This window comes from Micromonospora sp. NPDC049679 (assembly GCF_040659735.1).
Lineage (GTDB): Bacteria > Actinomycetota > Actinomycetes > Mycobacteriales > Micromonosporaceae > Micromonospora_I.
On record NZ_JBFANZ010000016.1, the window covers coordinates 57,672 to 115,342 of the forward strand.

The 57,671-nt window shown below is 69.5% G+C and carries 45 protein-coding genes and 2 tRNA genes (2 of these 47 cut by a window edge); 19 read left to right on the plus strand and 28 right to left on the minus strand.

Annotated features, from left to right (window positions below; genetic code table 11):
* The 5 genes from AB0J06_RS13040 to AB0J06_RS13060 form a co-directional block, all read right to left on the minus strand.
* On the minus strand, positions 1-527 hold the beginning of the coding sequence (locus AB0J06_RS13040; RefSeq protein ID WP_357427893.1) for a lipid II flippase MurJ. Its footprint begins 1,006 nt before the window's first position; only the first 527 of its 1,533 coding nucleotides appear in the window; its start codon is at positions 525-527; the stop codon falls past the left edge of the window.
* Positions 520-1,707 carry a glycosyltransferase family 4 protein gene (locus AB0J06_RS13045; RefSeq protein ID WP_357427895.1) on the minus strand — a complete coding sequence of 396 codons (1,188 nt, stop codon included), beginning with the start codon at positions 1,705-1,707 and terminating at the stop codon, positions 520-522. Before AB0J06_RS13045 ends, AB0J06_RS13040 begins: the two co-directional genes overlap by 8 nt.
* Positions 1,704-2,693, minus strand: coding sequence for a glycosyltransferase (locus AB0J06_RS13050; RefSeq protein ID WP_357427897.1), 990 nt, complete (start codon positions 2,691-2,693; stop codon positions 1,704-1,706). The genes AB0J06_RS13045 and AB0J06_RS13050 overlap by 4 nt, the downstream gene beginning before the upstream one ends.
* Complete coding sequence (locus AB0J06_RS13055) at positions 2,671-4,065, minus strand: O-antigen ligase family protein (RefSeq protein ID WP_357427899.1); 1,395 nt, start codon at positions 4,063-4,065, stop codon at positions 2,671-2,673. The genes AB0J06_RS13050 and AB0J06_RS13055 overlap by 23 nt, the downstream gene beginning before the upstream one ends.
* An 88-nt stretch (positions 4,066-4,153) precedes the next feature.
* Complete coding sequence (locus AB0J06_RS13060) at positions 4,154-5,425, minus strand: glycosyl transferase family 1 (RefSeq protein WP_357427901.1); 1,272 nt, start codon at positions 5,423-5,425, stop codon at positions 4,154-4,156.
* Between the two features lie 648 nt (positions 5,426-6,073).
* Between AB0J06_RS13060 and AB0J06_RS13065 the strand changes: the two genes are divergently transcribed.
* Positions 6,074-7,342, plus strand: a complete 1,269-nt coding sequence (locus AB0J06_RS13065; protein ID WP_357427903.1) for a DUF1800 domain-containing protein — start codon at positions 6,074-6,076, stop codon at positions 7,340-7,342.
* 1 nt (position 7,343) lies between these two features.
* The gene (locus AB0J06_RS13070) at positions 7,344-8,603 is read left to right on the plus strand and encodes a DUF1501 domain-containing protein (protein ID WP_357427905.1); all 1,260 of its coding nucleotides are present in this window, start codon (positions 7,344-7,346) and stop codon (positions 8,601-8,603) included.
* A gap of 22 nt (positions 8,604-8,625) precedes the next feature.
* Here the strand turns inward: AB0J06_RS13070 and AB0J06_RS13075 are convergent, their stop codons facing one another.
* The 5 genes from AB0J06_RS13075 to AB0J06_RS13095 all read right to left on the minus strand — a co-directional run bounded on the left by AB0J06_RS13075 (position 8,626) and on the right by AB0J06_RS13095 (position 13,160).
* Positions 8,626-9,930 (minus strand): sugar transferase, encoded by a 1,305-nt coding sequence (locus tag AB0J06_RS13075; protein WP_357428004.1) that lies wholly within the window; start codon positions 9,928-9,930, stop codon positions 8,626-8,628.
* 622 nt (positions 9,931-10,552) lie between these two features.
* Positions 10,553-11,491 carry an LCP family protein gene (locus AB0J06_RS13080; RefSeq protein ID WP_357427907.1) on the minus strand — a complete coding sequence of 313 codons (939 nt, stop codon included), beginning with the start codon at positions 11,489-11,491 and terminating at the stop codon, positions 10,553-10,555.
* 421 nt (positions 11,492-11,912) lie between these two features.
* A complete protein-coding gene (locus tag AB0J06_RS13085; protein WP_357427909.1) occupies positions 11,913-12,116 on the minus strand; it encodes a hypothetical protein in 204 nt (67 codons plus the stop codon).
* A 180-nt stretch (positions 12,117-12,296) separates the two neighbouring features.
* Complete coding sequence (locus tag AB0J06_RS13090; RefSeq protein ID WP_357427911.1) at positions 12,297-12,515, minus strand: hypothetical protein; 219 nt, start codon at positions 12,513-12,515, stop codon at positions 12,297-12,299.
* Between the two features lie 312 nt (positions 12,516-12,827).
* Positions 12,828-13,160, minus strand: coding sequence for a hypothetical protein (locus AB0J06_RS13095; RefSeq protein WP_357427913.1), 333 nt, complete (start codon positions 13,158-13,160; stop codon positions 12,828-12,830).
* A 181-nt stretch (positions 13,161-13,341) separates the two neighbouring features.
* On the opposite strand from AB0J06_RS13095, the gene AB0J06_RS13100 reads away from it, so the two are divergent.
* The 9 genes from AB0J06_RS13100 (at position 13,342) to AB0J06_RS13140 (ending at position 24,223) form a co-directional block, all read left to right on the plus strand.
* Positions 13,342-13,572 carry a winged helix-turn-helix domain-containing protein gene (locus AB0J06_RS13100; RefSeq protein WP_357427915.1) on the plus strand — a complete coding sequence of 77 codons (231 nt, stop codon included), beginning with the start codon at positions 13,342-13,344 and terminating at the stop codon, positions 13,570-13,572.
* A gap of 198 nt (positions 13,573-13,770) precedes the next feature.
* Positions 13,771-14,007 (plus strand): GntR family transcriptional regulator, encoded by a 237-nt coding sequence (locus AB0J06_RS13105; RefSeq protein ID WP_357427917.1) that lies wholly within the window; start codon positions 13,771-13,773, stop codon positions 14,005-14,007.
* A 611-nt stretch (positions 14,008-14,618) separates the two neighbouring features.
* On the plus strand, positions 14,619-15,920 hold the full coding sequence (locus tag AB0J06_RS13110) for a helix-turn-helix transcriptional regulator (RefSeq protein ID WP_357427919.1): 1,302 nt from the start codon (positions 14,619-14,621) through the stop codon (positions 15,918-15,920).
* Between the two features lie 339 nt (positions 15,921-16,259).
* Positions 16,260-16,994, plus strand: a complete 735-nt coding sequence (locus AB0J06_RS13115; protein ID WP_357427921.1) for an NUDIX hydrolase — start codon at positions 16,260-16,262, stop codon at positions 16,992-16,994.
* On the plus strand, positions 16,991-18,145 hold the full coding sequence (locus tag AB0J06_RS13120; RefSeq protein WP_357427923.1) for a 5'-methylthioadenosine/S-adenosylhomocysteine nucleosidase: 1,155 nt from the start codon (positions 16,991-16,993) through the stop codon (positions 18,143-18,145). Before AB0J06_RS13115 ends, AB0J06_RS13120 begins: the two co-directional genes overlap by 4 nt.
* Positions 18,142-20,130, plus strand: a complete 1,989-nt coding sequence (locus AB0J06_RS13125; RefSeq protein ID WP_357427925.1) for a hypothetical protein — start codon at positions 18,142-18,144, stop codon at positions 20,128-20,130. Before AB0J06_RS13120 ends, AB0J06_RS13125 begins: the two co-directional genes overlap by 4 nt.
* A gap of 546 nt (positions 20,131-20,676) precedes the next feature.
* A complete protein-coding gene (locus AB0J06_RS13130) occupies positions 20,677-21,126 on the plus strand; it encodes an AraC family transcriptional regulator (RefSeq protein WP_357427927.1) in 450 nt (149 codons plus the stop codon).
* Positions 21,127-21,131: 5 nt separating this feature from the next.
* A complete protein-coding gene (locus AB0J06_RS13135; protein ID WP_357427929.1) occupies positions 21,132-21,542 on the plus strand; it encodes a VOC family protein in 411 nt (136 codons plus the stop codon).
* Positions 21,543-21,823: 281 nt separating this feature from the next.
* Entirely contained in the window at positions 21,824-24,223 is a 2,400-nt protein-coding gene (locus AB0J06_RS13140) for an excinuclease ABC subunit UvrA (RefSeq protein ID WP_357427931.1), read from the plus strand.
* A gap of 1,278 nt (positions 24,224-25,501) precedes the next feature.
* On the opposite strand, the gene AB0J06_RS13145 is transcribed toward AB0J06_RS13140, so the two are convergent.
* The 3 genes from AB0J06_RS13145 to AB0J06_RS13155 all read right to left on the minus strand — a co-directional run bounded on the left by AB0J06_RS13145 (position 25,502) and on the right by AB0J06_RS13155 (position 28,007).
* Positions 25,502-25,578 (minus strand) — tRNA-Ile (locus AB0J06_RS13145).
* A 55-nt stretch (positions 25,579-25,633) separates the two neighbouring features.
* Entirely contained in the window at positions 25,634-27,766 is a 2,133-nt protein-coding gene (locus AB0J06_RS13150; RefSeq protein WP_357427933.1) for an MMPL family transporter, read from the minus strand.
* Between the two features lie 168 nt (positions 27,767-27,934).
* Positions 27,935-28,007, minus strand: a tRNA-Asn gene (locus AB0J06_RS13155).
* A gap of 254 nt (positions 28,008-28,261) precedes the next feature.
* Here AB0J06_RS13155 and AB0J06_RS13160 point away from each other — a divergent pair.
* Entirely contained in the window at positions 28,262-28,615 is a 354-nt protein-coding gene (locus AB0J06_RS13160) for a hypothetical protein (RefSeq protein WP_357427935.1), read from the plus strand.
* A gap of 65 nt (positions 28,616-28,680) precedes the next feature.
* Here AB0J06_RS13160 and AB0J06_RS13165 read toward each other — a convergent pair whose 3' ends face one another.
* The 6 genes from AB0J06_RS13165 to AB0J06_RS13190 all read right to left on the minus strand — a co-directional run bounded on the left by AB0J06_RS13165 (position 28,681) and on the right by AB0J06_RS13190 (position 38,258).
* Positions 28,681-29,688 (minus strand): sugar phosphate isomerase/epimerase family protein, encoded by a 1,008-nt coding sequence (locus tag AB0J06_RS13165; protein ID WP_357427937.1) that lies wholly within the window; start codon positions 29,686-29,688, stop codon positions 28,681-28,683.
* Between the two features lie 566 nt (positions 29,689-30,254).
* On the minus strand, positions 30,255-31,973 hold the full coding sequence (locus AB0J06_RS13170; protein WP_357427939.1) for a ThuA domain-containing protein: 1,719 nt from the start codon (positions 31,971-31,973) through the stop codon (positions 30,255-30,257).
* 24 nt (positions 31,974-31,997) lie between these two features.
* Positions 31,998-34,829, minus strand: coding sequence for a PQQ-dependent sugar dehydrogenase (locus AB0J06_RS13175; RefSeq protein ID WP_357427941.1), 2,832 nt, complete (start codon positions 34,827-34,829; stop codon positions 31,998-32,000).
* A gap of 300 nt (positions 34,830-35,129) precedes the next feature.
* A complete protein-coding gene (locus tag AB0J06_RS13180; RefSeq protein ID WP_357427943.1) occupies positions 35,130-36,056 on the minus strand; it encodes a sulfotransferase in 927 nt (308 codons plus the stop codon).
* A 4-nt stretch (positions 36,057-36,060) separates the two neighbouring features.
* Positions 36,061-37,029 carry a sulfotransferase gene (locus AB0J06_RS13185; protein ID WP_357427945.1) on the minus strand — a complete coding sequence of 323 codons (969 nt, stop codon included), beginning with the start codon at positions 37,027-37,029 and terminating at the stop codon, positions 36,061-36,063.
* Entirely contained in the window at positions 37,026-38,258 is a 1,233-nt protein-coding gene (locus tag AB0J06_RS13190; RefSeq protein ID WP_357427947.1) for a glycosyltransferase, read from the minus strand. Before AB0J06_RS13190 ends, AB0J06_RS13185 begins: the two co-directional genes overlap by 4 nt.
* A 192-nt stretch (positions 38,259-38,450) precedes the next feature.
* Here AB0J06_RS13190 and AB0J06_RS13195 point away from each other — a divergent pair, with 192 nt between their 5' ends.
* The 3 genes from AB0J06_RS13195 to AB0J06_RS13205 are packed head-to-tail and all read left to right on the plus strand — an operon-like array spanning position 38,451 to position 41,672.
* Positions 38,451-39,398, plus strand: coding sequence for a hypothetical protein (locus AB0J06_RS13195; RefSeq protein WP_357427949.1), 948 nt, complete (start codon positions 38,451-38,453; stop codon positions 39,396-39,398).
* Complete coding sequence (locus AB0J06_RS13200; RefSeq protein ID WP_357427951.1) at positions 39,391-40,194, plus strand: sulfotransferase; 804 nt, start codon at positions 39,391-39,393, stop codon at positions 40,192-40,194. Before AB0J06_RS13195 ends, AB0J06_RS13200 begins: the two co-directional genes overlap by 8 nt.
* The gene (locus tag AB0J06_RS13205) at positions 40,191-41,672 is read left to right on the plus strand and encodes a hypothetical protein (RefSeq protein ID WP_357427953.1); all 1,482 of its coding nucleotides are present in this window, start codon (positions 40,191-40,193) and stop codon (positions 41,670-41,672) included. Before AB0J06_RS13200 ends, AB0J06_RS13205 begins: the two co-directional genes overlap by 4 nt.
* Positions 41,673-41,723: 51 nt before the next feature.
* Here AB0J06_RS13205 and AB0J06_RS13210 read toward each other — a convergent pair whose 3' ends face one another.
* Positions 41,724-43,313 carry a methyl-accepting chemotaxis protein gene (locus tag AB0J06_RS13210; RefSeq protein ID WP_357428006.1) on the minus strand — a complete coding sequence of 530 codons (1,590 nt, stop codon included), beginning with the start codon at positions 43,311-43,313 and terminating at the stop codon, positions 41,724-41,726.
* A 214-nt stretch (positions 43,314-43,527) separates the two neighbouring features.
* Between AB0J06_RS13210 and AB0J06_RS13215 the strand changes: the two genes are divergently transcribed.
* Entirely contained in the window at positions 43,528-45,423 is a 1,896-nt protein-coding gene (locus AB0J06_RS13215) for a CocE/NonD family hydrolase (protein WP_357427955.1), read from the plus strand.
* A 57-nt stretch (positions 45,424-45,480) separates the two neighbouring features.
* On the opposite strand, the gene glpK (AB0J06_RS13220) is transcribed toward AB0J06_RS13215, so the two are convergent.
* On the minus strand, positions 45,481-47,001 hold the full coding sequence (gene glpK, locus AB0J06_RS13220) for a glycerol kinase GlpK (RefSeq protein ID WP_357427957.1): 1,521 nt from the start codon (positions 46,999-47,001) through the stop codon (positions 45,481-45,483).
* A 30-nt stretch (positions 47,002-47,031) separates the two neighbouring features.
* On the minus strand, positions 47,032-47,865 hold the full coding sequence (locus AB0J06_RS13225; RefSeq protein WP_357427959.1) for an MIP/aquaporin family protein: 834 nt from the start codon (positions 47,863-47,865) through the stop codon (positions 47,032-47,034).
* 175 nt (positions 47,866-48,040) lie between these two features.
* On the opposite strand from AB0J06_RS13225, the gene AB0J06_RS13230 reads away from it, so the two are divergent.
* Both AB0J06_RS13230 and glpK (AB0J06_RS13235) read left to right on the plus strand, forming a co-directional pair.
* A complete protein-coding gene (locus AB0J06_RS13230; protein ID WP_357427961.1) occupies positions 48,041-48,808 on the plus strand; it encodes an IclR family transcriptional regulator in 768 nt (255 codons plus the stop codon).
* Positions 48,809-48,847: 39 nt separating this feature from the next.
* Entirely contained in the window at positions 48,848-50,347 is a 1,500-nt protein-coding gene (gene glpK, locus AB0J06_RS13235) for a glycerol kinase GlpK (RefSeq protein WP_357427963.1), read from the plus strand.
* Positions 50,348-50,454: 107 nt separating this feature from the next.
* On the opposite strand, the gene AB0J06_RS13240 is transcribed toward glpK (AB0J06_RS13235), so the two are convergent.
* The 3 genes from AB0J06_RS13240 to AB0J06_RS13250 all read right to left on the minus strand — a co-directional run bounded on the left by AB0J06_RS13240 (position 50,455) and on the right by AB0J06_RS13250 (position 53,618).
* Entirely contained in the window at positions 50,455-51,036 is a 582-nt protein-coding gene (locus AB0J06_RS13240; RefSeq protein ID WP_357427965.1) for a TlpA disulfide reductase family protein, read from the minus strand.
* Positions 51,033-51,491, minus strand: a complete 459-nt coding sequence (locus AB0J06_RS13245; RefSeq protein WP_357427967.1) for a hypothetical protein — start codon at positions 51,489-51,491, stop codon at positions 51,033-51,035. Before AB0J06_RS13245 ends, AB0J06_RS13240 begins: the two co-directional genes overlap by 4 nt.
* A gap of 81 nt (positions 51,492-51,572) precedes the next feature.
* Entirely contained in the window at positions 51,573-53,618 is a 2,046-nt protein-coding gene (locus AB0J06_RS13250; protein ID WP_357427969.1) for a M6 family metalloprotease domain-containing protein, read from the minus strand.
* A gap of 327 nt (positions 53,619-53,945) precedes the next feature.
* On the opposite strand from AB0J06_RS13250, the gene AB0J06_RS13255 reads away from it, so the two are divergent.
* A complete protein-coding gene (locus AB0J06_RS13255) occupies positions 53,946-55,178 on the plus strand; it encodes a helix-turn-helix domain-containing protein (RefSeq protein WP_357427971.1) in 1,233 nt (410 codons plus the stop codon).
* A 74-nt stretch (positions 55,179-55,252) separates the two neighbouring features.
* Here AB0J06_RS13255 and AB0J06_RS13260 read toward each other — a convergent pair whose 3' ends face one another.
* The 3 genes in view from AB0J06_RS13260 to AB0J06_RS13270 are tightly spaced (at most 59 nt apart) and all read right to left on the minus strand, a layout consistent with a single transcriptional unit that may run on beyond the window.
* Positions 55,253-56,074 (minus strand): MetQ/NlpA family ABC transporter substrate-binding protein, encoded by an 822-nt coding sequence (locus AB0J06_RS13260; RefSeq protein WP_357427973.1) that lies wholly within the window; start codon positions 56,072-56,074, stop codon positions 55,253-55,255.
* A 59-nt stretch (positions 56,075-56,133) separates the two neighbouring features.
* Positions 56,134-56,790: a methionine ABC transporter permease gene (locus AB0J06_RS13265; protein WP_357427975.1), complete on the minus strand. Its 657-nt coding sequence runs from the start codon at positions 56,788-56,790 to the stop codon at positions 56,134-56,136.
* Positions 56,787-57,671 carry the 3' portion of an ATP-binding cassette domain-containing protein gene (locus tag AB0J06_RS13270; protein WP_357427977.1) on the minus strand. The gene runs 99 nt beyond the window's last position, so the window shows 885 of its 984 coding nt (coding positions 100-984); the start codon falls outside the window, past its right edge; it ends in the stop codon at positions 56,787-56,789. Before AB0J06_RS13270 ends, AB0J06_RS13265 begins: the two co-directional genes overlap by 4 nt.

Below are 57,671 nucleotides of genomic sequence, written 5' to 3' on the forward strand. Positions count from 1 at the left end.
GACAGATACGCCGCGATCGTCGCGCAGATCAGGCCGATGCTCTGGAACGAAGCTCGGAGATTGATAAGGCGGACATCGTCGTTCGCCAGGCCCACGAGCGTGTAGAGGTTGTACAGCACATAGAACGGCACGCCCACGGCGGCGACGCCCAACATCGACGCGGCAATGCCCGCGGTGTGCGCGTCAAGACCCGGACCCAGGAGTCCCACCCACATGTGGCGCCCGAAGAGGAGCGCCACCACGAGCATCAGCGAGAAGGCGGCCAACAACAGGTGCACGGTGCGGTACAGCGCGTGCGCCATGGCCGGCCGCTCCTGGCGGTACTGAACGTACAGCGGGAGAAAGCCGGCCGAGAGCGCGTCGGCCGTGAAGAAGTTGATCGGAATCAGCGTGGCGGTCAGCGCGATGCGGTTTGCCGCCACCACCTGCCCGGCTCCGTAGAGCGCCGCGAGGAGAACCTCACGGAGCAGGCCGAGAGCCTTGCCGGCCAGGCCGCCGAGAACCAGGCGAAAGAAGATCTTAGCCACGGCGCAACGAACCAAGCTCCCCGAAGAGTGTCAGGTAGTCCTTCGCGCACTGCTCGAGCAGGAATTCGGACGGCAGCAGACTCGCTCTCGCCCCCCGCGCCGGCGCGACGTCTTTCAGGGCATCGGCGAGCAGTCCCGGATCCCCCGCGTCGACCTCGTGCAGGACCCCTCTCAGCGCCTGTGATCCGACGGCGCCGGTCGGCACGACGCACGGCAGCCCGCACGCGAGCGCCTCCAGCACCGCCATGGGGAGTCCCTCGAGTCTCGCCGTGGTGAGCAGGGATACGTCGGCGGCGGCGTAATACTTCCGGACGCTGTCCGGCTCGACGCGTCCGACGAAGACGACCATGTCCTCCAGGTGCAACTCCCGGACCAGGCCGCGAAGTCGACCCTCGTCCGGGCCATCGCCCACCAACACGAACCGGAACTGGTCCGCACAGCCCCGGTCCCGCAGCATCGCGGCTCCACGCAGGGCTCGATCGAGTCGCTTCTGCACATGCATGCGCCCAATGCATCCGACGACCGTGGTGCCGTCATCGATGCCCAGGGCGCTCCGCACCTCTGCCCGGGCCCGCGCGTCGAACCCGTGGTCCTCTGCCCGCACACCGTTCGGAATCAGGCGGACCTTGTCGGGGGGCACCGACCAACTCTGCGGCTTCGCGACCAGCGACTGCACCACGTTCTCGCCCACGGCGACGATACGGTCGAAGTCACGGTAGCGGGCGAGGTCACGCACGAGCCCGATAACGTTCTTCGGCGCGGTAGCCACCGAACGAAGATCATGAGCGCGAAGCTTCGACGCGATCTCCATGGCCGAGGTCCCATGGGCCTGCATGACGAATGGCGTCTGGGGATGCCGCGAACGCTCACGCACAACCGAGTAGGCGCCGGCGCTCACGGACAACACCACGCTGGGAGCCGTCTTGCGGGAACGCCAGTACGCAAGGGACTCGTCCCACCACGCGGACGAGTAAACCCCCGGCCGCGCGTTGCTCAACGGCACAACCGTGACGCCGTCCGCCGAGAACGACTCGCGCGCTCCTGGAACAGCGGTTGTGACGATCTGCACGTCACTGACCACCTTGGCCCACTCGGCCGCGAGACTCCAGGCAAGGGTCTCCATACCGCCCGTGTGATGGTGCGGCGTCGCACGGGCGAAAATCAACACGGACTCGATCATATGAGGGTCCTATACAAAGACTCGAGCTTCTCGGTCTGTCGGCGCAGGTTGAACCGCTCGACCACCATCTCGCGTCCGGCATTACCGAATTGGTCGCACAACTGCGGGTCGGTCAACAGCGCGAGCAGACGATCGGCCAGTGCCGCGACGTCGCGTTCCGGCACCAGAAATCCGTTGGACCCGTCCGTCACCGCTTCGGGTATCCCGCCGTGGTCGGTGCCGACGACCGGCTTGCCAGCGGCCGCCGCCTCGAGGAGCACCATCCCGAGGCCTTCCTGGTCGCCATTGGACGCCGTCACACTGGGGAGGCAGAGCAATCGCGACTGGCTCAGCTGCCGCAGTGTTTCGCCGTGCTGCTGGGCCCCCATGAAGCGGACAGAGTCACCGACACCGAGTTCACGCGCCAGGTCGTTGAGCGACGCGCGCAAGGGACCATCCCCGATGACCACCAGCTCCGCACCGGGAACAGCATTTCTCACGAGGGCGAACGCCTGCAGGAGATCAGCGGTGCCCTTCTTCTCCACCAACCGCGCCACGTGGAGTATCCGAGGCGTCTCGACGAATCCAGCGGGTTGGATCGATTCGACGTCCACGCCGATGGGCAGCACAACGATGCGTTCTTCCGGGTATCCCCAATCCACCGCGCGCCGCCGGATGTGCTCCGACACGCAGATGAAGACCGCGCCTGAGTTGAAGAGATCGCGGCGCCACATGACGTAGTTGATCCAGGAAGGCTTTTTGGAGGCGAGCAGCTGCGATTTGTTGATGGTCACGTCGAAGCCGTGCAACGTCGTGACCAGCGGCACGTGCAGCGCCTTGGCCGTCTGGATCGCGTAGACGCCCTCGACACCGAAGTGGGCGTGCAGAAGCGCAGTTTGCCGCTCCTGGAGGAGTCCGCGGAGGGGCTTCGATCGCCGGGTCAGCGTGTACGACAGCAGCGGGGCTCTGCCGAATTCCGAAACACTAACCGAGTCGACCCCGGGCATGGTCGGGACCGGGTCCCTCCCCACGAACAGCGGGCGGAAGCTGCGCAGTGCCAACGCCTGGCTGGCGATGAACGTCTCCGACGGCCGGAATTGCTGGTGTCGCACGATGCCGACGGTGGGCGTGTGTGGCACTTTCCTTTAACTCCTCGCCAAGGTTCCGGATAAGGTAAGCGATCAGCAGCGAAACAATGGGTATGAGGTGTATCTCACCGAAGATGTCGGTGTTCTCCCCCATCCCTTGTATCAAGATCCACCCGACTGCCGCGCCGGCGTAGCTCACGAAACTCTTGTCGCAGGTGAAACGGCGCGATAGCCCCCGGACGAAGAGCCAGAATGCTAGCGCGAAGAAGATGACGGTCAGCACCAGTCCGGGGATCCCCGTGCTGGACCAGGCTGCCAGGAGAAGGTTGTGCGGAGGGAAGCTCCGATGGAGACCGTAATCTGCGGCATACGGCGTGAAGCCGGCGTCCCACCCGCCATACCCGAGTCCGAGGATCGGGGTGTCCTGGAAGGATTTGGCCCCGAATCCCCACATGACCGTACGACCAAGAAGGGCCTCGCTCAAGGCGACGAGGAGGCCGCGGTTGGCGGCGTACAGCAGCAGGACCACGGCCATACCCAGGGAGCCCGCCAGGATCAGCGGGTGTCGCCGGACCACCGTTGCCGCCCGGTTCATCCGGGTGACGCCGAACGCGATCGCGGGCAAGGCGAGCGCGAGGATCGTGGCGGACTTCGAACCGGTGAACGGCACCGACACCAGGGCGGCGATGCCTACCAGTCGGACCCACCGCGTATGGGTGACGGAGGCCACGGCGAGCGCGGCGAGGCCACTGACGCCGAGGAACATCGCGGCGACATTCGCGTTGATGAACACCCCGCCGGACTTGGCTACATCAAACACGTTGTTCGGTTTGTCGCCGAAGAAGTCCGCGATCGTGTTCTCACCGATGAAGACGCCGCCGATGGACCGGAGAAACATGGCTTCAACGGCCGGCTGCACCCGGAAGAGGATTACGAGACCCGCCTCGAGGGCCACCCATGGCCAGTACACACGTTGCACGTGTCGGAGCAGGTCGGGATCTTGCCTGACCGCTTCCCACATCAACATGAGTGTGACGATGAACTGGCCGAGTAGGACGATTGACTGCAGGCCGGCCCGCGGTTCGGGCGACCACACCAATGCGAGCAGCCGTACCGCCAGGAGTGCGACCAGGACGCGGAACAGGCCAAGCCCGAACAGACGACGGTCGGGGCTACGTTTGACCCCGACTGATACGGCCGGCAACAGGAGCGCGGTGACGATGGTCGTCAGAGCGATGTCGATGCTGCCTTCAGGGAGCAGGTAGAGCTGCGGCAGAGCGAGGAAGAGCACGACCGAGACCCTGACCCGGTGTGAGTGACCAGAGACGAACGCCGTCAGGCCAACAACCAGCCGACGGGCTGTCCCGGTGACGGCCAGCCTATCCACGCGGTTGCCCGATCGTTCCCGGGTCACACGGCCCCTCGGCGTCAGCGCCTCTCGGGCTCCGCGTCTTCGCGGCGATGCCTCTGAGGAGCTCACCACGGGACTTCCAACTGAAGCCCTGCGCGTAATCCATACGGGCGTCGATGGTCGCGTCGGATACCGGCCCGACCCTGTCCAGCACCTTGGCGACGAACCCATCGATCGACTCGGCGACATGGATGAATTGCGTGCCCTTGCCGGCCTGGATCACGTCCGGGATGGCCGTGCTGACCACCTCGAGTCCGGCGGCGAGATACTCGTAGGACTTCAGCGGGCTGACTCCAGCCGTGTATTCGTTCAGGGCGTAAGGAATCAACCCGACGGTGCAGGTGCCGGCGACCTCGGCCAGCTGCTCAGCGGTGAGTACTCCCAGGTACCGGGCGCCAAGCCGCTCGAGTTCCGCGAGTTCGCTGTCGAATCCGCCACCGCCGGCAGCCACCGGTCCTGCCAGCAGTAGTTCACCGCTGCCTTGCACCGCGGTAGCCAGGGCGCGCAGCAGGTCGACGTTCAGCTTGTGAGGCGACAGGTTGCCGGCGAATATCGCGGCCGGCCTCCGTTGCGCCGCCGGCCGGCTGGCTGCGGTGAAGACGTCGACGTCAGCGACGTTCGGGAGTGTGAGGATCTGCGGGAACCCCACACCGGTCAGGTGTTCTTCGACGTTCTGACTCGTCGCGATCGCGAGTTGAGCCCGCTCGGCGAGCTTCTTCTCGCCGGTTGCGATGGCTGACGCGTCGATGCCAGGAAACGCCTGCAAAATATCTACACAGTGGTACAGCGTGAAGTCGGCGTACCGCTCAAGGTCGTACGTGACGGGCGTGAAACTCCACAGAATTCGGGGTCGGGGGCTTCGTCGCCACTCGGCGACGGCTCGCTCCAGGAGAAGTCTGTTGGGCAGGCGTGTGGGCCCGTGATGTATCGGCACCACGAGCGGCGAGATGACTTTCGCCCGCTCAGGTACGGGGCGATACGCTGTTGTCGACTGGATGCCGAGGACGGAACGCCGCACGCGGCCAGCGATCCGGGTGAGGTCCTTCGCGTCGAGCCGCACCCTTCGCAAACCGAGGGACTCCACGAAATACGTATCGAAGTCCCGCGCGAGTTCCCGCACGACATAGTGCTGATTCGTCGCGATCTGGGCGTTCCACTCCGCTGTGCCGAGAACCAGTACCGTCGGCCGAGAGGACTCGGCCCCTTCGGGAGAATCGCAGTGCGATGGCGTAGTCGTCACTTGTCTCTTTCAGACCTATCAGGCAACGTTGCGGTGTGCTCCAGACCGGGCGCGGCCGCTGTTGCCGGCTCGCCACGGGTGCCGGGTGGATGCCCCGATCCCGTCAAGCGCATGGTCGGATGCACACCGACACCTCCGGTCCTAGCGGTCGTGCTTGCGCCCAGCCAACTCGACCAACGTCTGCGGGAGACGAGGGCGGAGGGGCGTGACGCTGCCTGCTGAGCCGGCGACAATAGACCTTAGATCGGATAGTTCTGTCAACGGCGTACGACACGCTCGACCCCGCGGTGCGCGGGCAGGAGCAACGTCACAGGCGGTTCCGCCGTCGCAGAGGCGCGCCACAAGTCCGTTACGAGCGCTTTGTTACCCGCAATCAGCCATCGAGACTGTCCGGTCATTCCTACCAGTCCGTCCGTTCGGTCCAACAGGATCGGCACGAAGGGACAGCGTGGTCGCGTCGTACCCGTCATCCTCCGCCCGCCTTCGGAGGAAACCCACCGCGATCCCGACACTGCGGCGAGGGTTCAGCCACACGGGTGACCTACAGGCGGAATCGGCACGGCGTCTTCCCCGTCCGCTGCGCGCCGCCGCCCTCTACTACGTCAGGCGTAGTTTGCCGCGATCTTGGCCTTCGCCTATGTTTCCACCATGACCGACGATGTCGCGCTGCTGCTGCGCCGGGCCGGTTTCGGTCCGACCGCCGCAGAGCTGGCCGCCGCGAGGCAGTCAGGCTATAGCGCGACGTTGTCGGCCCTGGTCGCACCACCCGGCCCGGACGTCGGCGCGACGACCGCCCCCGTCCCCGAGTTGGGGCCGGACCCGTACGTCGGTTTGCCGAGTCCGACGCCCGCCGAGCGGGCGAAAGCGGATGGCGCGCGGAAGACGCAGACCATGCAGGTCACCCGGTGGTGGCTCGACCGCATGATCGTCGCGAACCATCAGGCTGTCGAAAAGCTGCTGTTCTTCTGGCACGGGCACTGGGCGACGTCGGTCTCGAAGGTCAGAAGCGCGCAGCTCATGCTGACGCAGCATCGCACCCTTCGAAACGCTCGCGACTTCGGCGACATGGCGCACCGGATGGTCGTCGACCCGGCCCTCGTCTACTGGCTGGATGGACAGCACAACAAGAAGGACGCGCCCAACGAGAACCTCGCCCGGGAGCTGTTCGAGCTGTTCATCCTCGGCATCGGGCAGTACACGGAGCGGGACGTCAAGGAGGCGAGCCGGGCCCTGACCGGGTGGCGTGCCGTTCTCGACTCGGACAGGTTGGTCTTCGATCCGCAGCACCACGACACCGGCAGCAAGACGATCCTCGGCACAACAGGCAACTTTAACGCCAGCAGGGTCGTCGATCTGCTGCTGAAACAGAAGGCGTGTCCGCGGTTCATCGCATCCCGATTGTGGTTCCGCTACGCCTCATCGACCGACCCGATTCCCGAACGCGTCCGGGAAGAGATGGCCGCCGCGTTCCCCGCGCCCATGTCGATGCTGCGGGCGCTCTTCGAGGCGGACGCCTTCCGCGCCACCCGACACACGATGGTCAAGCAGCCCGTCGAATGGCTTGTCGGCGCGATACGACAACTGGGGCTGCGGCCGGCACACCTCCGGCAGGACACCTTCACCCAGCTCTACAACTCATTGGACGGCCTGGGACAGCGACCGTTCGCTCCGCCCAGCGTCGGAGGGTGGCCGGCGGGTCCCGCGTGGTTGACCTCCGCGGCGGCACCGATCAAGCTGAACGTGGCCCATACGCTCGCCGGCCTCGCCAACCCCGGCCGGCTGACCCCCGAGGACGTGGCGTACATCCTCTGCGTGGACAAGTGGACCGACAGGACGTACGCGGTATTGCGGGACGTGCGCGACGCGCGCCTGCTGTTGACGCTCGGACTGGTGAGCCCGGAATATCAGGTCACGTGATATGGATTCCCTAACTCGACGTCGGTTTCTCCGCGCCTCCGGGGTTGTGGGCGGTGCCGCGCTGGCAGCCGGTGCCGGAGGTTTCGGCCTCGCCGAGCTTCTCCGGACCGCGTCCAAGGAGCCTGCCGGCGGGCTGCCCGGCAAGACGAACAAGGTCGTCATCGTCACGTTGTACGGCGGCAACGACGGGCTCAACACCGTCATCCCGTACGCGGACTCGGCGTATCACTCGGCGCGCCCCGAACTGGCGTACGCCCCCGAGAAGGTGCTCCGCCTCGACAACGCGCTGGGCCTCAACCCGGTGATGAAAGGCCTGAAGCGACTCTGGGACGAGAACCGGCTCGCCATCGTGCTGGGGGTCGGATATCCGAAGCCTGACCGCAGTCACTTCCGCTCGATGGACATCTGGCAGACGGCATCGCCCGGCAGCCCGGTCAACACCGGTTGGGTCGGTCGTTGGCTGGACGGAACGAAGGCCCCTGTGGAGGCCGCCGTGAGCTTCGAGCCGGTGCTTCCGCCGCTGCTGGCGGGCAGGACACGGGTCGGCGCGTGCGTCAGCTACCGCGGTCTCGCGCTGCCACCGTGGATCGAGCCGGGCGTGGTCTCGGCGCTCGGCCGGACCGAGCCGGACGAACCGGCGATGCAGGCGCGGGCCGCGGCCGCCTACGCGGACCTGATCTCGATGGAGCGGGTGGTACGCGAGCCCGGCCAGACGATCGGCTCGCCTGAGGCCGCTGATGACGGGGTTGGGCCGGCGACCGGCACGGGCGCCGGCAACGCCCTGGCGGCACAACTCGCTCTCGTGGCTCGATGCGTGGAGGCCGGCGTATCCACCCAGGTGTACTCAGTCAGTCTCGGCGGGTTCGATACGCATGCCGAGGAGCGCACCGGGCACGAGATGTTGCTGACCCAGCTCGACCAGGCGCTGACGGGTTTCGTGGCCAGGATGGCCAGGACCGAAGCCGGTCGGCAGGTGAGTGTGGTCGTCTACAGCGAGTTCGGCCGACGTGTGCGGGCAAACGCCTCCGACGGCACCGACCACGGCACGGCCGGACCCGTGTTCGTCCTGGGCGCCCCCGCGGTCGGTGGGTTCTACGGCGAACAGCCGAACCTGACCGATCTGGACGACGGCGACCTCAAGGCGACCATGGACTTCCGTGACGTCTTCGGCACCGTTCTCTCGTCCGTGCTACGGGCCGACCCGAGCCGCTACATCGATGACTACCGCGGTTCGGTGCTGCCGTTCGTGCGGTCCGACTGACGATGCCCCGGGTCGTTGGCGCTCAGCGACCACCACCGCGGAACACTTCCACGACCGTGCGCAGCAGTACCTTGACGTCCAGCCACAGCGACCAGTTCTCGATGTAGTAGTTGTCGAACCGCGCGCGGTCGGAGATCGGGGTGTCACCCCGCAGACCACTGACCTGCGCGAGCCCCGTCAACCCGACCGGGACGCGGTGCCGCATCGCATAGTCCGGGTGCTCCGCGGAGAACTTCTCGACGAAGAACGGACGCTCGGGCCTCGGCCCGACGACCGTCATGTCGCCACGCAGGATGTTCCAGAGCTGGGGCAGCTCGTCCAGGGACGTACGACGCATGAAACGACCGATCGCGCTTACCCGCTGATCGTCCGCGATGGACCAGTTCGTCTGCGACTCGTGCTCGTTGACTGGGCGCATCGAGCGGAACTTGATGACGTGGAACGATTTTCCATGCCGCCCGATCCGCTCCTGGTAGAAGAAGATGCCACGGCCGCCGTCCAGGAACGTCGCGATCGCGCACAGCAGCAGGACCGGGCTCAGCACGAGGAGCGCAAGGGCGGCGAAGACAATGTCGGACGCGCGCTTCACTGCCCACCGGGGGCCGGACAGGGTGGTGTGGCGGATCTGCGCGACCGGGATGGCGCCGATGTGGTCGGGCAGGCCCCACTGGGACCGGGAGCCCCAGAGCCGTGGCACGGCCCAGAGGTCGCGGCTCGCGCTGGTGGGCCGGCGCAGGAGTTCCATCAGCGTCGACTCTGGGCAGTCGGGGTCGGCCATGATCAGCACGTCACACTCGACCATCGTGATCATCTGCTCGAAGTCGTCGAAGGTCCCGAGCAACGGGACGGACGCCGTACCCTGGCGGGCCGCGCTGTCGATGCAGCCGACGAAGCGCAGGCCGTACTGCGGGTAACGCCGCAGCAGCCGTGCGAGCTCGACGGCGATCGGGCCGCTGCCGATGATGACGGCGTTGTGCTCCACCCACCGGCGCTTGCGCGCGACGACACCAATCTTCCTGGTGATCCCGCGACCGATGATTACCAGTCCGCCGGAAAGAGCAACGCCGCGCATGAAGTCCGCGACGTACTCGACCGACTCATGGCGCAGGGCCGCGATCATCGCCACGATCGCCGCGGAGGCCAGGAGCCGACCGCAGAGGCTGGGCAGTTCGTCGAGGATCGCCACATGACGGCGCGCGCGGTAGAGCCCGCCCGCCGCGAAGATGACCACGGTCAACCCGGCCGTGAACAGGGTCCCCCGCCAGTAGCGGTCGGTCAGGAACAGCGGTGCCAACAGGGCGGCAAGGTCGACGGGGAGCGTCATCATCCAGGCCCGCAGCCAGCGCGTACGCGTCGAAGCGCTGGAGCCGACGTAGGGCAGTACCGCCGTCGTGCCTACCGGGCGGCGCTCTTTCGCCGCGGCGGCCTGCTGGTGACTCGGGTCGGGGCACCGATGCGATCGCGCCTCGCTGCCGTCGTCGGCCGCTTCGTCATCAAGCCGCCGAAAGGACTGACTATCCGTCTCATCGCCGCGGAGTTCGAACCCCGCGTCATCGCGCACTGCCGGCCAGCCCGACATCCCCGACCCCCCCTGTGACGCTGGCGCAGCACGTATCACGCGGCGACAGCGTCAGTAGAATAAGGTTCGGTTCCCGCGTTCGGATATGACGCAACGGGTAGATCTTGTAGCCGATTGTTGAAGATTTCGTGTCTGGTGATCCACATGTCCCGTCAAGCTGCGCCGCGCGCGCTTGGGGCGACCACCGCGTGAGCCTGTGTAGACCGAGGGCCCGCACAGAATGTAACCCAAATGGGTGAGCGACAGCCCGGTAATCCCAACGGGTGACGTAACGCAGGGTGGCCACCGGCCGCGCCTACGCGGACTCGGTGGCCACCCTGATGACGTTCTTTGCTACCGCATGCCGTGCCGGCGGGAACGCGCCCGTCTGCTACTTCGCGCCACTCAGGATTTCGGGGACGCCATCGCGACGGACGGCGTCATAGAAGGCCTTGGCCTTCTCGGTGTTCGCGAACACCACGCTCTCCGTGCCGACCATGCCGGTCCCCTTGGTCGGGCTCGTGACGAAGGTGAGATTGCCGCTGCGAAGATGGCGCATCTCGCCTGCCATGTCGACGATGGAAAGGGTTTCGTCCACGGACACGGCGTCGGCGGTCGCCTTGACGAACGCGTTCAGTTTCGTCGGGCTGCTGAGCAACCCGCCGGACGCGGCCTTGTCCAGGATCGCCTTGATCACCTGCTGCTGGTGGCGGATCCGCGCGAAATCCCCGTCCGCGAACGCGTAGCGCTCACGCGCGTAGTCCAGCGCGGCGGCCCCATCCATGACCTGCTTGCCCTTGACGAACTCGCGCCGGCCGTTCGCATTGAGCGAGTGGGTGGAGGTGAAGCTCTCGTCAACGTTGATCTCCACGCCGCCCAGCGCGTCAACGATCTCCTTGAAGCCGCCGAAGTCGACGATCGCCACGTGGTCGACGCGGACACCGGTGAACTTCTCCACCGCCTGGACCATCAGTGGGATCCCACCCCAGGCAAAGGCGGCGTTGATCTTGGCGTTTCTGCCGCCCTGGCCGTTCTTCGCGGTGGGCACATGCACCCAGGTGTCCCGCGGGATCGAGATCAACTGAGCGCTCGACCGGTCCTTCGGCAGGTGGGCCAGGATGATCGTGTCGGTGCGGGAGCCCGACTTGTTCTCCGGGTCTCGGGAGTCACTGCCCAGGATCAGGATGTTCTTGGCGTCCTGTGCCACCTTCACCGGCCGGGACTCCTCGGGCACCTCGTCGAAGGCGTCGACCCGTTCGATACCCGATTCCAGCGACCGGACATAAAGCCCCGCAGCGAGGAGACCACCGCCGCCGACCAGCGCCAACACCAGTAGGCTGATGAGGACGATCCGCCGTGCGCGACGACGCCGGGGAGCCTTCTTGTTGGTCGGTTCCCCGTCCGGGGTCATCTCGATGACGCGCGTGGCATCGTCTTCGGCGAACTGTGGTCGACGTGGCATGGCCCGATGCTACTGATTCGGATCACGGCATGCCCGCACCCTGGCCTGCACGCCGCGTCACAGTCGGGTGACAGCGCCCTCCATCAGCCCATGGCAGGAGCACGGTTACGAGCGGCCCTCGGAGCCGTGAAGCGGACGACGGCAAGGCGTCGCGCCGCTCGGGCCAGCACACCGGGCACCCGCAGGCCGCTGTCGGCAGGTGCGACCAGTTGCCCTGCCGCACCACGCCTTTGCACCTGGTGTGCGTCCGCTCGGGATGCGGCGTGCGACCTCGCAGGCAGCCAGACCGTCATGGCTCAACCAGCGCGCCGGGCAGGTCGCGGATGTCGGCGAGGAGCCACACCTCACCGACCGGCGTGCCATCGTCAGCCAACTGGAGCCCGGACAACTCCACGTAGTCCCCGAAGATCAGGGCGGCGTAGTGGACGTCCACGACGATCTCCGTCCGACGGCCCCACTGGTGCGGCAGCAGCCTGACGAGCGGCCCCGTCATCGCTGGCCACCGCCCGCCACCATTCGCTGCGCCCAGTCGAGCTGGTCGCGGCCATCCGGGCTGCACTGCCGGCACGTGCCCGGGGCCCACGATTCGCCGGGACGTGCGCGGTGCTGGTCGATGGTGCGGGTGGCAGCCCAGTGCACCCAGGCGGGTTGATCGACTCACCGTCCATCGCGGTCACGACCGACCACCGTCCGCCCGGTGCACCTGCGCGGGCGTCTCGGGCCCCACATAGGGGAATGACTCCGTGGGCGCAGCGCTCCAGTGGCTGCCTTTCCGTGCCTGGTAGAGCAGTCGCTGCCGGGCCACTTCGCGCTCGCGCGCCTGCTCCGCCGCGGCGGCGGCCAGGCGCTGCGCTGCCAGTCGGGCGCGTCGGCGACGCCAGGGAAGCAACACGGGGGTCACCACCCATGGTCTGCCTGATCGCCCGGCGCCCTCGCCCGCTCCCCCGCTCGGCGGAGCGCAGCATTGTGCGGAGCTTGTACTGGAGCGCCTTCGCCTGGCGAGGCGACAATGCGACCACACCCAGGTCGCCAGCCAGGATGATCGCCGGCACGCTGTATCGGACGTTGCGCGGTTGGACCATCTGCACCGTGACCGCAGCCTGACTCGCGTCACCGGAGTCAATCGTGACCATGCGGCCCCGGTGCGCGGTGTCAGTGCAGTGCTCCTGGCGGCACCACACCGGGTGGTGCCAGACCACGGCGGTCACCGGGGGCTGCGCTCGGCGAGCTGTCGGCCGCTGATCGACACCCCATGCGCATACGGCGGCAAGGACCGCCCGGCCTGGGGCTCGCCGGGATCGCGCTCGTAGAGAAGGCCGGTCGGGTCATCGGCGCGTGGCTGCGGGGCGACCACAGTGGCGGCGCCGGGGTCGCGGTAGTGGAACAGGATCAGGTCGATGTCAGCCTGGGTCAACTCGCGGTGGCGGGGCCACATGCCGAGCAGAACAGCGGCTTGCCGGGGCGTCGTCGCACCGAGCGCGTCAAGGGCGACGATCGCCGCTCTCACCACGGGCCGGGTCTCAGGGATGATGGTCACGGGCCGATCTCCTACGTCGGTCAAGGCCCCTGGCGAGCGGTAACGACGCGAGCCGGGGCCGCCTTCATGTCCATCAATGAACGTACCGTCCATGACCTGTACCCGTACAGACCTTGAACGGGTACAGGATTAATACCGGGCCGCAGACTGAACCCGTACAGCCCGGCTTACTCTCATGATCATGGCCCCGCTCGATCCGCGCCCGCTCTACGAGCAACTCGCCGACACTCTCGGCGAACAGATCGAGCACGGCGAGCTAGCACCGGGACAACTCATCCCCAGTGAGCCCTATCTGATGGGTACACACGGCGTCAGTCGCGGCACGGTGCGCGCAGCGATGCGACTGCTGCGAGATCGTGGGCTCATCGTCACCCTGCCGGGCAAGGGCTCGTTCGTCGCCGAGCGACCGTAGGACAGCAGCAAGCGGGTGCGAAGACCATCCGGGCTGCGACCGGTCGCTGGATCCGTGGTGAGGACCTGGTCGCCGAGGGCGACCTGCCTGATCGCCTTACGGGTGCCGTCAGCCGATCACCCTCCGCTTACTCGTGCATCGACGTCCATGGTCGCATCTGACGTTCTGCGTCGTTCATGTCAACTAGTGTCCGGTCTTATGATCGATCCACTCGGCCCGGTGCCGGTCTACCAGCAGCTCGCGGAGATCCTCGCGGGCCGGATCGAGCGTGGCGAGTTACAGGCCAACCGCCCCGTGCCCTCGGAGACGCAGCTACAGCAGGAGTTCGGCGTGGCCCGCGGGACCGCGCGACGTGCGATAGCGGTGCTACGCGAGCGGGGTTTGGTGTTCACCGTGGCAGCGCGAGGCACGTACGTCTCCGAGCGGGCACAGTGACGGGGCAACAGCATTCCGGACCGCAGTGCGGGCATGACCCCATCGGCCCGGTCCTTGTTAGGCCGCTCCGCATATTGGCGCACGACCTGCCGGGCCACCCAGAGCACTTCGCTGTCGCTGGGTCGACCGTCGTCGATCACCGCCACCACCTGCTCGTGACGACGACCAGGAACACGACGATGAGCAGCGCGTCCGGCCAGCCGGTACGAAGGAAGACGCGAATCACGGCCGGCGCCTTGGCCTACGCCCCGAGTCGTACTGGTTTAGCTGCCCGACCGTAAGCAGCGTCCCGCGCATCTCGGTCGGGCCGTTCCACCGGTTGTTCAGGGCGTGCTCGATGCGTCGCGCGCACGCCCGCTCGTACTCCCGGCGTTGAAACTCCGCAGCGGCGTCAAGGATCGCTTGCCGTGCGGCCCGACGCGCTCGACAACGCACCCACGGTAGCCACCGCCATTGTGGTCCTCGCGGCTGCGCCGACACGCGCCGCCCCACCCACGGCGACCACGACCAAAGCATTGACCACGTTCCCTTCCTGCACGACATTTCTGTAGCGTCACGGCTACGGATGGCGTGCGGGAGGCGTGACCTGATGCACGCGCAGGCTGGCAACAGTGGGCAACACCGGCGAAGAGGCGGCGGCGGTGTCGGAGACATTCGGCGAGGCAGTGCGCAGGTGGCGCGCGACGCGCGGCGACATGAGCCTGCGCGAGTTGGCACGCCGCGCGCACGTCGACCCCGGCCACCTGTCCCGCATCGAGACCGGCCGCCGACCGCCGGCCGCGAAGATCGCAGCGGCACTCGACCTCGCGCTCGACGCAGGCGGTGACCTCGTCGCCCGCCCGCGTCCCGAAGCGTGCATGCGATGGCCGCTCGACGGGGCCTGGCGACAACGCGACTCCGAAGCGCTCGCCGGGATGCTGCTCGCGGAAGCGCCTAACGCGGAAAACGCGGTGTGGCTCGCACACGAGTGGTTGATCACCGACCCACCACAGGTGTACGAGGTGCGCTCCGGTCGCCGGATCGACGATGCCACCGTGGAGCATGTCGAGCGCCGCGTACATCAGCTGCGGCTACTCGATGACCACGTCGGCGGCGTGAAAACGCACGAGATTGTGACCGCGGAGCTCGCCGTCACCGCCGGCCTGCTCCGCGAAGCGGCGTACACCGAACGGGTCGGGCGGCGTCTGCTCGTCGCCATCGGCGAGCTGTGCCAGCTGGCCGGCTACGTCGCCACGGACGCAGGGCGGTACGCCGAGGCCGAGCGCCTCTATCTCGCCGGCATGCGTGCGGCGCAGGCGGGTGGTGACGTTCCAGGTGCCGCCAACAACCTGTCGACGCTCGCCTACCAGGAGGCGAATGTCGGCGACCCACGGAAGGCGGTAACACTCGCCCGGTCCGCGTACTGCGGAGCGCGGGACGCGGCGAGCGCCACGACGCGCGCGCTCCTGCTCGAGCGCGTGGCCTGGGCTCACGCCCGCGCCGACGAATCCGAGCCGGCGGTAGGGGCACTCGACGCGGTCGAGAACGCATTCACGCACCGCCAGCCGGCCGATGATCCGGCCTGGGTGTACTGGCTATCCGCCGACGAGACAGCGGTCATGGCGGGGCGGGTGTGGACGCAGTTGCGCCGGCCACTGCGCGCGGTGCCAATCCTGGAGCGCGCGACCGCTGGATATGGCGAGGAGACCGGGCGCGAGACGTCGCTGTACCTAACGTGGCTTGCCGAGTCGCTGTTGCAGGCCGGCGAGGTCGATCGGGCGGCCGAAACAGCGATGCGGGCGCTTGACCTCGCGCGGGGAGCCGACTCCGTCCGGGCCGACGAGCGCGTGGACGCGCTGCGGCGGCTGTTCCGGCCCCACCTGGGCGTTCCGGCGGTCGACGACTTGGAGGAGCGGTACCGATCACATCACTGATGCGGCGACCGCAGGGTCGTGCCCAGATGCCTGCTGACTCCATGCACGACGCGGTACTCGCAGCCAGTTTCGGTGAGATTCGTTCCGATGGCGTCGGCCTGGCGAGATGCAACCGAGGTAGATGCCTACCCGCCGAGCTGGCCAGCAACCCGGATCAGGCAGTGCCGCCGGTCAGCGATCGGGTGTACGGACCCCGCGTATACCTTGACCGCACAATCAAGCCGTACCCCAGCACAGAAGCTCCGCCCCTTACCTGTGTTCACCAATCACAGGATCTTGCTGAAAGCCGACACCCGCCTGGACTTCCTGTCAGGGTGACAATAAGGCTACGGTTCATGCATGTCCGACGATGGTTGGGTTCCTCCCACCGTGCTCCTCGCGGTGGATCTCGTCATCCTCACCTTGCGCGGCTCCCGCCTCCAGGTGCTGCTCGTGGAGCGCGGCGTCGAACCATGCCGGGGCGCCCTGGCGCTCCCAGGCGGCTTCCTAAACCACGCAGAGGAGGACCTACTAACGGCAGCCCACCGGGAGTTGTCCGAGGAGGCTGGACTGGCGATCGGCGACCTGCACCTCGAACAGCTGGGCGTGTACGGCACGCCGGGGCGCGACCCCCGGGGACGCGTCATCTCCGTGGCTTACCTGGCGATCGCGCCCCGCCTACCCGAGCCGATCGCCGGCACCGACGCCTCCGACGCGTCCTGGATCACCGCCGACCTTGCGATGTCGGGACAAGCCCGACTCGCCTTCGATCATCAGCGAATCGTCGCGGACGGCGTCGAGCGCGCTCGCGCGAAGCTAGAGCACTCCGCGCTGGCGACCGCGTTCTGCGGCCCGACGTTCACCATCTCCGAGCTGCAGGATGTGTACGAGGCGGTCTGGGGCGTCCGGCTCGATCCCCGGAACTTCTACCGCAAGGTCCAGAGCGTCGACGGCTTCATCGTCCCCGCCGGCTCGACGAGGAAGACCGAGAGCGGACGTCCCGCGCGGCTATTTCAACCAGGCCCGAGTAAAGCGCTGAATCCCCCGATGACCCGACCGACCGATTCAACAGAAAAGGAGGCGGCAGAAGCATGAGCCGTGACCTTGTCGTGATTCTCACGGCGCTGAACCTAGAGTACGAGGCGGTCCGGAAGAGATTGACCGACCTGCGAATCCACCGGCATCCCGCCGGCACGCGCTTCGAGGTCGGCCGGCTCGGCAGGAACGGATGTCGGGTGGCGCTGGGCCTGGTGGGCAAGGGCAACCATCCCTCCGCGGTGCTGGCCGAACGTGCCATGGCCGAGTTCTCCCCCACCGCGGTGCTCTTCGTGGGTGTCGCCGGCGCATTGTGGCCGAGTGTCCAACTCGGGGACGTGGTGGTCGCCTCCCAGATCTACGCCTATCACGGCGGCACGAGTGAAGACGACGGCCACAAGGCTCGGCCGAGAGCATGGGAGATTTCGCACGGCGCAGCCCAGATTGCCCAGCACCTGGCCCGCAGCGGCGAATGGAGTCAGGGGCTTGCCGAGGGCGTAGCACCGAGGGTCCGCTTCGGCCCGATCGCCGCCGGTGAGGTCGTGCAGGACTCGGCCGTCTCAGAGCAAGCGCGGTGGGTGCGGCAGCACTACAACGACGCACTGGCGATCGAGATGGAGGCCGCCGGGGTCGCGCAGGCGGGCCATCTGAACCGGGCTCTGCCGGTGGTCGTGGTGCGGGGCATTAGTGACCGCGCCGACGGCACCAAGACAGCCACCGACGGAGTGGACTGGCAGCCACGAGCGGTCGCGAACGCGGCCGCCTTCGCTACGGCTCTCGCGCAGGAACTGGTCGCCGACGCCGCAGTCGACCAACCATGGACGGATGGAAAGGGCGGGCGGGCGCAGATGCGCATGACGAACAGGAACATCGCCACCGGCAACGCAAGAGTGGGGGTTCAGGCCGGACATGTCTACGGCGACATCACGGTCGGCTCCGAACCGGAACGACCGACCGACCTCGCGGCGGGGATCGCAGATCTTCGGGACATGCTCAAGCAGGCTCATCGGGACGGCCATCTGGACGAGGCCACCTATGCGGCGGCGGAGACGGAGTTGGACGTCGCGAATGACTGCGTCAGGAAGGAGACACCACAGAGCAGCAGCACTCTGGTGGTGACTCTCAAGAGACTGCGCGGTCTGGTGGCCGACGTCGCGGAGTTGGCCGCGAGACTGGCCGCGCTCATAGCCATCGCCAAAGGACTGTCGTGACCGCGCAGACCATGACCAACGTCGCGCAGGGCGAGGCGCATGTTGGAGTGCAGGCACAGGCGATCCACGGCGACGTCTACTACCAACTGTCGCGGGAGGCCTCGCCCGAAGACACGTTCCGCATTGGTGTGAAGTATCTGGATTCCCAGATGCCGGCTCAAGCGCAGGAGCACATCGAGAACGCCGTGGCTCGGGGGTACGAGAGCGACGAGGTCCAGTTTCACCGGCTGCTCGCCTTGTTGAGCGGACGGACACTGCGGCAGTTGGGGAATGAAGACTTCAATCATCTCTCGTCCATCTGCGGTGGCATCTCCCGCGTCGACGGCGGCGACGACTGGACGGCGGGTCTGCGGGCGGTGCTCCGGCTGCTCGACTCCCTGCACACCCCCGAAACCGAGCTGGTCGTCAAGGAACTCGACGCGCTTCCACCGACGCAGCGCGACAAGATCTTGAAGCATCTCGGGGTGCTGCGGGAAGGTCCGCTGGAGGACCAGATGTGGCGTCTCGCCGTCGAGCGGGCCAAGGCGGGGCAACTGGCCGACGACAGAGCGGACCGGGTGTGGAAGTTCTTCCACCCCTCCCCGGCCCACCCTCGGGTCCGTCCCGTCCACCCGGACTCGACGTCCATGAGCGACCGGTTGCGCGCCGTGATCGGGACTGGGGTGTTTGTGCTCGCCGCCGGCAACATTGGGTGGTTGTTACTGCAGCGCGCTCAACTGTCCCCGGCGCTCGGGTACCTCGTTTCCGCCGTCGGAGCGGCCGCCTTCATCGTCGGTGGGATGGACCGGAACTTCCGACGGGAACGGCTACGGGCGATGGAGTCGAGGGTCATCCCGCGACAGCGCAGGCAGGAAGCCGCGGCTGGAGGGTTCGCGGGCGAGGTCGACCGGCTCTTCGACAAATACTTCGCGCGATACGTCCCGGGCGGGACGAACCGTTCCTACTGGCTGGCCCAGACCGCCGGCATCCGCAGCCACCTGCGCGACGAGTTGGTCGAGATCTACCGCGAGCAGAGGCTCGACAACCCCGAGAAGATCGCGTGGCTCGTCCGCTACCTGGTGGGTGACGTCCGGCACCGGTGGGAGAACGACACCCTGACGGCGTACCGGGACGAGCTGCGCATGCCGTTTTCGACAACGGCGCTGTACACGGCCGGGATAACCGCCGTGAGCGCAGGGACTCTCTGGATGACACCTGCCGCCTTGCTGACCGCACCGCTCGGCGGCACGGTGTCGGTGCTGCTCGCCGTGGCCTCCGCTGGCATCGCCGCGCGGGCCTGGTTCCGCATCACGACTGAGCGGCGGCGGGTAAAAACCGACGCGGCCGAGCGAGATCAACAGTTGATGGCGCGGTTGGCGGCGTTTGACCGTTGGCGGAAAAAGCTTTCCCGCAAACCGTCCGACGCGGAGATGGCATTTTGGCTGGAGTGCGACCGCAAAATCCTCGTCGATGACGCCATGCGGCAGTACCGGCTCCGGCCCAGTCAGGTGATCGCACACGCCTTCATCGAAGCCCCCGCCACATCGTGCAGACGCGCCCGCGTGTCACACGGACCGTGGCGCTACTCGAAGTACCGTCTGCTGCTCTTCCTCTTGACCGAGGACGGGGTACGACAGGTCAACATTGACCTCGACTTCGAGGAAGGCGTGTCCTGCGGGACCCAACGGTTGAACTACCGCTTCGACGCCGTTGCCGCTGTCCGGATCGACGGGGTGGCAACGCAGCGACAGACGTTCGAGCTGACGCTGGTCAACGGTGATCCGATCAGCGTCCGCGTGACCGAGTCGATCGCTGACGGGATCCAGCCGGACGAGGATGCGCGGACACTTTCCCAGATCGCGCTCGACGCGTCCGGTCTCATCCACACCCTCAGCACGCTGGAGGGGATCGCAGCTGAGGGAAAGGAATGGATCAGGCACCAGCACCGACGGGCCGACAAACGGCTCGCTGACCTGACGGCAACCGTCCACGACCTGATCGATTGACACTGCGGTCGACGGGTTGACGAAGAGCATGACCGCGGCTGCAGAGCCGGCGAAGACGCCGCCCGCCGGTAGCCACGAGCGGCGCGGAGATCCCGCTTTCGGTTTAGCTGGTGCGCCTAACGTGGCACAACTCGAACTGTTCGGTGTTCGTCGAGAGCCGGGAGATCGCGATCGGTCCTGCGGGAATCCGACGCCTTTCGTCGGAAATTGCGCAGGGCAAGCGCGCTGGCGGTAATGCCTGAATCAGCTCCAGCTCAACGTGTCGACTCGGCCGGGTGCTGACCGAGTTGCGGTCGACGTGGTTGGAACCGGCGAAGCAGACGTGCAGGTTCCGGATAAGCAAGAGAGCGACTCGACGACTGGTGCAGGTCGAGCAAGAGGAGCTCAGGGTGCGACGGCAGGGACGGCAGATGTCTGGCAAGCGACGACCGGAGGTGCTCTTGGACCAGGCGCGGCAGGAGGATGCAGCTCATCGAATGGCTCACCGACCGGTAGCGGGGCGTGTTCAACAGGGTCGAATAGGCGCGACGTGGCACGATTTCGCAGGTGACCAGCAGACCCGCCGCAGCGCAGCACCTACGCGACCTCGCCCGGCTGCGCCGCGTCCGCGACCGGATCGACCGGGAGTACGCGCAGCCGCTGGACGTCGAGGCGCTCGCCCGCGGCGTGCACATGTCGGCCGGGCACCTCAGCCGCGAGTTCCGGCTCGCCTACGGCGAGTCGCCGTACGCCTATCTGATGACGCGGCGCATCGAGCGCGCGATGGCGCTGCTGCGTGGTGGCGACCTCGGCGTCACGGAGGTCTGCTTCGCGGTCGGCTGCTCGTCGCTGGGCACCTTCAGCACTCGCTTCGCGGAGCTGGTCGGCGTGCCGCCCAGCGTCTACCGGCGCCAGGCGGCGCACGCGACGGCGGGGATGCCGCCGTGCGTCGCGAAGCAGGTGACCAGACCGATCAGGAATCGAGAAGCGCGCGCCCCCGAGCCGCAACTAGCGTGACCAGCATGGACATCACCATTCACTCGAGCTTCCTCCCGCACACCGACCCGGACGCCTCCCTGGCCTTCTATCGCGACGCTCTCGGCTTCGAGGTCCGCAACGACGTCGGATACAAGGGGATGCGCTGGATCACGGTCGGCCCTGGCGACCAGCCCGACACGTCCATCGTCCTGCACCCGCCGGCCGCCAACCCCGGCATCACCGACGACGAGCGCGGCACCATCCTCGAGCTGATGGCCAAGGGCAGCTACTTCGGCGTCAACCTGGCCACCGCCGACCTCGACGGCACCTTCGCGACGCTGGAGGCCACCGGCGCCGAGGTCGTCCAGGAGCCGACCGAGCAGCCGTACGGCGTCCGCGACTGCGCCTTCCGCGACCCCGCGGGCAACATGATCCGCATCCAGGAGCTGCGCTGAGCTGCCGGCGATCGCAGCCATGAACGGCACAGACCGCACCGTAAAGGCGAGCTGATGTGTGACGGCCGCTGGTTGGTCTGACACCCCGGCCGGGCGCGCCGCGTGGCCGAGGCCACAGGGGCTGCACGGGCCGAAGCGGCGTGGATACCTTGGTTCTTGCGCCGAGCGCGACCCTGACCAGCGGCAGCCGGCCGCGTGTCGCGCGCTCGAAGCTGGTCAGATCAAGCCAGGCGACGCCGACGGAGACCGCAAGGCTGCCCCGCCTCAAAGATGGAGACACGATGAGCAAGGCCAAGAGGACGGATGTCGAGTCGCCTGCGCCGCACGTTGCCGACCGCCACGATCTGATCCGCGTGCAGGGCGCGCGCGTGAACAACCTCAAGGACGTGAGCGTCGAGCTCCCGAAGCGGCGGCTGACGGTGTTCACCGGCGTCTCCGGCTCGGGCAAGAGCTCCCTGGTGTTCGGCACCATCGCCGCGGAGTCGCAGCGGCTGATCAACGAGACCTACAGCACCTTCGTGCAGGGCTTCATGCCGACGCTGGCGCGGCCCGAGGTCGACGTGCTCGACGGGCTGACGACCGCGATCATCGTCGACCAGCAGCGGATGGGCTCCGACGTCCGCTCCACCGTCGGCACCGCCACCGACGCCAACGCGATGCTGCGCATCCTCTTCAGCCGGCTCGGGCAGCCGCACATCGGCTCGCCCCAGGCGTTCTCCTTCAACGTCGCCTCGATCAGTGGAGCGGGTGCGGTCACCCTGGAGCGCGCCGGACGGACCATGAAGGAGCGTCGCAGCTTCAGCATCACCGGCGGAATGTGTCCGCGCTGCGAAGGCCGGGGCACGGTCTCCGACATCGATCTCACCCAGCTCTACGACGACTCCAAGTCGCTCGCCGAGGGCGCGTTCACCATCCCCGGCTGGAAGTCGGACAGCTTCTGGACGGTGCGGGTCTACGCCGAGTCAGGCTTCGTCGACCCGAACAAGCCGATCCGCAAGTACACCAAGAAGGAGCTCAACGACTTCCTCTACAAGGATCCGGTCAAGGTGAAGGTCGACGGCGTCAACCTCACCTACGAGGGGTTGATCCCCAAGATCCAGAAGTCGTTCCTGTCCAAGGACAAGGAAGCGTTGCAGCCGCACATCCGGGCGTTCGTGGACCGGGCGGTCACCTTCACCACGTGTCCCGAGTGCGACGGCACCCGGCTCAGCGAGGCGGCCCGGTCCTCGAAGATCAAGGGGATCAACATCGCCGACGCCTGCGCGATGCAGATCAGCGACCTGGCCGAATGGGTCCGCGGCCTCGGCGAGCCGTCGGTGGCGCCATTGCTCACCAAGCTGCTGCAGACCCTCGACTCGTTCGTGGAGATCGGGCTGGGCTACCTCTCGCTCGACCGGCCGTCGGGGACGCTGTCGGGCGGCGAGGCGCAGCGCGTCAAGATGATCCGCCACCTCGGTTCCTCGCTCACCGACACGACCTACGTCTTCGACGAGCCCACCATCGGCCTGCACCCGCACGACATCCAGCGGATGAACGACCTGCTGCTGCGGCTACGCGACAAGGGCAACACGGTGCTCGTCGTCGAGCACAAGCCGGAGACGATCGCGATCGCCGACCACGTCGTCGACCTCGGCCCCGGCGCCGGCACGGCGGGCGGCACCATCTGCTTCGAGGGCACCGTCGAGAAGCTGCGGGCGAGCGGCACCATCACCGGCCGCCATCTCGACGACCGGGCCGCCCTCAAGGAGACGGTGCGGACGTCCACCGGCACGCTGGAGATCCGCGGCGCCACCCGCCACAACCTGCGGGACGTCGACGTCGACATCCCGCTCGGCGTCCTCTGCGTCGTCACCGGCGTCGCCGGCTCCGGCAAGAGTTCGCTGATCCACGGCTCCATCCCCGCCTCCGCGGGCGTCGTGTCGGTCGACCAGGCACCCATCCGCGGCTCGCGACGCAGCAACCCGGCGACGTACACGGGGCTGCTCGACCCGATCCGCAAGGCGTTCGCGAAGGCCAACGGCGTGAAGCCGGCACTGTTCAGCGCCAACTCCGAGGGCGCCTGCCCCACCTGCAACGGCGCCGGCGTCATCTACACCGACCTGGCGATGATGGCCGGCGTCGCCACCACCTGCGAGGAGTGCGAGGGGAAGCGGTTCGACGCGTCGGTGCTGGAATACCACCTCGGCGGCCGGGACATCAGCGAGGTGCTCGCGATGTCGGTGACCGAGGCCGGGGAATTCTTCGGCGCCGGCGAGGCGCGCACACCGGCCGCCCACGCCATCCTCGACCGGCTCGCCGACGTCGGGCTCGGCTACCTCAGCCTCGGCCAACCGCTCACCACGTTGTCCGGCGGCGAGCGGCAGCGGCTCAAGCTGGCCACCCACATGGGCGAGAAGGGCGGCGTCTACATCCTCGACGAGCCGACCACCGGCCTGCACCTCGCCGACGTCGAGCAGCTGCTCGGCCTGCTCGACCGGCTCGTCGACTCCGGCAAGTCGGTCATCGTCGTCGAGCACCACCAGGCGGTCATGGCGCACGCCGACTGGATCATCGACCTCGGCCCCGGCGCCGGCCACGACGGCGGCCGGATCGTCTTCGAGGGCACACCCGCCGACCTCGTCGCCGCCCGCTCCACCCTCACCGGCGAGCACCTCGCGGCCTACGTCGGCACAAGCGATTGAGGCGAGAGGAGCGAAAGCTCGCTTTCGCTCCCGAGCCGATTGAGCTTGTGAGAGGCGCCGAAGGCGCCGAACACCTGACCGAGGCCCTCGCGGACGGGTCGCCGGTCGGTGCCGCTCCCCCGCTTCCCGGTCGAGCCGATGGCCGCGCAAATCGCCGGCCCGGCCAGTGACGAGCTGATGTTCACGCCTCCGGGTGGCGAGGTGCTGCGCAACAACAACGCCCGCTCGGGCATGCCCGAGCGGGCGTAGGGCCCGGCTCTTGACGCGCTTCGTCCGATTCGCCGTCACCATTGCTGACCAGGGCGTTTGTGGTGGGCCGGAGGTACCACCACGCGAACCGCACCGCCACCATCGCCGGCGACCCACAGGCGCTCGTCGACACCAGGATCGGCGCAGCCCGCCAGGTCGGCGGCGAAGCGCCGCTGGCTCTGCGGCCGGAAGACCCGTCCTGGTTCAAGGTGGTCATGCCTCCGACCGCAAGATCTGCGGCAGAGCGTGAACACCGATGTACGCCGGCAGCGGGCGCCGAGGGAGCGCCGCAGCCGGCCGTGGCCTGCGACTTCTTCGATCCTGCACCCCTCCGTTTCGGTATCCGTTTCGAGTGGGGCGGGCGGGACTCGAACCCGCGACCGAGGGATTATGAGATCAAGACGGGCGAGCCGGCGGCCTGCGCAAGTGGGCTCCTACCAGCGAAAACATCTCTCGACGTCTCTCACCAATCCCCCACCATCCGTCGACCTCTTGCGGACTGGATGCGGACCGCGCTGCTGCCAAGACGGCCGGACTAGCCTCGACCTGGTTGCCGACCGGGGCCCCCGGGTAGAGGCAGATCTATGGACCCCCGAAACTTGTTCCAAATGCTGTTGGGCGTCGGCGGTTTGGTCCTTGCCAGCTACGGTGTTCGTCTCCTGCTGACTGGCCGCATGTCGCCCTTTGTCCGGAGAAGGTGGAGGCGGCCAGTCGATGCAGCGATGTGGTTCCTCTGCAGTGGGCTCGCCTTCTTGTTACTCGCAGTGGGGTACCTCGGAGGTCTCATCGGCGCGTTCGGACCCCCAACAACGTGGACGCTTGCGGGCCTGGCGCTCGTGTTCCTCACACTCGGTCTCGTCAGATATCGGCCACGTGACAGCAGACGTGGCGGATCCTCGGACATGACTTAGCCACACACGGCTGGGCCTCAAAGCCATCTGCGGACTCAGTGCGGACTGACGGCCTCGGGCCGGACCTCGACGCGGTTCGTCCGGGTCCCCGGCAGCATGCCTGACCAGTGGTATTACGTGGTGGGGCGGGCGGGACTCGAACCCGCGACCGAGGGATTATGAGTCCCCTGCTCTAACCGGCTGAGCTACCGCCCCCCTGCCAGCGCCGGGATCTTATCCCGATGGCAGCTACCCGGGCCACCACCTCGCGTTACTCCTGGCCCCCTTTTTGGCCCCCCTCGTCGATCGCCGGGGTGTGAGCCAGGCGGCTGGGCCACCACACACGCGCGCCGATGTCGTGGACGAGGGCCGGCACGAGCAGGGAGCGGACCACGATGGTGTCGAGCAGGACGCCGAGCGCGACGGCGACGCCCAGCTCGACCAGGAACACCAGCGGCAGGACGGCGAGCGTCGAGAAGGTCGCGGCGAGCACGACCCCCGCGGAGGTGATCACGCCGCCGGTGGCGACCAGGCCGGAGAGGACGCCCCGGCGGGTGCCCTGCTTGAGCGACTCCTCGCGGACCCGGCTCATCAGGAAGATGTTGTAGTCGATGCCGAGCGCGACGAGGAAGACGAACGCGAAGAGCGGGAACGAGGCGTCCACGCCGGCGAAGTCGAAGACGTGCCGGAACAGCAGCGCGCAGAGGCCCAGGGTGGCGCCGAACGACAGCACGACGGTGGCGATCAGCAGCAGTGGGGCGAGCAGCGAGCGGAGCAGCAGGGCCAGGATCAGCGCGACGACGGCGAGGATCACCGGGATGATGACGTTGCGGTCGCGGTTCGACGCGTCCGCGGTGTCGACGTTGATCGCGGTGGTGCCCCCGACGAGGGCGTTGGCTCCGGGCACGGCGTGGACGGCGACGCGCAGCTGCCGTACGGTCTGCTCCGCTTCGGGGGTGTCTCCGGGCGCGGCGAGCGTCGCGAGCAGCTCGACCCGGCCGTCGACGACCTTGGGCGGGCCGGCGGCACCGGGGGCGCCGGCAGCGGGTCCTTCGGCGGCGGTGAGCGGCCGCACCTGGGCCACCCCCGGCACGGCCTTGGCGGACGCGGTGACCTGGTCGGCGGCGCCGGCGGCGGTGATGATCGTGGCCGGGCTGCCCGTTCCGGCGGGATAGTGCCGGGTGATCGCCTCCTGCCCGGCCACCGAATCCGTCTTCTTCGTGAAGACGTCGGACTGCCCGAGCGCGGTGCTGTCGAGCTGGGTCAGGCCGATCGCCATGGCGCCCAGCAGCACGGTGGTGCCGATCCAGACCGGTCGGGCCCGGCGCGACACGAGGTCGGCGACGCGCTGCCAGAGTCCGCCGGTCTGTTCGGCGGTGCCGTCGGCTCGCGGCGCGCGCGGCCAGAACGCCCAGCGGCCGCCGACGAGCAGCAGCGCGGGCAGGAAGGTGAGCATGACGACGAGGGTGGCGCCGATGCCAACGGCGGAGACCGGGCCGAGGGCGCGGTTGGAGTTGAGGCTGGAGAGCAGCAGGCAGAGCAGGCTCGCGATCACCGTGCCGGCCGAGGCGATGATGGCGGGCGCGGCGCCGCGCCACGCGGCCTTCATGGCGTCGACCGTACGGTCGTGGCGTGCCAACTCCTCCCGGTAGCGGGCGATCAGCAGCAGGGCGTAGTCGGTGCCGGCCCCGAAAACGAGGACGGTGAGGATTCCCTGTGCCTGGCCGTTGAGGACGATCACATCGGCGTCGGCGAGGAGGTAGACGACGAACGCCGCGACGGCGTACGACATCGCGGCGGAGAGCAGCGGGATGATCCAGAGCACCGGGCTGCGGTAGACGATCAGCAGAATCACGAGCACGACCGTGGCGGTGACCAGCAGAAGCGTGACGTCGATGTTCTTGAAGACCTCGACCAGGTCGGCGAGGAAACCGGCCGGGCCGGTCACGTGGACGGCCAGGCCGGGGATGGTCCGTGCGGTGATCTCGCGGAGCCGATCGACGGTGGGTCCGAGCTCGTCGCCGAGTGCCTCGTCGAGCGGCACGATGACCTGCAGGGCTCGGCCGTCCTGGCTCGGGATGGGCGGCGGCAGCGGTCCCACGACCCCGGGGACCCGGCCGATCTGGGCGAGGTCGCGCACCGCCCGTTCCCGGTCGTCGGGGGTGATCCCCGAGCCGCGCTCGTAGATCACGATGGCCGGGGTCGTCGGCCGCTCGACGAAGCGGGCGGCCTCGGTCTGCGCGCGGGTGGCTTCGGCGTCGGCGGGCAGGAAGGAGAGTTGGTCGTTGGTCGAGACCTCGCCGAGCTTTCCGGCGTACGGGCCGACCGCCCCACCGATGAGCAGCCAGCCGATGACGACCGCGATCGCGGTCAGCAGCGCGCTGCGGATGCGGATACCGGCCATGGAACGCCACCTCAAATCGACGCAGACAACGACGCAACTTGCAGTCTAGGAGCGTGGACCAACACCCGGCCCACCGGGCGACCGCTCGCCCCGGGAGGGCGAGGGAGATACAAAAACGCCCGCCAGCAGTGCCGGCGGGCGGAGATGCGCAGGGGATGAGAAGAAGAGCTCCCCCGATTGGACTCGAACCAATAACCTGCCGGTTAACAGCCGGCTGCTCTGCCAATTGAGCTACAGGGGATCGCTTGTCGGCTCCGGATCTCTCCGGCACCGTGCGACGGCATAAGAGTACAGGACGTCCGGGGGTGCTGCGCTACAGGGTTCTGGCCGACACGCCGCACGGCGATACCGGGGCAAACCGCCAAGGTGACCCCGATCGCGCATGACCAGGGAGGAGGATGGGTAGGTACCGCAGGACAGACGACGCAGGCGCGACAGGGTGGGTAACCGGACGAATCCGGGACACTATACGCGTCAGGTACGGAAGGAGCCGCCATGCGCGGAAAGCTTTTGTTCCTCGGCGGGATGGCAGCGGGCTTCGTTCTCGGCGCCCGCGCCGGCCGGGAGAAGTACGAAGAGCTCGTTGTCAGCGCCCGCAAGGTGCTGGACCACCCGACGGTGCAGGAAGCCGCCGGAGTTGCCCAGGCCCAGGCGAACCGCCTCTACGAAGAGGGCAAGGACAAGCTCGGCCAGACGCGGCTCGGCGAGAAGCTGGGCTACGACTCGAGCCACGACAGCACGTTCGCCGGATCGGGCGCGGCGGCCCGATCGGGTTCGACCGGGACGGCCACCGCGGCGCTGCCGAAGCCGAGTGGCCCCGCCAGCAACACCAACGGCACCACTGTCTGACCCGGGGTTGGGGTAACGAGGGCCGGTCGCGGGGGCGACCGGCCCTCACCGTGTCACGCGGGCCGTCAGTCCTTGCTCGCGAAGGCGGCGTCGAAGGCGGCCGCGGGCGCGTCGAAGGCGAGACGCCGGACGAACCGCAGGGCCTCCGGGGCTCCCACCAGCCGGTCCATGCCCGCGTCCTCCCACTCGATCGAGATCGGACCGTCGTACCCGATCGCGTTCAACGCCCGGAAGCAGTCCTCCCACGGCACGTCACCGTGCCCCGTGGAGACGAAGTCCCAGCCGCGCCGCAGATCGGCCCAGGGCAGGTGGGACGCGAGCCGTCCCCGCCGCCCGTCGCCGGTGCGCACCTTCGCGTCCTTGCAGTCCACGTGGTAGATCCGGTCGGCGAAGTCGAAGATGAAGTTCACCGGATCCAACTCCTGCCACACGAAGTGTGACGGGTCCCAGTTGAGGCCGAAGGCGGGCCGGTGGCCGATCGCCTCCAGCGTCCGCTTCGTCGTCCAGTAGTCGTACGCGATCTCGCTGGGGTGCACCTCGTGGGCGAAGCGGACGCCGACCTCGTCGAAGACGTCGAGGATCGGGTTCCAGCGGGCCGCGAAGTCCTCGTACCCTTTCTCGATCATCGACGGCGGCACCGGCGGGAACATCGCGAGGGTGTGCCAGATCGAGGAGCCGGTGAAGCCGATGACGGTCTTCACTCCGAGCTTCGCCGCCGCCCGGGCGGTGTCCTTCATTTCCGTCGCGGCCCGCTGCCGCACCCCCTCCGGCTCCCCGTCACCCCAGATCCGCGCCGGCAGGATGCCCTGGTGCCGCTCGTCAATCGGGTGGTCGCAGACCGCCTGCCCGACGAGGTGGTTGGAGATCGCGAAGACCTCCAGGTTGTGCTTGGCGAGCGTCTCGCGCTTGCGGTCGACGTAGGAGTCGTCCGCCAGCGCCTTGTCGACCTCGAAGTGGTCGCCCCAGCAGGCGAGCTCCAGGCCGTCGTAGCCCCACTCGGAGGCGAGCCGGCACATCTCCTCGAACGGAAGGTCGGCCCACTGGCCGGTGAAGAGCGTGATGGGTCGGGCCATTGTCCTTCTCCCCTGTCGGTTACCCGGGATTCGCGACGGACGCCGCGCAGGCGACGTCCGGTGGACAGGCGCGAGGGAGACCGGTCCGGTGGCCGGTGGCCGGCGTACGCAGGCAGCGCCCCGGCCCGGGACGGCGTGTGCCGAGGCACCGTGCCGGGTGGGTTGCGCCTCCCACCCGGAGCACCGACCGCGTCCGGGGACTGCCAACGCCCACCTTATGCGGGGCGCGGGGAGGTTAGGAAGGGCCCGCGGAAGGCGGGACGCCCCCCATCACGCTCGGTGACCCCCGCTCTACCGGGGTGCCCGGGTGCGCCCGACCTTTGCTCTGCTTCCCTATCGGAAACACCCTGCGGAGCCGCGGAGACGGGTCTCGCTCGGGGCGGGGCCGGGGGAAGCGGCTCGCCCTGCGTGACTGTCTCCTGTGGGGAAGCAGAGCAAAGGCTGGGGGCGGGCATACGCCAGTGGGAGCCGGATGGCCGGCGCGGTCGGTTCCGCGCCGGCGCACCCGGTCCGCGGACCGTCGCGGACAGGAGTCAGGCAGGGTCACCAGCCCCGGCCAGACACGGTCAGGGCAGGATCCACTTCTGGTTGGCGGCGCCGCCGACGCAGGTCCAGAGATGCACCGGCGTGCCGTCCGCGGAGTTGTTGCCCGAAACGTCGAGACACTTGCCCGACTGCGGATTACGCACGGTGCCGTCGGCCTGCGCCGCCCAGTTCTGCGCGCCGCTGCCGTTGCAACTCCACAACTGGATCTTCGTGCCGTCGGCGCTGCCGCCACCCGACACGTCCAGACACTTGCCCAACGCCTTCACCGTGCTCCCCGACGTTACTGCCCAGGTCTGCGCGGCCGTGCCGTTGCAGCCGTAGAGCTGGATCTGGGTGCCGTCGGCCGTTCCGGAGCTCCGCACGTCGAGACACTTCCCGGCCAGCCCCTTGATCGGCCCGGTGCCGCCGGTCGGCGGGGGCTGCGTACCGCCCAGTTCCTTGATCCGGACGTTGCGGAACGCGACGTCGTCGCCCGTGCCGTGGTTCTGGATGCCGATGTGGCCGGCGAGCGACCGAACCGGGTCGGTGTTGGTGAAGTCGTTGATCTTCACGCCGTTGAGGAAGATCTGAAGCCGCTCCCCCTCGACCAGCAGTTCATAGGTGTTCCACTCCCCCGGCGGATTGAGCGCCGCGTCCCGGGCGGCGATGTCGGCGGACTTGAACGTGTAGACCGCGCCGGTGGTGCGGTCGGCCGCGTCCGTCGCGTCGATCTGGATCTCGTACCCGTTGTTCACCGCCGACCACGGATCGCTCGACGGCGGGAACCCGATGAAGATGCCCGAGTTGTCGTCGCCCGGCATCTTCCAGTCCAGCTTCAGCGAGTACGAGGTGAACTGCTTGGCACTGTGCCAGAACAGCCCCATCCCGCCGACCGAGGTCAGGGTGGCGTCCGAGTTGCTGAAGCTGCCCGGCCCGGCCTGCGACCAGCCGCTCGTCGAGCCGTTGTAGAGGGTCGTGTAACCGGTCTCCGGGCGGCAGTCGGCCTTCGTGCGCCCGGCGGCGTAGCGGATGCCGCCGAGCAGGTGGGACCGGAACGCGGGCTCCGCGTACGACGCCTGGGTGTGGCCACCGCCCGTGTAGAAGGAGCGGCCGCCCGCGTACGACTTGCACCAGACGTGCGGGTGGTCGGCGCCCATGCCCCCGCCCGAGTACGACGACTCGTCGAGGGTCGCCAGCACCCGCGCGCTCGAGCGGGCATTGGTCTGGTAGTTGTACCACTCGTCGGTGCGGGTCCAGGTCTGCGGCAGGTGGGCGGTGGCCGCGTGCGCGCGGTTCTCGACCTTCACGTTGGCCTGCTGAATCGCCGGATGGGAGGCGAAGTAGGCGCCGACGAGATCGCCGTAGAAGGACCAGCCGTATTCGGTGTCCGCGGCGGAGTGCACCCCGACGTAGCCGCCACCGGCGCGGATGTAGGACTCGAAGGCGGCCTCCTGGGTCGCGTTCAGCACGTCTCCGGTGGTGTTGAGGAAGACGACCGCCTCGTACCGGCCCAGGTTGGCGGTGGTGAAGGTGGCCGAGTCCTCGGTGGCGGTGACGGTGAAGTTGTTGGCCGCGCCGAGGTCGCGGATGGTCTGGGTGCCGACGGCGATCGAATCGTGCCGGAACCCGGCGGTCTTGGAGAAGACCAGGACGTCGTACGCCGCGTCGGCGGCGCTGGCCGGGCCGGCCGGCGTGGTGCAGGCGAGGACGGCGAGCGTGGCGGTGGCCATCCCCAGGACTGATCTGGCGAGTCTTCGCATGGTCGATCTCTCCCTAGAGGGGGGTTACGGCAGGGTCCACTTCTGGTTGGCGGCCGCGGTGCAGGTCCAGAGATGCACCGGCGTGCCGTCCGCGGAGTTGTTGCCCGAGACATCCAGACACTTGCCCGACTGCGGATTACGGACCGTGCCGTCGGCCTGCGCCGCCCAGTTCTGCGCGCCGCTGCCGTTGCAACTCCACAACTGGATCTTCGTGCCGTCGGCGCTGCCGCCACCCGACACGTCCAGACACTTGCCCAACGCCTTCACCGTGCTCCCCGGCGCCACCGTCCACGTCTGCGCGGCCGTGCCGTTGCACCCGTAGAGCTGGATCTGGGTGCCGTCGGCGGTGGCGGAGTTGCTGACGTCGAGGCACTTGCCCGCCAGCCCCTTGATCGGCCCGGTCCCGCCGCCACCACCCGAACCGCCCGTCGTGAAGGTGAACGAGTCGAGGTCGTAGAGGGCTCCGGTGCCGGCTCCGGCGAACGTCAGGTAGAGCGTCGTGGTGGCCGTCGGCGCGCCGGTGACGGTGCCGGACACCGTGGTGAACGTGTCCCAGCCGCCGGTCACCGGGACCGTCGCCGAGCCCAGCACCGTGCCGGTCGGTGAACCGGCCCGCACCTGCAGGGTGCCGCCGGCCCCCGCCGAGGAGACCCGGGCGGTGAACGACGTGACGTTGCCGAGCCGGTACGGCTCGAACGCGATCCAGTCGCCGTTGTTGATGTCGCCAACCGTCTTGCCACCCTCGGCCGGGGTCTTGTCGAACGTGCTGATCCCCGACGAGGTCTTGAAGTGCTCGGCCTGGCGGTGCTTGGGCTGCAGGCTCTGCTGGGTGTGCGTGGTCAGGCCGCCGTTGTCGGTGTACTCGGCGTCGAAGATGGCGAAGATGTTCGCCGCGTCGTCGTGCTCACCGTCGACCGGGATCGTGATCGAGCCGGAGCAGCCGGTCTTCGAGGTGATCTGGTGGCCGTGGCTGTCGTGTCCCAGCACGTACGTCATCTTGACCCGGGCGCAGTCGATCGCGCCGTCCTCCGGGTCGGTCACCGTGATCTGGTAGGGCACGGTGTCGCCGAAGGCGAAGAGCTGCCCGTTGCCCGGCGACTGGACGGTAACGGTCGGCGCGGAGTTGCCGACCGAGATGCGCACGCTGGAGCTGCCGGTGGCGCCGGCCGGGTCCCGTACGGTCAGCGTCGCCGTGTAGGTGCCGTTGGCCGTGTAGGTCTTCGACGGGTTGGCGGCGGTGGAACTGGTGCCGTCGCCGAAGTTCCAGGAGTAGGTCAACGCCCCGCCCTCGGGGTCCGAGGAGCCGGCCGACGAGAAGGCGACGGTGAGCGGCGCCGGGCCGGAGGTGCGGTTGGCGCTGGCGACCGCGGTCGGCGCGCGGTTGCCGCCGCCGATGTACTCGAAGCGGTAGAGCGCCGAGTTGGCGTCGCCGTTGAAGTAGCCGGTGCCGTAGTCGAGCAGGTAGTAGGCGCCGTCGGGTCCGAAGGCGGAGTCCATCACCTGCTTGCCGACCCAGGGAAAGCTCTCGATCGCGCCCGGCGACCCGTCGCCGTTGACGTGGATCGGCTTGATCCAGCCCCGACCGAACTCGGTGGCGAAGAACTGCCCGTCGAAGCCCTGCGGGAACTTCACCGGCGAGTTGAGCGCCGCGTTGTAGCGGTAGACCGGGCCGGCCATCGGCGACTCGGAGCCGCCACCGAACTCCGGCGGGGAGCCGGCGTCACCGGCGTACCGGATCCAGGCCGCGCGGGCCGCGGGCAGCGTGCCCTGCCCGGTGTTGCGGAACGAGTTGTTCGTCGGGCCCCCGGTGCAGTTGTACTTGGCGCCGGAGGGGCCGTTTGGGAAGGTCCACTCGTTGTAGGTCTCGGTCGCGCTGTTGCTGCCGGTGCAGTACGGCCAGCCGTAGTTGCCGGGCGAGGTGATCCGGTTGAATTCGACCTGCCCGCTGGGGCCCCGGTTGGCGGCGGTCGAGCCCGCGTCCGGCCCGTAGTCGCCGACGTAGACGATCCCGGTCGCCTTGTCGACGCTCATCCGGAACGGGTTGCGGAAGCCCATCGCGTAGATCTCCGGCCGCGTGTTGGCGGTGCCGGGCGCGAAGAGGTTGCCGCCCGGGATCGCGTACGTCCCGTTGGCGTTCACCTTGATCCGGAGGATCTTGCCGCGCAGGTCGTTGGTGTTGCCGGCGCTGCGCTGGGCGTCGTACGCCGGATTGCGGTCGGTGCGCTCGTCGATCGGCGAGTAGCCGGCGGAGTCGAACGGGTTGCTGTCGTCGCCGGTCGACAGGTAGAGGTTGCCGGCCGCGTCGAAGTCGATGTCACCGCCGACGTGGCAGCACATCCCCCGGTCCGCCGGGACGTCGAGGACGGTGACCTGGCTGCCCATGTTGACGGTGTGGTCGGCGTTGAGGGTGAACCGGGCGAGCCGGTTGACCCCCTGCCACGTCGCCCAGTTGCCGCCGGCGGCCGGGGCGTCCCCGGCGGGGGTGGCCAGCGGCGGGGCGTAGTAGAGGTAGATCTGGCGGTTGCTGGCGAAGTTGGGGTCCACGCCGACGCCCTGCAGCCCCTCCTCGTCGTGGGTGTAGACGGGGAGGGTGCCGATCACCGAGGTGACGCCGTTGACGTCGGTGCGGCGCAGCGTGCCGTTGCGCGCGGTGTGCAGCACCGAGCGGTCCGGCAGGACCGCCAGCGACATGGGCTCGCCCATCTCGGCGACGCCGCGGGCGAGTTCGATCTGCTGGAAGTCTGCGGGGTTGATGGGGTGGGCCGCGGCCGGCGGTGACCCGCTCAGCACGGTGAGGGCGGAGGCGGTGACGAGCACCAGTGCGGCGCCCGCCGCCCGCCCACGTGGTATGGACATGGCTGTGCATCCCTTCCTGACTGGTTGTGGTCAGGCAGGGCGCGCGCCGCCGCGCCAGATGCCGTCACGGGGACAGCGGCCCGACGGGGTGCCACGACCGTCAGGACGCCGGTGGTTGCCGGCCCGGTGTCGACTCCGGCCCGTCATCCACATGCGACGGTGGCCGCGCCATCGGCCGCCGTCGTAACAACCCAGGAGTTGTGAACGACACACTAATAGGGACAGCTAGATACGTCTATATCTTTCGCGCGCTTACTTCTAGCTTTCGCTGGATCGGACAAAAGTTGCGGGCGACGGGCGCTAACGCCGCGCGTCGGTCACCGGATAGCCCCACTCGCCGAGCGGCTTGCTGAGCACCCGCTCGACGGCGGCGACCTGCCCCGCCGTGAGCTCCTCGCGGTAGGCCTCACCCCGGCCGGGATGGAACGCGTACCGGCCGAACCCCTTCTCGAACGCCGGCGACCAGTCCAGGCCGAGGAAGTCGAGCATCCGGCCGAGCTCCTCCCGGGGCGCGGCGATCAGGTCCTCGTACCGGACGTCGAGCCACTGCCCGGCCGGGTGCGCCGCCCGCGCCTCGACGAAGGCCGCCATCAGCATCTTCCAGCCCAGCGCGGCGAGCACCGGGAACGAGTGCCCCGCCTCCTCCCACTCGCGGCGCAACTCGACCGGGAGCGACCCGAGGAACCAGCTGTCCGGCCCGCGCCACCCGTCCCACCAGCCCATCTGCAGCCACGAGTTGGCGACCGCCCGCCCGTCCCGCACCACGTTGACGACCCGCAGGTCGGGATAGGCGGCGCGCAGGAACCCGGTGCGCGGCCAGCCGGTCACGTGCTGCAGCAGCATCCGGCAGCCCTGCCGCTCGATCCGCCCGTCGAAGAAGCCGCGCAGCCGCCGCGCGATGTGCGGGCTGAGATCGTCGGCGAGCAGATCGCGGCACGGCCGGGAGAAGCCGCCCATGACGTGCCGGTCGAGGAGGCGGTACGCCTCCGAGGGCGCCACCCGCAGCCGCCCCCGCTCGATCAGCCGCCGGCTGTGCCGCAGCGAGGTCATCCCCGCCGGGCGGGGAGCAGAACGGCGATAGAGCGCGCCGTTGAAGCGCCCTGTCAGGTTGAGCCGGGGCAGCTTGTCGTCCAGGCCGGAGACGAAACCGACCGCGGGATGCCGGGAGAGCAGCTCCTGCACCAGCGTCGAGCCGCACCGGCCGGTGCCGACCACCACTGACAACATGGGTTCAGCCCTCCTGGGGGTTGGGTCGCCGACCGGACGCCGCGGCGGGGCGCCGCGGCCGGCGTACCGGATAACCGAAACGCCGCACCAGCGGGGCGGCCACCGCCGTCACCACGGTGTACGCGCGCCCCGAGAGCCTGGCCCGCCACTCCGCGTCATCGGTGATCGGCACCGTGCCGACCCGATGCCGGGACGGGTTGCCGGCGACCGAATGCGTGGCAGCCAGCCGGACCACGCCGGGCGCCGGAAACGGGAGCTCGGCCGGGTCCGGCCCCGCGAAGCGCGCGATCCGCCGGGTGACCGCGGCCGGCGCGGCGACGAAGTCCTCGTACCGCACCCGCAGGTACCGCTCCGGTCGGCCCGCCCACAGCCGCAGCGTTGCGCCGTTCCACACCAGCCAGAGCAACGCGGCCTTCCAGACCGGGGGGCGGCTCATCAGCCGGTCGTCCGCCGCGCCGTCCAACCCACGGCGGCGCCGCCAGGAGAAGGCGGTGGCGCGCGGGTCGCGGACCACGTGCAGGACGTAGAGCTCCACGCCGGGGAGGGTGCCGAGCAGCGCGCCGTACGGGGGCAGCTTCGACGAGTCGACGATGACGGCGCCGGTCTCCCCCGCCAGCGCGGCGTACAGCGCGGCGATGACCGCGTCGTCGGGGTGCGCGGCGAGCGCCGGCGCCCCCCGATCGTGCCGGCGCAGCAGTGCGGGGAGGGCGCGCATCCGCAGCCGGGTACGCAGCCCGGCGGCGATCCGCGCCGGAGCGGCCGCGGGGATCTCCGCCATCACCGAGGCCCAGAAGGGGCAGTCGGCGAACCGGACACCGCAGCCGCAGGGACGGTTCTCCGCCACCCCCCGTTGCCACAGGTAGCGCAGCTCCCCCGCCGCGAAGAAACCGTCGAGTTGCCCGAGGACCGTGGTGATCAGCGTGCTGCCGCTCCGGCCGCTGCCCGCGAGGTAGAGCACCCGCACGGCGCTCACCGCGGCGCCCCGGCGAGCGCGTACAGCTCGCGCAGCCCCGTCAGGTGCGCCGCCGGGCTGAAGTCCCGCTCCACCCTGGCCCGGCCCGCGCGCCCCATCGCGTACGCCCGGCCCGGGTCGGCCACCAGCCGGCCGAGCGCCACCGCGAGCGCCGCCGGATCGTCGGCCACGACGATCTCGCCGTCCACCCCGGCGGTGATCAGCTCGGGGAGCCCGCCCAGGTCGGTGCCGACCACCGGCACCCCGCACCCGAACGCCTCCAGCACCGCCATCGGCTGGTTCTCGTGCCATCGCGACGGCACCGCGACCACCGCCGCGGAGCGGATCAACTCGTGCAGCCGGGTCTTGTCGAGCCGGCCGTGGAACCGGATCCGCCCCGGCGCCAGCCGCCGCGCCCGCTCCTCCAACGCCGGCCGGGCCGGGCCGTCCCCGGCGATGTCGACCGGCGCGCCGGCGGGGAGGGCGGCGACCGCCTCGATCAGCAGGTCAACGCCCTTCTCGTGGGAGAGGCGGCCGGCGTAGACCACCCCGCCACCGGGCGTCTCCTTCATCGGCAGCGCCGCCACGTCGACGAAGTGGTTCAGCACGTGCATCCGGTCGGGGAAGACGCCGGCCCGGCCCATCACCCCGGCCAGGAACCGACTCGGGCTGACGAAGACCGCGACCGGGTCGTACGCCCGCAGCGACCGGTGCAGCCACGACTCCACCGCGAGCAGCGCGCTCGGGCCCAGCGCGCCGTCCTTGCAGCGACGCCGCGCCGCCATCAGCGGACCGCCGGTCACGCAGGCGTCACAGAGCTCGCCCTTGTCCAGGAGTTGATAGCTCGGGCAGGCGAGCTTGTAGTCGTGCAGCGTCAGCACGCACGGCACCTTCGCGGCACGCGCCGCGGCCAGCACCGACGGGGAGAGCTGGTGGTAGATGTTGTGCAGGTGCACCACGTCGGGGCGGAAATCGGCGAGCACCCGGGCCAGGCCCCGGCGCCCCGCCGGCGACCAGATCATCCGGCCGGCGGCCGCGGCGCGCGGCCGCAGCCCGCGCGGCGCCGGTTCGAACTCCACATGGGACGGAAAGTGCTCAGCGTACGGAAGCGGCGACTCATTGTGAGGATGGGTCATCCCGAAGTACCCGACCTCGTCGCCCGCCGCCCGTTGCAGCTCCGCGAGGTCCAGCAGGTATCCCTCCGCCCCGCCGCGACGGTAGAGGAACTTGTTGACATGGAGGACACGCATCGGTGTGGAACCTATTCAGCCCTGATCGATCAGTCCAGCTCGCGATCTCCATGTGCCTGAAAGGGTGATCTCCCGGTGGCCGTCCGGGCCGCGGCCTGGCCTTCCACCATCCCCTGTGTATAGCCTGGCTCCGCTGAAGACCTCGCGCGGCTCGGCCGACCCGTCGTCGCCAGCCGCGAGCGAGGAGGAGCAGTGGCCCACGACGACGAGCCCTCCGCCCTCGCCTACACGGCCCGCCGCGTCGCGCGGCACGTGCGATGGGCCCGCACCGAGGGCATCCGCCGGCTGGTCGAGGAGGACCGGCTCGACCCGGTCGAACGGATCGGCACCGCGCTGGCCAAGCGCCGCTGGCGACGCCGGCACGGCGTGCCGCCCGGCACCGCGCTCCCGGTCTACCTGGTCGGCCTGCAGCGCAGCGGCACCAACATGCTGGTCCGCGGGCTGGACACCGCGCCCCAGTTCGAGGTCCGCAACGAGAACGACGCCCAGCTCTTCCACCGCTTCCAGCTCCGCCCCGACGACCGCCTGGTCGAGACGGTCCACCGCAGCCGGCACGCGTACGTGCTGGTCAAACCCCTCTGCGAGACCCACCGGGTGGATCAGCTGCTCGCCCTACCGGGGCTCGCCCCCGGCCGGGCACTGTGGAGCTGGCGGGACGTCGACGACCGCGCCCGCTCCGAGGTCGCCAAGTTCGGCGACGCCAACCTGTCCGCGCTGCGCGCCATCGCCGACGGCACGATCGGCGGCCGGTGGCAGGGGCAGCGCCTCGACGCCGCGACCACGGAGCTGATCCGCGAACTCGACCCCGTCCGGATGGACCCGTACACCGCCGCCGCGCTCTTCTGGTGGGTCCGCAACGCGCTCTTCTTCCGCCTCGCGCTGCACGAACGCGACGACGTGCTGCTCTGTTCGTACGACGCGCTCGTCGCCGACCCGGAGGGGCAGACCCGGCGGCTCTGCGCGTTCCTCGACTTCCCCTACCAGCCGCGGCTCTGCGCGCACATCACCCGGCGGGCGCCGCAGCGCCGCCCCCTGGCGATCGACCCGCGGGTCCGTACCCTGTGCGACGAGCTGACCGCGCGCCTGGACGCGGCCGCCACCCGCCCGGCGCCCCGCGTGGAGAAGATGGTCCGTGACTGAAGCCCAGCTTGAACGCCAGCACGTCGACGGCGAGCGGCCGGCGCCGATCTTTCTGGTCGGCTGCCAGCGCTCCGGCACCACGATGCTCCGGCTGGTGCTCGACTCGCATTCGCGGATCAGCTGCGGCCCGGAGACCCGCTTCCTCACCGACCTGGAGCGCATCGTCGGCCGGGACTGGGAACGGCTGGCCCGCTTCGGCTTGCCGCAGGAGGAATGGCTGCGCCGCATCGCCGACTTCTTCGGCGGCATCCACGAGGAGTACGCGCGCGGCCGCGGCAAGACCCGGTGGGCCGACAAGACGCCGCTCTACGCCATGTCGCTGGACTTCGTGACCCGCGTCTTCCCCGACGCGCAGATCGTGCACGTCATCCGCGACGGCCGCGACGTGGTGGTGTCGCACCGCAAACGGTTCGGCTACTGGTCGGCGGTGAAGTGCGTGGTGAAGTGGCCCCGCTACATCCGCACCGCCCGCGCGGTGGGGCGCACGCTCCCGGCCGACCGCTACTACGAGCTCCGCTACGAGGAGACCGTGACCGATCCGGAGAAGGCGATGCGCGGTCTCTTCGAATTCCTCGGCGAACCCTGGGAGGCGGGCATCCTGGAATACGACGACAAGCAGCACGACGTGGCCCGGAAATACACCACGGAAGCGGAGAAGCGGCGCGCGGCGGCGGGCACCGACGCCCCGATCTACGGCTCGCGGGTCGGCACGTACCGCCGCGAACTCGATCCGTTCCTCCGGCTGCTGGTGCGGATCTTCTCCGGCGGCATGCTGCGCGAGTTGGGGTACCGATGAGGCGACCGACCAGGCTGCGGGCCGTGCTGCTCGCCGCCGTCACCGCCGCAGCCGTTTTCACCTCGACCGCCTGCACCGGCGGTGGCCGACCGGCGCCGACCCCCACCCGTCCCTCCCCCGCGACGAGCGCCCCGGGCAGCGCCGCGCCGCCGCTCTCCGCCGCGGGCGGCACCGCCAACCCGTTCGGCGCGCACTGGGACTGGTCGCGCTACGACCAGTTCACCCCCTACCTGCGCAAACTCGCCGGCTCCGCGACCTACCACGAGCTGAGCTGGTGTGACGTCGAGAAGACCCGGGGCCGCCCGGACTGGGCGGGCGTCGACCAGGTGGCGAAGCGCAGCAAAGAACTGGGCATCACGCTCAACCTGAAGATCCGCATCGGGGTCTGCTGGGCCACCGGCGGTACCGCCCAGTACACCCGCGGCGAGGCCAACAAGACCGAGTCGGCGATGCCCCGCGACCTCGCCACCTACCAGGCGTTCGTCCGGGCTCTGGTGGCGCGCTACTCCCCCTACGGGGTGCGGCAGTACGCCATCGAGAACGAGGTCAACGCGGAGCAGTACTGGGCCGGCAGCCCCGAGGACTACACGCGGCTCGTGCGGTCGGCCGCCGAGGCGATCCACGCCGCGGACCCGCAGGCACGCGTCGTCGACTCCGGCATCAGCAGCGTGGCGTACGGGTTCGGGATGGTCGACCACCTGCTCCAGGCGGGACGCACCGCCGAGGCGATCGCCGCGTACCGGGCGTACTTCGCGCGCCGCATCGGCACGCGCGGGCAGAAGATCCCGGCGGTCGGCGACGCCAGCCAGCTGGAGAAGGCGCTCGCCAACGAGACGAACGCGCGGAACCTCGCCTTCCTCGCCGCCACCGAGCGGCTGCTCGACGACGGCGTGGTCCAACTCCGGCAACTGCACTTCTACGAGCACTTCAGCGCCGTGCCCGCGCTGGTCGGCTACCTCAAGGCGCAGACCCCGGCCGGGGTGCCCGTGGAGGCGTGGGAGGTCGGCCAGTTCTGGCGCGACGGCGACGGGGACGCGGCCAGCCGGGCCGGCGAGATGGTCAAGGTGGTCGCACAGTTGATCGCCGGCGGCGTACGCCAGGTGATGTGGCTGCCGCTCGCCTACAGCCCCGGCAACCGGGCGGGGGCCGAGGTGCGCTACGGCCTGCTCGACCCGGACGGCACCGAGCGGGAGGCCGGCCGGATGCTGGCGAGCCTGGTCGGGGCGGCGCGGGAGGCCACCGTCACGCCGATCGCCACGGGTCGGCTCACCGGCGTGGCGTTCGAGCGCTCCGGCGCGACCACGGTCGTCGTGTGGTCGGCCTCCGGCGCGACGGTGACCGTGGCGTCCGGGCCGGGGTTGCGCAGCGCCGCTGTCGGCGCCCCGCTGAAGGCCGCCGGCACCGTCACCGTCGCCGACACCCCGGTGCTGCTCGCCGGCGACGGCACCGCCGCGCAGGTGCTCTCCGGGGTCCGCTGACCACATCGCGCACCGGCGGCGGCGATCCGCCCGATACCGCCAGGGCCAGCCTCAGAAACGGAACCTGGCCACCAGGGACTGCAGCTGTCCCGACACCTCGGACAACTCGTTCGCCGCCCGCTGCGATTCGCCGACCGACTCCGTTGTCGCCCTGGCGGCGGAGGCCACCCCGCCGATGCTCGCGGCGATCTGCCCCGACCCGGCGGCTGCTTCGGCGACGCTGCGGTTCATCTCGTTCGTCGTGGCGGTCTGCTCCTCCACGGCCGCGGCGGTGGTCAGCTGATAGTCGTTGATCTGGCCGATGACCCGGGAGACGTCGGCGATGGCCGCCACCGCGCTGTTGGTGTCCGCCTGGATCGCCTCGACGCGACGGGAGATGTCCTCCGTCGCCCGTGCCGTCTCCTGCGAGAGCTCCTTGACCTCGTTGGCGACGACCGCGAACCCCTTGCCCGCGTCGCCCGCCCGCGCCGCCTCGATCGTGGCGTTCAGCGCCAGCAGGTTGGTCTGCGCGGCGATCGAGGTGATGACCTTCACGACGTCACCGATCATGCGGCTGGACTCGCCGAGCCGCGTCACGGTCGCGGTGGTCGCCTCCGCGGCGCTCACCGCACGGCCCGCGACCGTCGCCGCCTGGTGGGCGTTCTGCGCGATGTCCCGCATCGAGCCGCCCATCTGCTGCGAGCCCGCCGCGACGGACTGCACGTTGCGCGACACCTCCTCCGCCGCACCCGCGACGACCTCCGCCTGTGCCGAGGACTCCCGCGCTCCATCGGCGATCCGGCCGGAGAGGCCACCGATCCGGTCGCTGATCGAGGTGAGCCCCGCGGTGCTTCGACCGAACGCCGTCATCACCTCGCCGACCGCCGCCAGCGCGGTGTTCATCGAGCGCGCCATGCGACCCATCTCATCGTCCGACGTCACAGTCAGCCGCCGGGTCAGGTCACCGTCGGCGACAGCCGCCAGCACCGCACCCGCGTCGGCCAGCGGGCGGGTGATGCCGCGGGTGAGCCGCCAGGCCACCAGGACGGCGAACACGGTCGCCAGCGCGCACATCACGAGCATGATGACGAGGAAGCCGTCGGCGATCCCCCGGGCCTGCGCCGTCTCCGTACGGTTCATCGCCTCCTCCAGGTCGATGAACCTGTTGATCGCGGCAAGCCACTCGACGAACAGCGGCTTCACCTGCCCCAGCACCGTCGATGCCTGGTTCATGTCGCCCGCCATCCGCAGGGTGACCACCTGGTCGATCAGGGGCAGCGCGGCCTGCTCGATCCGCTGGATCTCGGCGAGCGCGGCGCGCTCGTCCTGGCTCACCTTGGCCGCGTCGGCGAAGATCGCGGCCATCTTGCTCGCCGACTCGGCGTACGTGTCGGCCAGTCGCTTGATGTCCTCGATGTCGCGCTCGGCGTCCTTCGGCGCCGGCGCCAGCACGACGTCACGCAGGCTGATCGCGCGGTCGTGCACGCTGCCGCGGAAGTTGATCGCGTAGCGCTGCTTCACACTGTTGAGGTCGTTGATGACGGTCAGCCGGCTGCCGATCTCGTCGACCCGGGACACGCCGACGGCGGTCAGCACGAGCATGTTGAGCACGACCACGAGGAACCCGAGGCCGAGCCGACGGCTGATGGTGAGCTTGGACATCTTCACGGCGGGTCCCTTGTAAGGCGGCACGAGAGCGGGATACCGCCCTCCTCCTTGTGACCATCGGTGAGCGGGCGGACGAGGTGAGCGGAATCGGGGGTACGCCGCCGGGTTAGACGTCGAACCGCGGCCGGGCACATTCCGACACGTGCACCTAGTCGCGGGCGGCCACGCTTCATAGCCTGTGCACACCCCCAGATTTCGAGGAGTGTGCATGGGTCGCATCGGCAGACTATGGAGCGTCGGGCTCGCCCTGCTCCCGGTGGCGGCGGTCGCCGTACTGGGCGCGGCGCCGTCGGCGCTCGCCGCGCAGGACGCACCGTCGGTCGTCATCCGGGACGGGGTCACCCAACCCGTCTTCGGCTACGCCGACGCCATCCGGGAGCGGCTATTCATCGACTCCACCTTCGACAGCGACAACGACGGGCTGCGCGACGTCATCGCGTTCGACGTGATGCGGCCCCGCGCCACCGCCGACGGACTCAAGGTGCCCGTCGTGATGGACGCCAGCCCCTACTACTCGACGGTGTGCCGGGGCAACGAGGCGGAGTGCAAGGCCGACCTCGACGGCGACGGCCTGCTCGACAGGTGGCCGCTCTTCTACGACAACTACTTCGTGCCACGCGGCTACGCGGTGATCCTGCTCGACATGGTCGGCACCAGCAACTCCACCGGCTGCCCGACCACCAACGCCAACGAGGACAACCTCAGCGCCAAGCAGGCGATCAACTGGCTCAACGGCCGGGCGGTGGCGCGCAACGCCGCCGGCCGGGCGGTGAAGGCCGACTGGCACAACGGCAAGACCGGCATGATCGGTAAGTCGTACGACGGCTCGCTCGCCATGGCCACGGCGGTGACCGGCGTACCGGGCCTGACCACGGTGGTGCCGATCGGCGGCCCGACCGAGTACTACGACTACGTGCGCAGCAACGGCGTGGTGACCCGCGGCAACGACTACACCTCGTACCTGGCCAACGTGGTCACCAACCCGGACCGGCGCGCCTACTGCAAGCCGGTCCGCGACGACCTGGCGGCCAACGACGGCGACGAGCACGGCGACTACACCGCCTTCTGGAACGAGCGCAGCTACGTCAAGAAGGTCCCCAACATGACGGCGAGCGTTTTCCTCGTGCACGGGATCAACGACGACAACGTGCGGCCGGACCACATGAGCAAGTTCTGGTACGCGCTCGCCGAGCAGAACGTGCCGCGCAAGATGTGGCTGGCGCAGGAGGGGCACGTCGACCCGTTCGACTTCCGCCGCACCGCCTGGGTGCCGACCCTGCACCGGTGGTTCGACTTCTGGTTGCAGGGCATCCAGAACGGGATCATGGACGAGCCGCGGGTCGACGTCGAACGCGCCGCCGACGTGTGGCAGACGTACGCGGACTGGCCGGTGCCCGGCAAGGCCGACACGGAGGTCTTCCTCCAGCCGAACGCGAACGGCGCGGGCGGGCTCGGCCTGGTGCCGGTGGCGAAGCCGACGACCCAGTCGTTGCAGGACAGCCCCACGCAGAGCCAGAACACGATGATCCTCAACCCGGACACCGTCCAGCCGAACCGGCTGGCCTACCTGTCCGCGCCGCTGACCGCGCCACTGCACATCTCCGGCACACCGGTGGTGAAGCTGCGCGCCTCGGCCGACCAGACCGACACCAACCTCGGCGCGATCCTGGTCGACTACGGCGCCGCCGAGCGGGTCGCGCACCGGGCGTCGGGCGAGGGCATCATCACGCTCGCCACCGAGGACTGCTGGGGCGAGAGCAGCCCGACCGACAACGGCTGCTACAAGCAGACCCAGAAGCGGGTCGCCACCGCCGACTACGAACTGGTCACCAAGGGCGTCATGGACGCGCAGAACCGGCAGTCGCTGCGCACCCCCGCGCCGCTGGCGCCCGGTCAGTCGTACAACTTCGACTTCCCGCTGCTCCCCGAGGACTACGTCTTCCAGCCCGGTCACCGGATCGGCGTGATCATCGTGGCCAGCTACCCGCAGTACTCCAGCCAGGCCGACCAGACCCGGGCCACGATCGCGCTGGCGCTCAAGACCAGCCGCATCGTCCTGCCGGTCGTGGGCGGGACCTCCGCCGCGCACGCCGCCGGGCTCTGACCCGAAACGCCGGTGGCGGCTCCCGCGTCGGGAACCGCCACCGGTGGTGCGCTCAGGTCAGCCGTCGACGTCGACCCAGTCCAGCGTCCGCTGCACCGCCTTCTTCCACTTGGCGTAGCCTTCCTCGCGCTGCTCCTCCGACCAGGTCGGCTGCCAGCGCTCCCGCTCGTTCCAGTTGGCCCGCAGCTCGTCGGTGGACTTCCAGAACCCCACCGCGAGCCCGGCCCCGTACGCCGCGCCCAGCGCCGTCGTCTCGGCGCAGACCGGCCGGCTCACCGGCACACCGAGGACGTCGGCCTGGATCTGCATGCAGAGGTTGTTGGCGGTCACCCCGCCGTCCACCTTGAGCACGTCGAGGGTGACCCCGGAGTCCTTCGCCATCGCCTCGGTGACGTCCCGCGTCTGGTAACAGATCGCTTCCAGCGTCGCCCGCGCCAGGTGGGCGTTGGTGTTGTAGCGGGACAGCCCGACGATCGCGCCGCGGGCGTCGGAGCGCCAGTACGGCGCGAACAGCCCGGAGAACGCCGGCACGAAGTAGACCCCGCCGCTGTCCTCCACCTGCGCGGCCAGCGCCTCGCTCTGCGCCGCCTCCCGGATGATGCCCAACTGGTCACGGAGCCACTGCACCGCCGACCCGGTGACCGCGATGGAGCCTTCGAGGGCGTAGACCGGGGCCTCGGAGCCGAACTGATAGCAGACGGTGGTGAGCAGCCCGGCGCGCGACCGCACGATCTCGGTGCCGGTGTTGAGCAGCATGAAATTGCCCGTGCCGTAGGTGTTTTTCGCCTCGCCCGGCGCGAAGCAGACCTGACCCACCGTGGCCGCCTGCTGGTCACCGAGGATCGCGGTGAGCGGCACCTCGCCGGCGAGCGGGCCGGTGGGCAGCGTGGTGCCGTACCGGTCGGGATCGGACGAGGGCCGGATCTGCGGCAGCATCGCCCGCGGGATGTTGAAGAACGACAGCAGCTCGTCGTCCCAGTCGAGGGTTTCCAGGTTCATCAGCATGGTGCGGCTGGCGTTAGTGACGTCGGTGACGTGCACGCCGCCGTCGGTGCCGCCGGTGAGGTTCCACATCAGCCAGCTGTCGGTGTTACCGAAGATCGCCTCGCCCTTTTCGGCGGCCTCGCGTACGCCGTCGACGTTCTCCAGGATCCACTGCACCTTGCCGCCGGAGAAATAGGTGGCCGGCGGGAGGCCGGCCTTCTGCCGGATGACGTCACCGCGCCCGTCCCGGTCCAGCAGCGCGGCGATCTGGTCGGTGCGGGTGTCCTGCCAGACGATGGCGTTGTAGTAGGGGCGTCCGGTGCGGCGGTTCCACACCACCGTGGTTTCCCGCTGGTTGGTGATGCCCAACGCGGCGAGGTCGGCGGCGTTCAGCCCGTGCGCGTTCATCGCGGTCCGGATCACCGCCGAGGTGCGTTCCCAGATCTCCAGCGGGTTGTGCTCGACCCACCCCGCACGGGGCAGGATCTGCTGGTGTTCGAGCTGGTGGCGGCCGACCTCGTTGCCGCCATGGTCGAAGATCATGAAACGGGTGCTCGTGGTGCCCTGGTCTACCGCGCCGACGAAGTCAGCCATCCGCGTCTCCTGTCTCGAATGTGGTCGGTGTCAGACCTTGACCGGCTCGGTCTCGGCGGGGGTGGGCACGCGGCCCGGCTCGGGCGGCTCGTCGGCGGGGAGGAAGCGGCCGATCAACGCCTGGTAGAGGCCGGCGCCGAGCACGCCGCCGAGCAGCGGACCGACGATCGGCACCCAGAAGTAGAGGCCACCGTACTGGTCCCGGAACGCCGTGTCGTAGCCGGTCAGGAAGGACGCCAGGCGGGGACCGAAGTCACGGGCCGGGTTGATCGCGTAGCCGGCGTTGGTGCCCCACGCCATGCCGATCGCGACGACGAGCAGACCGATGACGACCGGGGCGAGGTTGGCCGCCGGTGGCGAGTTGCGCATATCGGTGAGGGCGAGAATGACGAAGAGCAGGATGGCGGTGCCGATGATCTGGTCGCGCAGCCCGCCCCACTGCCCCACCGGCAACTCGCCGTTGCCCGGCAGGGTGGAGAAGACGCCCTGGGTCTTGATGGTGTGGCCGGGGTCCACCTTGGCCAGCACCTCGCTGTAGTTCCAGCGGACGATCAGCGCGGCGACGAAGGCGCCGGCGGTCTGGGCGAGCGTGTAGGGCAGCACCTTGCGCCAGGAAAAGCCTTTGAAGACCGCGAGTGCCACGGTCACCGCGGGGTTGAGGTGGGCGCCGCTGATCCGGGCGGCGACATAGACGCCGAGTACGACGCCGAAGCCCCACGCCCAGGCGATGCTGTCGTGGTCGCCGATGCCGCCGGCCACCACCTGGGCCACCACCCCCACCCCGAACAGGATGAGGATCATCGTGCCGGCGAACTCCGCCGCCAGTTCGCCGAGAAGTCCGGGGAGTTTCACGCGCTGGGTCATGCTTCCTCCTGGGTGCCGGGTGTGACGTGGGCGGGTGTCCTCTCGGAACGTGACGACCGCGTGACGGACGTCGCAGGTGGGTGAACCGTAGGAAACGTGAAATCGACAGTCAACGAACCCCGGTCGACAATGTCGAACACTGTTGCCGCACCCCGAACCGGGTTAGCATGCGCGCGTGCCTGGCCAGGTCCAGTCCATCGCCCGCGCCGCCGCCATCCTCCGCCTACTGGCCAGCAGCTCCGGCCGGCTCGGCGTCGGCGAGATCGCGCGCTCCCTCGACCTGGCCAAGGGGACCGCCCACGGCATCGTGCGCACCCTGCAGGACGTCGGCTTCGTGGAGCAGGACGAGACCTCCGGCAAATACCAGCTCGGCGCCGCGTTGCTGCATCTGGGCACCAGCTACCTCGATGTCAACGACCTGCGCTCACGCTCCATCAACTGGGCCGACCCGCTCGCCTCCCGCACCGGTGAAGCCGTGCGCATCGGCACCCTGCTGGAGGGGAAGGTCCTCGTCGTCCACCACGTCTTCCGCCCCGACGACACCCTCCAGACGCTCGACGTGGGCGCGCTGCTGCCGCCGCACGCCACCGCGCTGGGCAAGGTGCTCCTCGCGTACGACGCGGGGCACTCGGCGGCCATCCTTGCCGGTGACCTGGCGCCGTACACCCGGCGCACGCTGGTCACCCCGCGGGCGCTCGGTCGCGCGTTCGCCGCGATCCGGGAGGCCGGCTGGGGCGCGGAGATCGAGGAGATGACCGTCGGCGAGGCGGGCCTCGCCGCACCGATCCGGGGGTACGGCGGCCTCGTCGTCGGCGCCATCGGCATCACCGGCCCGGTGGAACGCCTCTGCGACTCCAACCGCAGGCCCGACCCGGGGCTCGTGGCGCACGTGCGCGACGCCGCCCGCGCCGTCTCCCGCGACCTCGGCGCCGCACGATGGTGAACACCCCGATCCGCCCGCCGTTCCCGAGGAGCACATCCCATGGTTGACCGCTATGTGGTCGCGATCGACCAGGGCACCACCTCGACCCGGTGCATCGTCTTCGACCGTCGGGGGCAACTCGTCTCCGTCGCCCAACGCGAGCACCAGCAGCACTTCCCCCGCCCCGGCTGGGTCGAACACGACGCCACCGAGATCTGGCGCAACGTCGAACGGGTCGTGCCCCGGGCGCTGGCCCAGGCCGGCATCGACGCCGGGCAGGTGGCGGCCGTCGGCATCGCCAACCAACGCGAAACCACCCTCGTCTGGGACCGGCGGACCGGACGGCCCGTCGGCCGCGCGATCGTCTGGCAGGACACCCGCACCGACACACTCGTCGAGCAACTGGCCCACTCCCCCGGCGCCGAGGACGTCCAGCGCCGTTGCGGGCTGCCGCTCGCCACGTACTTCACCGGCCCCAAGCTGCGCTGGCTGCTCGACCACACGCCCGGGCTGGCCGCGCGGGCCGAACGCGGTGAGGTCCTCTTCGGCACCATGGAGAGCTGGCTGATCTGGAACCTCACCGGCGGGCTGCACATCACCGACGTGACCAACGCCAGCCGGACCATGTTGATGGACCTCAACACGCTCGCCTGGTCCCCCGAGTCGCTGGCGTTCTTCGGCATCCCGCCCGCCATGCTCCCCGAGATCCGCTCCTCCGCCGAGGTCTACGGCACCATCCGCGCGGTGCTGCCGGGCGTCCGTCTCGCCGCCGCGCTCGGCGACCAGCAGGCCGCACTCTTCGGGCAGACCTGCTTCACCCCGGGCGAAGCGAAATGCACCTACGGCACCGGCAGCTTCCTGCTGCTCAACACCGGGGCGGCCCCGGTCCGCTCCGCGCACGGCCTGCTCAGCACCGTCGCGTACCGCATCGAGGACCAACCGGCGGTCTACGCCCTCGAAGGCTCCATCGCGATCACCGGCTCGCTGGTGCAGTGGTTCCGCGACCAGCTCGGTCTGATCAGCACGGCGCCGGAGATCGAGACCCTGGCCCGCTCCGTCGACGACAACGGCGGCTGCTACATCGTGCCGGCGTTCTCCGGGCTCTTCGCCCCGCACTGGCGCAGCGAGGCCCGCGGCGTGATCGTCGGCCTCACCTCGTACATCACCAAGGGGCACCTGGCCCGCGCCGTGCTGGAGGCGACCGGCTGGCAGACGCGCGAGGTGGTCGACGCGATGAACGCGGACTCCGGGCTGACCCTCCGGACGCTCAATGTGGACGGTGGGATGACCTCCGACAACCTGCTGATGCAGTTCATCGCCGACGTGCTCGACGTGCCGGTGGTCCGCCCGATGGTCGCCGAGACCGTGTCGCTCGGCGCGGCGTACGCGGCGGGGTTGGCCGTCGGCTACTGGCCGGACCTGCGGGGTTTGCGGCAGAACTGGCACCGGGCGGCGCAGTGGCTGCCGGACATGGACCCGGCGACCCGCGCCACGGAGTACGACAACTGGCGGCGCGCGGTGGAGCGCACCTTCGACTGGATCAAACAACCCTCCACCTGACCGCCCCTCGGGCGGGCGTGGCCGCACAACGTCGGGGGAAAGAGTGGTCTCCGCGCCGCGCGAAGCGACCATTTCCCCGATGTCGTATGGATCGTGCGGGACGCGCGTCAGGAGGCCAGCGCGAGGGCGCGCAGCTGGGTGTCGAGGGTGGGCGCGTCGACGCCGCCGGGCCAGCCGCGCAGCAGCCGCCCACCCTTGCTGATCAGCACCACGCCGGGCGGCTCCCGCATCGCGTACGCGCGCCAGACCGTCATCGATCCGTCGATCGCGACCGGGTGTTCCACGCCGTGCTCGCGCAGGTAGCGGTCCAGCGCGGCCGGCTCCTCGTCGCCGGCGACGCCCACGAAGACCACCCGATCCTGATGGCTCCGGGCCAGGGCGCTCAGCGCCTGCTCGCGGTCGGCGCAGATCGTGCACCAGGAGGCGACGAAGGTGAGGACGACCGGCCGGTCGGCCCAGAGCGTCGCGACGTCCACCCGCGTGCCGTCGGTGAGCGTCGCGGTGAACGTCGGTGCGGCCGGGGCCGAGGCGGGCGGCTGCCGGAGCGCGAGGTCGGCGGGGACCGGACCCGGCAGGGTCGCAGTGCCGCCCGCGGGTGGGTCCGCCGCACGCCGCTCGTCCCCGCCGGAGGTGCAGCCACCGAGCGCGAAAGCCGCGACCAGCAACAACGCGAGCGCACGCCGTCTCACGGGACCACCGCCACGAGGGCTGGGCCTTCGACGTTCCGCCGGTCGGCGGTCAGCTCGATCGGCGGCCGGTCGTCGATGACGAGCCGGTAGCTGCCGCGCTCCGGGACCTCGACGGGGATGGCGAAGGCGCAGTACGTCGGGATCCGCTCCACCTCCAGGTCCTCCTCGAACGCCGGCACCGCCGTGCCGGCGGGGAGCTGACCCCGGTGCAGCACCGCACCCTCGCCGTCCACGAGCTGGTACGAGGCGGAGCGGTGCACGTGGACGTAGGGACCCGTTCCCGCGCACTCGACGCCCGCCGGCCGGAGGTTGATGTCCCGGACGAGGAGCCGGACCGTCATCGGCGACGCCGCCGGGGCGGCAGCGCCGCAGCCGGTGACGACCAGAGCGGTGCTCAGGCCGGCCGCGATCAGCAGCGCGGTGATCCCCGCGGACGGGGCATCGTGTCGGGGCATCGGTCCTCCCACAGGTGAACCCGGGGCCTCCGGCGGATTCGGCGTATCCGCCGGAGGCACCGGGCAGTTCGGCCGGTCAGCTCACTTCTCGACCCGGCACTGCTTGGTGACGGTCTTCGTCGGGTCGCTCTCCGAGGTCGCGGTGAGCTTGACGAAGCCGGTCGGCGCCGCGGCGGCGGTCGCCGCGACGGAGACCTTGACCGGGACGGAGCGCCCGAACTTCGCCGTCGCCAACTCGTTCGGCACGGCGACGCTCCAGCCCTTGCCGGCGACCTCGGCGGAGAGCCGGTAGACGTCGGACCTGAGGTAGGCGCTGACGTTCTCCGGGTGGGCCTGGCCGCCGGCCGAGTAGGTGCCGGTGTTGGCCAGGTCGAAGGAGCACGAGACCCCGCGGTTGGTCGGCTTGCCGCCGCCGGTCACCTCGCCCTTGGAGAGCGCGACGCCGTGCGTGCTGGGGCCGCCGGCGCCGTCCAGCGACCGGACCGCGACGGTGTACGACAGGACGCCGTCGCCGTCACGCTTCAGGTCGATGATGTAGAAGTGCAGGCGGTTGGCCTGGTCGACGTATTCGTACTGGCTGCCCGAACGCGCCCCCGCGTGGAAGAGCGCGTCCGACAACTGCCGGTAGTCGCCCATCGTGATCTTCTGCGGCGTGCCGTCCGGGCGATAGAAGTCGATCATGTCGATGTCCTGCGGGTTGGCGTCGACCACCCACTGGAACGGCGCGCTGTCGACGTTCTTGGTCTTGCTGACCAGCACGCCGGCATCCGGGGTGAACGAGTCCGCGCCCATCCGGTCGACCACCTCGACCGTGTAGTTGTTGAAGTTGCCGCCGTCGCAGAGCGGCTCGGCGCTGGTGTCACAGGCCGGGGAGAGGTCCTTGTTGAGCGCGATGTTGACCCCGGTCAGGCCGCCCCGCCCGGCGTCCACGGCACGCGCGGTCACCTCGGCGACCACCATCCCGGACGAGGCGAGCGCCTCCCGCGACAGACGCAGCACGTGCTCCTCACCGATCAGCCCGATCTTCATCTTGTCGCGCAGCGTGTGCAACGAGCCCATCGAGCCACCGTTGACCGGCGGGATCTGCCACCGGGTGTGCGGGCCGCCCGGACCATTGAACGACCCACGCGACATCATGCTCCAGATGCCGGTGTACGCCCGACGCAGTGGCGTCCCGTACGGGTTGTTGTAGTTGTCGCCGATGGTCAGCAGATGGCTCAGCTCGTGGGCGTAGACGCCCATGCCGGAGCTCTCCGCCTGGGTCGATGAGCCCCCGCCGGCGTTCGGCCAGATGGTGGCCGCCGCCTTCCACGACGTCCACTCGACGTACCGGGTCTTCGCCCAGTTCGGCAGGGCGGGGTCGGGCGGCCCCCAGGCGTCCGGCACGTCCTCCTTGTTCTGGAACATCATCTGCCCGAACTCCTGCCAGGTCGACGACTCGTCCTGGCCGGCGGAGAGAATGAAGACCAGCTCGTACTGGTTGGCGACCTCGTCACCGACGGCCGCGCGCCAGGCGCCGAGCCCGTCGGTGCGGATGTTCTTCGCGCAGGCCTCGCCGGTCGGGCAGGCGCCCGGGTTGAAGCCGTTGTCGATGCCGTACTGATAGGACTTGGCGGGCATGGTGTACGGCCCGAAGCCGGTGAGGTCGACGCCGTACCGGCCGTTGGAGTCCTGCATCCAGTACTCGTGCAGGGTGTGCCCCTTGTTCAGGGTGTTCGGCGTGTTCAGGAAGTCCTTGTAGAACGTGGCGACCTGGTCGCGCGGAACGTTGGCGGCGGTGGCCTGCGGGTTGCCGAAGACCGTCGAGCGGGCCCGCTGGGTGATGACGAAGGGCTGGTCGGCGTAGTCGAGGGTGACCAGCGCGATCCTGAAGTTGCGAACCGAGCCGGCGACGGCGGGGTCGGCCCAGTTCCTGTTCGGCACGGCCTTGTAGTCGTTCCACGTCATGGCGTCGGGGTTCTGCCAGTTCTGCGGATCGAGCACCTGGAAGGGGGCGGTCCCGCCGGCCGGGTTGCCCGGTGCGGCGTACGCGGGCGCCGTCGCGCCGGAGACGACCACCGCGGCGGCGACCGCGGCCGTCAACATCGACCGCCGCACACGCGACCGCCTGGCGATGACAAGGTGCATCGGGTCACCTCTCGTTGGGGGTAATGCGGCGCGACCGCGTCGCCGGTCACGGGTGGGCGCGCCGTGGGGGCGAATCTATGGGCCGGCCGGCGTGTGGTCACCGTGCAGATGTCGGCAGGTTCGGCGGACGCTTGCGACACCTGAAGGAGCGGCGTCCGGGCCGACGACGGGACGTGACCGGGGACCGGAACCGGGTCTTCTTTGGACAGATGCCGAATCCCGCGGGGCGTCGGCTGAACTTCTGTCGAATGGGATCTTGCGCTGCGGCACCGGATCGGCAGAGGGTAAGGGCTGACACACGACCGAGTCCTTCCGGGAAAGGACGCGATGCAGGGCGAGCTGCAGCACATCGTCGACGCCGTCGCGGCACGGGTCGGCCGACCGGCGTTGATCGAGGACCGGCGCCAGCGCGTCGTGGTCTACAGCGGGCACACCGAGCCGATGGACACGGTGCGACGCGCGTCCATCCTGAGCCGCCAGACCAGCCCGGAGGTGGTGGCCTGGTTCCGCCGCGCCGGCATCATGGCGGCCCGCACCCCCGTACGGACCCCCGGCTGCGCCGAACTCGGGCTGCTCCCCCGGGTCTGCCTGCCGGTCCGCCACGACGACCTGCTGCTCGGCTTCGTCTGGTTCATCGACGCCGGCGGCACGATGACCGACGACGACATCACGACGGCGACCGACGCCACCTCGGATCTGGCGCTGGCGCTCTACCGGGAGACCCTGCTCGGCGAGCTCGCCTCGCAACGCGAGTCCGAGGCGGCCCGCACCCTGCTCGTCGAGGGTCCGGCCACCCGGTCACACGCGGTGCGCGCACTGCTCGAGGAGGGTGTCGTCGCCGGCGACGGACCGACCACCGCGCTGGTCGCGCAGCTCGTCACAGCGCCGGGCGGGGCCCCCGACGACGTCGCCCGGATCGCGCTGGAGCAGGCGCTCGTGCACACCCGGCGCTGGATCGGCCCGCGCGCCGCCCTGCATCTGGTCCGCCACGACCACGGCACGCTGCTGCTCTGCGCACCCCGGGGAGCCGGGCGACCGGGCCCCGAGGCGGTCGCCACGCATCTCGACGCCGCGCTGTGCCACGCCACCCGCGGGCTCGACTCGGTCACCCGGACGGTCGTGGGGATCGGACAGACGCGGCCGCGACTGGCCGAGGGGGTGCGCTCGTACGACGAGGCGGTGCAGTCGGCCCGGGTCGCCGTCCAGCTGCCCGCACTGGGTCGGGTCGTCTCCTGGTCCCGCCTCGGCGTCTACCGGGTGCTGTCCCGGCTCGAGGGGGAGCACCTGGACGTGGCGGGGGTGCATCCGGGGTTGGCGCGGCTGCTGCGCGACGAGGCCAACCGGGTGCTGCTGGAGACCCTGGAGGCCTACCTCGATCTGGCCGGCAACGCGCACGCGACCGCGGAACGTCTGCGACTGCACCGCACCACGCTCTACTACCGGCTGCAGCGGCTGGAGCAGCTCGCCGAGACGGACCTCAAGGACGGCAACGAGCGGCTCTGTCTGCACCTGGCGCTGAAGCTGGGGCGACTCACCGGCGACTATCAGCCGCCGCGGTGAACGGCAGAGCCCGCCCGGATCGCCGGGCGGGCTCGTGCCGGCCCGGTGAGCCGGGCCGGCACGGAACGCGTGGATCAGTACGCGGCGAGCACGGAGCCCTTGTACTTGTCGTCGATGAACGCCTTCACCTGGGCCGAGTGGAGCAGCTTCTCCAGCTTGACCACGCGCGGGTCGTTCTCGGTGCCGGTACGGACCACGACCAGGTTGGCGTACGGGTTGCCCTCCCCGGTCTCCAGCGCGAGCGCGTCCTTGGACGGGGTGAACCCGGTCTGGATGGCGTAGTTGCCGTTGACCACCGAGAGGGCGGCGTCGTCGAGGCTGCGCGGCAGCTGGGCCGCCTCCAGCTCCTTGATCTTCAGGTTCTTCGGGTTCTGCGCGATGTCCCGCTGCGTCGCGTTGACCCCGGCGCCGTCCTTCAGGGTGATCAGACCCTTGCTGGCGAGCAGGTTGAGCGCGCGACCCGAGTTGGACGGGTCGTTGGGGATCGCCACGACCGCGCCGTCGGGGACGTCGGCGATGTTCTTGATCGTCTTGGAGTAGACGCCGAGCGGCTCGATGTGCACGGGCTTGAGGGCGGTGAACTTGTAGCCCTTCGAGCCGATCTCCTCGTCCAGGTACGGCTTGTGCTGGAAGTAGTTGGCGTCCAGCTGCTTGTCCTGCAGGGCGACGTTGGGCTGCACGTAGTCGTTGAACTCGGTGATCTCGAGCTTCAGGCCCTCGGCCGCGGCGAGGTTGTCCTTGACGTACTTGAGGATCTCGCCGTGGGGCACCGGGCTGACGCCGATCTTGAGCGGCGCGTCGGGCGACGAGCTGGCCGCGCCGGTGTCCGACCCGCAGGCGGCGAGTCCGACGACGAGGGCGGCCGCGGCGAGGGTGGCGGTAAAGGTGCGACGCACGAGTGTTTCCCTTTCGTTGGTGCTGAGTTTGTTGGTACCGCGTAGCGGTGGAACGAGGCTTATTTGTGGGACAGGCGCCGGGCGACGAGGTCCCCCAGCATCTGGACGAGCTGCACGAAGACCACGAGGGCGACGACGGTCGCGATCATGACCTCGTTCTCGAAGCGCTGGTAGCCGTACCGGATGGCCAGGTCGCCGAGGCCGCCGCCGCCAACCACGCCGGCCATCGCCGAATAGCCGACCAGCGCCACGACGGTGATGGTCAGCCCGGCCACCAGGCCGGGACGGGCCTCCCGGAGCAGGACCTTGACGACGATCTCCCAACGGGACGCCCCCATCGCCGTCGCCGCCGCCACCACGTCCCGGTCGACCTCGCGGATCGCGGTCTCGACAACGCGGGCGAAGAACGGAATGGCGGCGACGGTGAGCGGCACGATCGCCGCGTCGGTGCCGATGGTGGTCCCGACGAGCGCCCGGGTGACCGGGATGATCGCCACCAGCAGGATGATGAACGGCAGCGACCGGCCGACGTTGACGATCAGGCCGAGCACGGCGTGCACCGGCCACGCGGCGAGCAGGCCGTCCCGGTCGGTGAGGATCAGCAGCACGCCGACGAGCAGCCCGCCGACGGCGGTGAGCGCGGTGGAGACGGCGAGCATGTAGAGCGTTTCGCGCGCGCCGTCCCAGAGCAGGGGCGCGATCTCGGTCCAGGTCATCGGGGAACCTCCACGATCAGGCCGAGCTCGCGAAGCTGGCGCAGCGGCGCCTCGTCGGCGGCGCGGGGGCCGCGCAGCGCGAGGCGCAGCCGGCCGACCGGGCCGCCGGCCAACTCCTCGATCGAGCCGGCGAGGATGCGGACGTCGAGGTCGTGGTCACGGGCGAGCGCGGAGATGAACGAGTGGTCCGCGTCGTCGCCGGCGACGGTGACGTCGACCACCGTGGCGTCCGACAGCTCCGGCACCGGGCCGAGCCGGAAGAGCTCGCGGGCCAGTTCGGAGCCGGGTCGGCGGACCAGGTCGGTGACCGGCCCGGACTCGATGATCCGTCCCTCACGCATGATGGCCGCGGAGTCACAGATCCGCTTGACCACCTCCATCTCGTGCGTGATCAGGAGGATGGTCAGTCCGAGCCGCTGGCTGAGGTCGCGCAGCAGGGTGAGGATCGAGCCGGTCGTCTCCGGGTCCAGCGCGGAGGTGGCCTCGTCGGAGAGGAGCACCCTGGGTCGCCCGGCGAGCGCCCGGGCGATGCCGACCCGCTGCTTCTGCCCGCCGGAGAGCTGGGCCGGATAGGCCCCGGCCCGGTCGCTGAGGCCGACCAGTTCGAGTAGCTCCGCGACCCGCGCGGCGCGCTCCCGACGCGGCATCCCCATGACTTCCAGCTGGAAGGCCACATTTCCGGCGGCGGTGCGGGAGCTGAGCAGGGCGAAGTGCTGGTGGATCATCCCGATCCCCTGCCGTGCCTCGCGCAGCCGGCCCCGGCGCAACGAGGCGAGTTCCACCCCGTCGACCGTGACCGTGCCCGCATCGGGGCGCTCGAGCAGATTGACGCAGCGCAGCAGGGTGCTCTTGCCGGCGCCACTGCGGCCGAGCACACCGAA

Excerpts from the sequence above, each read along its gene's own strand:
- AB0J06_RS13045 (WP_357427895.1), bottom strand. The coding sequence starts at position 1,707 with ATGATCGAGTCCGTGTTGATTTTCGCCCGTGCGACGCCGCACCATCAC.
- AB0J06_RS13050 (WP_357427897.1), bottom strand. The coding sequence starts at position 2,693 with ATGCCCGGGGTCGACTCGGTTAGTGTTTCGGAATTCGGCAGAGCCCCG.
- AB0J06_RS13065 (WP_357427903.1), top strand. The coding sequence starts at position 6,074 with ATGACCGACGATGTCGCGCTGCTGCTGCGCCGGGCCGGTTTCGGTCCG.
- AB0J06_RS13070 (WP_357427905.1), top strand. The coding sequence starts at position 7,344 with ATGGATTCCCTAACTCGACGTCGGTTTCTCCGCGCCTCCGGGGTTGTG.
- AB0J06_RS13075 (WP_357428004.1), bottom strand. The coding sequence starts at position 9,930 with ATGATGACGCTCCCCGTCGACCTTGCCGCCCTGTTGGCACCGCTGTTC.
- AB0J06_RS13085 (WP_357427909.1), bottom strand. The coding sequence starts at position 12,116 with ATGACGGGGCCGCTCGTCAGGCTGCTGCCGCACCAGTGGGGCCGTCGG.
- AB0J06_RS13100 (WP_357427915.1), top strand. The coding sequence starts at position 13,342 with ATGGCCCCGCTCGATCCGCGCCCGCTCTACGAGCAACTCGCCGACACT.
- AB0J06_RS13105 (WP_357427917.1), top strand. The coding sequence starts at position 13,771 with ATGATCGATCCACTCGGCCCGGTGCCGGTCTACCAGCAGCTCGCGGAG.
- AB0J06_RS13115 (WP_357427921.1), top strand. The coding sequence starts at position 16,260 with ATGTCCGACGATGGTTGGGTTCCTCCCACCGTGCTCCTCGCGGTGGAT.
- AB0J06_RS13120 (WP_357427923.1), top strand. The coding sequence starts at position 16,991 with ATGAGCCGTGACCTTGTCGTGATTCTCACGGCGCTGAACCTAGAGTAC.
- AB0J06_RS13135 (WP_357427929.1), top strand. The coding sequence starts at position 21,132 with ATGGACATCACCATTCACTCGAGCTTCCTCCCGCACACCGACCCGGAC.
- AB0J06_RS13140 (WP_357427931.1), top strand. The coding sequence starts at position 21,824 with ATGAGCAAGGCCAAGAGGACGGATGTCGAGTCGCCTGCGCCGCACGTT.
- AB0J06_RS13150 (WP_357427933.1), bottom strand. The coding sequence starts at position 27,766 with ATGGCCGGTATCCGCATCCGCAGCGCGCTGCTGACCGCGATCGCGGTC.
- AB0J06_RS13160 (WP_357427935.1), top strand. The coding sequence starts at position 28,262 with ATGCGCGGAAAGCTTTTGTTCCTCGGCGGGATGGCAGCGGGCTTCGTT.
- AB0J06_RS13165 (WP_357427937.1), bottom strand. The coding sequence starts at position 29,688 with ATGGCCCGACCCATCACGCTCTTCACCGGCCAGTGGGCCGACCTTCCG.
- AB0J06_RS13170 (WP_357427939.1), bottom strand. The coding sequence starts at position 31,973 with ATGCGAAGACTCGCCAGATCAGTCCTGGGGATGGCCACCGCCACGCTC.
- AB0J06_RS13175 (WP_357427941.1), bottom strand. The coding sequence starts at position 34,829 with ATGTCCATACCACGTGGGCGGGCGGCGGGCGCCGCACTGGTGCTCGTC.
- AB0J06_RS13180 (WP_357427943.1), bottom strand. The coding sequence starts at position 36,056 with ATGTTGTCAGTGGTGGTCGGCACCGGCCGGTGCGGCTCGACGCTGGTG.
- AB0J06_RS13190 (WP_357427947.1), bottom strand. The coding sequence starts at position 38,258 with ATGCGTGTCCTCCATGTCAACAAGTTCCTCTACCGTCGCGGCGGGGCG.
- AB0J06_RS13205 (WP_357427953.1), top strand. The coding sequence starts at position 40,191 with ATGAGGCGACCGACCAGGCTGCGGGCCGTGCTGCTCGCCGCCGTCACC.
- AB0J06_RS13210 (WP_357428006.1), bottom strand. The coding sequence starts at position 43,313 with ATGTCCAAGCTCACCATCAGCCGTCGGCTCGGCCTCGGGTTCCTCGTG.
- AB0J06_RS13215 (WP_357427955.1), top strand. The coding sequence starts at position 43,528 with ATGGGTCGCATCGGCAGACTATGGAGCGTCGGGCTCGCCCTGCTCCCG.
- glpK (WP_357427957.1), bottom strand. The coding sequence starts at position 47,001 with ATGGCTGACTTCGTCGGCGCGGTAGACCAGGGCACCACGAGCACCCGT.
- AB0J06_RS13225 (WP_357427959.1), bottom strand. The coding sequence starts at position 47,865 with ATGACCCAGCGCGTGAAACTCCCCGGACTTCTCGGCGAACTGGCGGCG.
- glpK (WP_357427963.1), top strand. The coding sequence starts at position 48,848 with ATGGTTGACCGCTATGTGGTCGCGATCGACCAGGGCACCACCTCGACC.
- AB0J06_RS13245 (WP_357427967.1), bottom strand. The coding sequence starts at position 51,491 with ATGCCCCGACACGATGCCCCGTCCGCGGGGATCACCGCGCTGCTGATC.
- AB0J06_RS13250 (WP_357427969.1), bottom strand. The coding sequence starts at position 53,618 with ATGCACCTTGTCATCGCCAGGCGGTCGCGTGTGCGGCGGTCGATGTTG.
- AB0J06_RS13255 (WP_357427971.1), top strand. The coding sequence starts at position 53,946 with ATGCAGGGCGAGCTGCAGCACATCGTCGACGCCGTCGCGGCACGGGTC.
- AB0J06_RS13265 (WP_357427975.1), bottom strand. The coding sequence starts at position 56,790 with ATGACCTGGACCGAGATCGCGCCCCTGCTCTGGGACGGCGCGCGCGAA.